Source organism: Pandoraea nosoerga, from assembly GCF_902459585.1.
Taxonomy (GTDB): domain Bacteria; phylum Pseudomonadota; class Gammaproteobacteria; order Burkholderiales; family Burkholderiaceae; genus Pandoraea; species Pandoraea nosoerga.
The window spans coordinates 341,286-396,924 of sequence record NZ_CABPSC010000001.1 but is presented as its reverse complement, the minus strand read 5'-3'; the positions used below and the strand labels follow the sequence as shown (position 1 = coordinate 396,924).

Here is a 55,639-nt window from a genome sequence, read left to right as displayed (position 1 = left end):
GGCGATATTTCGATGGCCGTGCAGGCGATTCGCGACGGCGCCTACGATTTCATCGAAAAGCCTTTCGCGCCGGATCGCCTGATCGAGTCGGCCAAGCGCGCGCTCGAGACACGTAAGCTCATGCTCGAGAACCAGGCGCTGCGGCGCGAGCTGGCGGAACAGGGCGGACGCGCGTCGCGCATCATTGGCCGCAGCCCGTCGATGGAGACGCTGCGCACGCTCATCGCCAACGTTGCGATGACCGACGCGCCGGTGCTGATCAACGGCGACACCGGCACCGGCAAGGAACTGGTGGCGCGCAGCCTGCATGAGCTCTCGCGCCGCCGCGACGCGCCGTTCGTCGCGCTGAACTGCGGCGCGCTGCCCGAAACGATCTTCGAGAGCGAGATGTTCGGTCACGAAGTCGGCGCGTTCACGGGCGCGGCCAAGCGCCGCATCGGCAAGCTCGAGCATGCCTCGGGCGGGACGCTTTTCCTCGACGAGATCGAGAGCATGCCGGCGGCGCTGCAGGTAAAGCTGCTGCGCGTGTTGCAGGACGGCGTGCTCGAGCGTCTGGGGTCGAACCAGTCGATTCGGGTGGATTGCCGCGTGGTGGCCGCGGCCAAGGGCGACCTGGAGGCGCTGGTGCGCGAGGGCACGTTCCGCCGCGACCTGTATTACCGCCTGAATGTGGTGACGCTCGCCTTGCCGCCGCTGCGTGAGCGTCGCGAGGACATCCTGCCGCTGTTCGAGCATTTCATGCTCGATGCGGCGGTGCGTTACGGGCGTCCGGCGCCGGTGGTGTCCGATCGCCTGCGTCAGGAGCTGATGCAGGCCGACTGGCCGGGCAACGTGCGCGAGCTGCGCAATGCGGCCGACCGTCTGGTGCTCGGGGTGGCGAGTGCGCCCGACGGCGAATCAGTCGCGCCGCTGCCGCTCAAGGAGCAGGTCGAGCGCTTCGAGCGCGCGGTGCTGCAAGAAGCGCTCGAGCACAGCAAGGGCAACGTGGCCGCCACGGCCGAGGCGCTGCACGTGCCCAAGGCTACGCTCTACGAAAAACTCAAGCGCTATGGCTTGCATACGCGAGGGCATGGCGACGGGGCGGAGGGCGGCCGCTGATCGGCGCCCGCGGGAAGCGAGGGGAGCGCGGGAAATGCAGGAAGTGCAGGAAGTGCGGAAAGTGCAGGAAGTGCGGGAGGCGCGTTAGAAGCACGAAGCGCCCCGAAGGGCGCTAATCGAAGGGTACTGATGGTCGGCGCTGACGGGAAGGGCGTCAGGCCTGCTTCGCCAGCGCTTTCTCGATGAGCTTGTCGAGCTCGGCGTACTCCGGCTCGCCGACGTACTGCTTGAGCACCTTGCCGTCGCGATCCACCACGAACGTCGTCGGCGTGAGCTGCACGTTGCCGTACTGCCTGGCGACGCTGCCGTCGGAATCCATCGCGACCCTGAACGGCAGTTGACGCGACTGCGCGTAGTTCATCACGTACATGGGCGGGTCGTAGCTCATTGCGACCGCCACGAATTCCAGGCCCTGCCCCTTGTATTTCTCGTAAGTCTTCACCATCGTCGGCATTTCTTTCATGCACGTGGTGCAGCTCGTCGCCCAGAAGTTGACCAGGTACACCTTGCCCTTCAGATCGGCAGGGGCGAGCTTCTGACCGGAGAGCAGCGTAAATGTCGCCTCGGGGGCGCGTTTCTGTCCGGCGAACGTGAAGTAGGCGGCGACCGCCACGGCCGCAATGATCGCGGCGGCGAGAATCTTGCTCAGAGGCGATTTACGGGAAGTCGATGCGCTCATGACACAGCCGTGAGGGGAGTGTGGTTCAGTTCGTGACGACGATTCTACTCTGAATCTCCGCGCGCGGTGGCGCTGCTCCCGGCGTGCAAACGCGCGCGCCCGCGGGCGATGGCCTCGTCGAGGTATGCGCCGTAAAAATCCGGCAGGCCCGCGCCGATCAAAGGGTCCGCGACGGGGCGCCCGTTGGTATCGAGGAACAAAACCGTCGGTGAAACCTTGACGCCGTGGGCGCGCGCCCAGGCGGCGCCGGTCGTCACGCCGCCGTCGAAGTCGCGCACCGCGGCGCTGCTGTCCATGCCGATCTCGCGCACTTCATACTTGCCGCTACGCACGAGCGGTGCGAGCTCGCGTTGACGGATCGGGCCGCAGTAGACGCAGTCGCGCAGCGAGACGAGCACGATGAGCGGCGCGTCGAGCGCGGACGCGCGGCGGGCGTGCGCCGCAAAGTCTGTGGCGAGCGGGATGGCGGCCTGCCGCCACGCGCCAGTCTTGCGCTCGGCGGGCCCCGAGACGGCGGGCGCGGCCGCGGCAACCGCGGTAAAACCCACGGTCAGGGTTGCGGCAAGGGCAGCGGTAAGGGTGGCAGTGAGGGTGGCAGTGAGGGTGGCAGTAAGGGCGGTAGCAAGGGCGGTAGCAAGGCAGGCCGGGGCCGCGAAGACTGCGGCAAGGCGGGTGATCAGCGCGCGCGTGAGGATGGCAGTCCGGGCCACGCCGAGCGTCGCCGCTGCGGCAAATTTGCCGGCGCGCGGCCATTGGCGCGCCCATCGCCCTCGTGGGCGAAGCGCGATGGCCGCCGGCGGGGGCGACGAGAGGACGGAGGGACGCTTCATCATATGGCGTCGATGATACCGGGAACCGCGTCGGCGCGTTTTCCATGGCGCAACACATGGCGGATAATGATCGCTTCCCTGTTTTCCATTCTTGCCCGTCCATGACTCGCGTTGTCCGTGTCTGCCTCCTGTTTGCCGCGACGCTGGTGCTCGCGGCCTGCTCTCCCCGCTACGACTGGCGCGAGGTGCACGACAAGGACGGCGCCTATGCCGTGACCTATCCGGCGAAACCGACGCAGGAGGCACGCGACGTCAAGTTCGCCTCGGGGCCGCTGCCCATGCGGATGCAAGCGGCGCGCGTCGACGCCGCGCTGTTCGCCGTCGGCGTGGTTACGCTGCCTCACGATGACGCCACGCTGCGCCAGACAGTCCTCGACGAACTGCGGCTCGGCCTGCTCGCCAACGTGAGCGATGCGGCCGCAGCGCCAGCGCAGGTCATGGTGCGCCAGGCCGGCGACGCTCCCGCCGTCCCCGGGCTCGCCGTCTCCGCTCATGGGACCGTGAGCGACAAGACCGAGCGATACGTTGCCGCTCGCTTCGTGGGCCGAGGCAATCACGTCTATCAGGTCGTCGTGCTCGCGACGCAGGCGCCTCCGAAGGATCAGGTCGATCAGTTCCTCGATTCGTTTACGCTGGAGTGACGCGGCTTCGCGCGCGAGCTCTCTCGCGTGCGGCGTAGGTTGGGCATGTCCCGCATGTCGTGGATGTCCGCATGCCACGCGCAGCCGCGGCACCCGCGGCACGCCATCATTTGGCTCCATCATTCGGCCCCATCATTCGGCTCCATCATCGCCCCGGCCATTCGACTCATCACTCTTCTTCATGCCAGCGGGGTCTCCCGATACTGCACGGCTTCGGCGACGTGTTCGGCGCCGATCATGTCGCTGTCGGCAAGATCGGCAACGGTGCGCGCCACGCGCAGCACACGGTGATAGGTTCGCGCCGACCAATGGTGCTGATTGACTGCGACATGCAACATGTCGCGCGCCGCGGCGTGCAACGCGCACGTCGACTCCAGTGCGCGGCTCGCCAAACCGCAATTGAGCCGCCCCTGGCGCGATAGCTGGCGCTCACGCGCGCGCTGCACCCGCTGCGCGATGACATTGCTGCATTCGCCACCGGCCGGCGCCGCAAAGGTCTCGGCCGCCTGAGCCGGCACTTCCACATGCAAGTCGATGCGGTCGAGCAGCGGCCCCGAGAGACGGTTGCGATAGCGCGCCACTGCCTCTCCCGTGCATCGGCAAGTGCGCGACGGATGGCCGAGGTCACCGCAAGGGCACGGATTCATGGCGGCGACCAGCTGGAACGCGGCGGGGAATGTCGCCTGCCCGCCGGCGCGCGAGATCGTGACATGCCCCAGTTCCAGCGGCTCGCGCAGCACTTCAAGCACGCGGCGCTGGAATTCCGGCAGCTCGTCCAGAAACAGCACACCGCGATGCGCGAGACTGATTTCGCCCGGACGCGGTACGGTCCCGCCGCCGACGAGCGCCGCGGCCGACGCCGTATGATGCGGCGCGCGGAACGGGCGCAGCCCCCATTGACGCATATCGAAGCCATGCGGGCTCAGACTCGCCAGTGTGGCGACTTCCACCGCGTGTGCCGGGCTCAGGTCGGGCAACAGGCCGGCGAGCCGCGTGGCGAGCATTGACTTGCCGGTGCCGGGCGGGCCGTAGAACAGCACATGGTGTCCGCCGGCGGCCGCAACTTCCAGCGCCCGTTTGGCGGGCTCCTGCCCCTTGATGTCGAGCATGTCGAGCATGTCGGGCATGTCGGGCATGTCGGATGCCTCGCGCGTTTCTTCCGGCGCTTCGCCGTCGAACGAGCGGGAAGCGCAGGACGAGGATCGCGGGCGGGCGCGTGCCGCATGCGGGGCGGCGGCGCGCGACAGCGGTACGGCAACGTCGGGTTCGGCGAGGTGCGCACATACATCGAGCAGCGTGCGCGCACCATACACCGTTGCGTTCTCCACGAGCGCCGCTTCGCTCGCGCAGGCGAGGGGAAGCACCAGCGCGCGTTCGGACGGTTCGGCTGCGATGGCGGCCGCCATAGCGAGGCCGCCGCGTATGGGACGGAGTTCGCCCGTGAGCGACAACTCGCCCGCGAACTCGTGCTTGCGCAGCCCCGCCTCGGGCAACTGCCCGCTCGCCGCAAGAATGCCGAGCGCAATGGGCAGATCGAAGCACCCCGACGCCTTTGGCAGGTCGGCCGGCGCCAGATTGATCGTGATGCGCCGTGCAGGAAATTCGAACCGGCTGTTCTGCAGCGCGCAGCGCACGCGTTCCCGGCTTTCCTTCACCTCGGTGTCCGGCAACCCGACGAGCGACAGGCCGGGCAGCCCGTTCGCGAGGTGCACCTCGACGGTAACGGCGCGTGCGCTCACTCCGGTGAGCGCGCGGCTGCTGACGGTGGCCAATGACATGTGATTCCTCCTTCTCGTGCGGCGGCACCTGGCGGGGCGTGCTTGCGATTTATCTTCGTCGCGGCAGACGCTTGTGCGCAACAGCCTATCGGGAGAAACGCGCGAATTTCGGATTCGCGGCGCGGCGTTTTCGGCGTCGTCCGCCCGGGCCTAAGCAGATTCCGATGGGCGGATAGGACAGAGCGCGCGATGGAGGGAGGAGGCGCCGGGCCCCGAGCCTTCAAAGGGAGGCGGGCGGCGAGGCGGCGCGCCAGCGAGGCGGGGCATTACGAACGTTCGCCATCAATGACAAGGGGCGCCGCAGCGCCCCTTTTGCTTTCGTCAGTCCTGCGCTTCGCTGCGCAGGCTTTCGAGTTCGGCCACGCGCTTTTCCAGTGCTTCTAGCTTCTCGCGCGTGCGCGCGAGCACCTGGGCCTGAACGTCGAATTCCTCGCGCGTTACCAGGTCGAGCCGGTTGAAGCCCGAGTTGAGCAGGCTTTTGACGTTGCGCTCGATATCCTTGGCGGGCGATTGCTTGAGCAGCTCGCTCACCTTGGCTTGCATGTCTTGCAGGATCTCGTTCGGTTTCATAAGCCTTCCTCTCTCGTTTCATCGCACCAACGTGGTGCTTGCACCGTCAGCGTGCTTCCTCGCGCCGGTCTGGCCGTCGCAAGCTGGTGCATCGGGTGCGGACCGCAATGTTGGCGCAACTCTATCACCGTTTCCTGCGTCCAGCCAGCGCGGGCGCCCGTGGCGCCATCGGCCTTTCCTTGTCCGGCAAGGCTTTGACATCGCCGTCCTGCATTCGTCCGCACCCGGGGGCGGCCTCGCCGCGCTGTCGGCCCGTCCCGGCACACCTGCAATTTTGCTCATTTTTTATCCCGAAATTCGTATCGTGCGCCTCGCAGCGGATGCGTCACGCGCGCCTGGCACGGGAGTTGCTCTACCAGTCCCGGAAGCTGCCGCACGCTGTACCAAGACTCGACTACAACTCAGGGGAAAGTGATGAACAAAGTGTCAACCGCGATGGCAGGCTGTGTGCTTTTTGGGGCGATGACCGTCTCGGCCGGTGCGTTCGCGCAAGCCGCGGAGCCTGCCGCATCCGCCGCGCCTGCTGCCGCAGCGGCCGCCGAGCCGTTTACCGTCACCGCCAACATCGGCCTGTTCTCGGACTACCGCTTCCGCGGCATTTCGCAGACGGCGAAGCGTCCGGCGGTGCAGGGCGGCTTCGACGTCGCCCACGAATCGGGCCTCTACGCAGGCGTGTGGGCGTCGAACATCAGCTGGATTTCCGACGGCAATTCCGCCGTGAGCGCGCCTATCGAGATGGACTTCTACGGCGGCTGGAAGAAGGAAATCATTCCCGACTGGACGATCGACATCGGCGGCCTGCAGTACTACTACCCTGGCAGCTATCCGTCGGGCACCTATTTCCCGCGCCCGCACACGTTCGAGCTGTATGCCGCCGTGGGCTGGAAAACCGTATCGCTGAAGTACTCGCATGCGATGACGCGTCTGTTCGGTCTCGTCAGTCCGGATGGCCAGGATACGTCCAACAGCGGCTACCTCGACCTGACGGCCACCTATGACACCGGCTTCTGGGGCATCTCGGCCGTGGGTCATGTGGGCCATCAGTGGGTACACAACTTCAGCGCCGCAAGCTACACCGACTGGAAGATCGGCCTGTCCAAGGACCTCGGCAAGAACTTCACCGTGTCGGTCTCCTATGTCGATACGAACGCCGACGAAAAGTACTACACGGCCGCCAACTCCGGCAAAGTGCTTTCCAAGGCGACGGTCGTCGTAGGGTTGTCGAAGACATTCTAAGGAGCGACTCACCATGAAGCTGATTACCGCAATTGTGAAACCCTTCAAGCTCGACGAGGTGCGCGAAGCCCTCTCGAACATCGGCGTGGCGGGGATCACGGTGACCGAAGTCAAGGGCTTCGGTCGCCAGAAAGGCCACACCGAGCTGTACCGCGGGGCAGAGTATGTCGTCGATTTTCTGCCGAAGGTGAAGATCGAGGCGGTAATCGGCGACGCCCTGCTCGACCAGGCGATCGACGCCATCGAGCAGGCCGCCCGCACCGGCAAGATCGGCGACGGCAAGATTTTCGTGTCCAACGTCGAGCACGTGGTTCGTATCCGGACGGGAGAGACCGGCGAAGACGCGCTGTAAAAGGTCATCCATAAGAGACAACAATCATGAAAACACTGCTTGCCAAACTCCTGCTTGCCGCGGCCTTGCTGGGCGTCGCGGGAACCGCCGGCCTCGCTTCGACGGCGGCGTTCGCTCAGGACGCCTCGGCGCCGGCCGCCGCTTCCGACGCGGCTTCACCTGCCGCGGCGCCGGCTGCCACCCCGGCCACCCCGGCGGCTGCGCCCGCGCCGGCCGCCGCAGCGCCTGCCGCTGCCGCCGCTGCGCCCGTGCCGCCCAACAAGGGCGACACCGCCTGGCTGCTCACCTGTACCGCCTTTGTGATTCTCATGACACTGCCCGGTCTGGGCCTGTTCTACGGCGGTCTGGTCCGCTCGAAGAACATGCTCTCGGTGCTGATGCAGTGCTTCATCATCTTCTCGCTGGTGGTGGTGCTCTGGGCGATCTACGGTTACAGCATCGCGTTTACCGAGGGCGGGGCGTTCTTCGGCGGCTTCGATCGTTTGTTCCTCAAGGGAATGACGCCTGACTCGGTCGCCGCCACCTTCAGCAAGGGCGTGAACGTGCCGGAGTACGCGTACATGGCGTTCCAGGCCGCGTTCGCCGCGATCACCTGTGCGCTGATCGTCGGCGCCTTTGCCGAACGCGCCAGGTTCTCGGCGGTACTGCTCTTTACCGTGATCTGGTTCACGTTCTCGTATCTGCCGATGGCGCATATGGTGTGGTTCTGGCCGGGTCCGGACGCCTATACCGATCAGGCCGCCGCGGACGCCGCCACGGCACACGCCGGCTGGCTGTTCCAGAAGGGCGCGCTCGATTACGCGGGCGGCACGGTGGTGCACATCAATGCCGCGATTGCGGGTCTGGTCGGGGCGTACATGGTCGGCAAGCGCGTTGGTTTCGGCAAGGAGGCGTTCAAGCCGCACTCGCTCACCATGACCATGATCGGCGCCTCGCTGCTGTGGTTCGGCTGGTTCGGCTTCAACGCCGGCTCGGGCCTCGAAGCCAACGGCGGCGCTGCACTGGCTTTCGTCAACACGCTGCTCGCGACCGCCGCGGCCACGCTGTCGTGGACCTCGGGTGAATGGATCGCGAAGGGCAAGCCGTCGATGCTCGGCGGCGCCTCGGGCGCGGTGGCCGGCCTGGTGGCGGTCACGCCGGCGGCCGGTTTCGTCGGCCCGATGGGCTCGATCGTGCTCGGTCTGATCGCGGGGCTGGTGTGCCTGTGGGGCGTGAATGGTCTGAAGCGCCTGCTCAAGGCCGACGATGCGCTCGACGTATTCGGCGTGCACGGCGTGGGCGGTATGCTCGGCGCGATTCTGACGGGGGTGTTCGCCGCGCCGTCGCTTGGCGGCACGGGCATCTACGACTACGTCGCCAACAAGGTCGCGCCGGACTACTCGATCGCCGCTCAGGTCTGGATTCAGTTCCAGGGCGTGATTACCACGCTGGTGTGGTCGGGCGTGGTGGCGTTCATCGCCTTCAAGATCGCCGATATCGTGCTCGGCCTGCGCGTGCCGGAAGACGAGGAGCGCGAGGGTCTGGACATTACCTCGCACGGCGAATCGGCCTATCACAATTGACGACGCCACTGACGACGGACGAACCTCACGCTTGCATCGGTCTCATTGCTTCGTTTAGCCGGCCTCCGAAGTCCCCGCGACGTTCGGAAACGATGGACGGGCCCGGCGGTCATGACTTGGCGGCAAACCCCTGACGGTTTGCCGTCCGAGCGAGAGGAGTTGCCGGTTACCGGTCGGACAGCCGGCCCGGCATTGTGCGGGCACCCTGCGGGTGCCCGTTTTTTTTGCCCCGGGCGTGGCCCGGCCCGGTGCCGGTGCTTCGTCGGTTGCCGCGGCGTTGCGCTGGTTTTCGCCGGTTTGCCCTGGCCTGCGCCGGTTTTCCGCACACATGGCTTGCGAACGGCGGCGCCATCCCCATCTTTTCTCATCGCGGCATTGCGCCGCGCCCCCATCGATCGCCGGTCGGCGCGGGAAACCCCGGTGCGCGGCCGCACGGCGCGCCGGCCGCGTCTCCTGCGTCTCTGGCGCTCCTTGTGCCCCTTCGCAGGGCATGGCAAACGGCGGGGGCGCCGGGCGGATGCTCTACAATCGATATTCCATCTGGATATGAGAGAAGCATGGTTCCGCATCTCGTCACGGCCCTGAAAGGCCCGCTGCTCGACCTGGAAAAGAAGATTCTCGATGCGACGCCCGCCATCGAACGCTGGTTCCGGCTCGAATGGCAGGAACACACGCCGCCGTTCTACTGTTCGGTCGACCTGCGCAACGCCGGCTTCAAGCTCGCTCCCGTCGACACCAATCTGTTTCCCGGCGGCTTCAACAATCTGGCGCCCGAAGTGCTGCCGCTCGCCGTGCAGGCCGCCATGGCCGCCATCGAGAAGATTTGCCCGGACGCCAAGAATCTGTTGCTGATTCCCGAACGGCATACGCGCAATTCGTTCTACCTGCAGAACATCGCGCGGCTGTCGACGATCATGCGCCATGCCGGGCTCAACGTTCGTCTGGGCAGCCTGTCGGACGACATCACCGAGCCGACGACCATCGAGTTGCCCGACGGCCAGCACGTGGTGATCGAGCCGCTGGAGCGTTCGCCGCGCCGGCTCGGCCTTAAGAACTTCGATCCGTGCTCGATCCTGCTCAACAACGACTTGTCCGCCGGCATTCCACCGATTCTGGAGGGACTGCACGAACAGTACCTGCTGCCGCCGCTGCATGCGGGCTGGGCCGTGCGTCGCAAGAGCCAGCACTTCTCGGCATACGACGACATCGTCAAGAAGTTCGCCAAGATGATCGACGTCGATCAGTGGATGCTCAATCCGTATTTCGCGAAGTGCGAAGGGATCGACTTCGACGAGCGCGTCGGTGAGGAGAAACTTGCCGACACCGTCGATGCCGTGCTCAAGAAGATCAACAAGAAGTACCGCGAATACGGCATCACCGACAAGCCGTTCGTCGTGATCAAGGCCGATGCCGGGACTTACGGCATGGGCGTGATGATGGTGCATGACGCCGCCGAGATCAAAAACCTGAACCGGCGCGAACGCACCAAGATGAGTGTGGTGAAGGAAGGGCTCGAAGTGCACGACGTAATCGTGCAGGAGGGCGTCTATACGTTCGAGCGCATCAATGAGGCCGTGGCCGAGCCCGTGGTCTACATGATCGACCGTTACGTGGTCGGTGGTTTCTATCGGGTGCATACCGGACGCGGCACCGACGAGAACCTGAACGCGCCCGGCATGCACTTCGTGCCGCTCGCCTTCGAGCACACCGCACTGCCCGACGTCCACGCCAAGCCCGGGGCTGCGCCGCCGAACCGGTTCTACATGTACGGTGTGGTGGCGCGCCTTGCCCTGCTTGCGGCGTCGGTTGAACTCGAGCGCACCGATCCGGATCCGGAAACGTATTGACGTCGGGGCAGCGGGCCAGCGAGGGCGATGGGTTCACCGCGTTATCGGTTTCCGCGTTGCTTTGGGAAGTTTCCGGATTTGGAGTGCGCCGGCGGGCGATTGGCTGCTGTCTGCGATGCGTCCGACGAGCTGGCGCGAGAAGCGAGACAACGGAAGAAGGAAAGAAAAAGACGCCCGGCCGGCCCCCCGACTAGCCGGGCGTCACATTTGCCGGTCGCCTCATGCAACGACCGGAAATCGGGGACTCCCTGACGGACCTCCCCGCAAACGGGTTTTCTGAGCCTCCCCTGCACTGTTCGGATCGTGTACCGTGCCGGTCCGTCGTGCGGTTCGCATCAGCCATGGGGCGATGATGCGGGCGTTCGGCGCACCGGACATCCCCCAAATGGGGGATGTCCGCAGATGTTTGCATGGAATAGGAAATTTCCTTGCGAATTTGCCGACAGGGAGACATCCAGGGATGCCGCGGGACTTGCGCACCTGCCTTCGCCAACTACATCAGCTGCCGGTGCCGATACTCGGCTACCTGCCGCTTTGGCTCGAGACGCTGCGCGTCGGGCTCGACGCCGACAGCGTGGCCGCGCTCTGGCGTCATGCGCCGGATGGCGCGGGCGAGACGCCCGACCTCACTTGCTGTTATGCGCCGCAGGCCCCGTTCGCGGCGTGCGAGCGGCTCGCCGCGAGCGGCTGGACGCTGCCCCCGGTGGCGGACCTGCAACGCACGCTGGCGCACTGCGGTCTTGCTTGCGGTCACGCCAGGCGCACGCACGGGAACGCGCATGGGACGGGGGCGTTGCTTGGGCGGCCGCCGGAGCTCGAGCGTTGCTTTCCCGGCGGCGATTTGCTCGATGTCTGCCTGCTGCCGGCCAGACGCGACGCAACGTCGGTCGCCGGCGCGCAGGATGGCGAGCCCGGCGCCCGCGCTGCGCCCGTCGAGGCGCTGCGGCTGCTCGTGGCGCGCCGCGGGGACCGGCCACGCTTTAGCACCCGCGAAGTCTCGGCGTTCGAGGACGCCGCGGCCGAGTTCACCTCGCTTCCCGGACGCCCATGCTTTCCGGCGCCTGCGGCGTGCTGCGCGCCGATCCCCGTGCCGGGCCAAGACGACGCGCCAATGTCCGGCGGCAACGCGGCGGGCATGCTGGTCTGGCATGGACGGCAGCCGCAGTGGGCCGATCCGGCGGCGCTCACGCTCGTGCGCCGGGTCTGGCGCCTCACGCCGGGCGGGGCCTGGCCGGATGCTTGTGTGGTTCTGCAGGCCTGTCAGGCGCTCGCCGACGAGCTGGCGGTGCGCACGGCCGGCGCGGGCGCCCCCGGTGCGCAGGCGTTCGCGAGCGTTCCCGTACCCGGCGGCACGCTGCATCTGCATGCGACGCACCTGTGCGGCATGGGCGGCGGCGTCACCGACCGCGCGCGCATTGTCCTGCATCTGGCCGTGCCTCCTGCGCTGCGCTTGCTGCAACGTCTGTGGGAGACGGCGCTCACGCCAGTTCAGCGCGAGATCGCCATGCGCCTGCTGGCGGGGCAGTCGCGCGCGCAGACCCGCGAGGCGTGCGCCATTGGGGTGCAGACGCTCAAGACGCATCTGGCGCTCATGCGCGCGCGTCTGGACCCGGTGCGCGACGCGGCGCTGCTGGCGGGTTTGCGCGGAGCGGCGACCGTGGTGGCGCGTCCGGAGCCGCGCGGAGCCGTCCAGAGCGGCAGCGCGGCGCCTCGGCTAGAATAGACGCCTGTTGCCGCAGCATGCGGTGTGTGCATCCGAACCCCAAAGATTTCCCGCCGATCGATGCAGATTCTCTTTATCGCCGACCCGCTCGACCACTTCAAGATCTACAAGGACACCACGTTCTCGATGATGCGCGAAGCCGCGCGCCGCGGCCACCGCCTCTTTGCGTGCGAGCCCCATGAAATGGCCTGGCATGGCGCGACGGTCGACGCGCGCGTGCGGGAGATCCGCCTGACCGGTGACGCGCAGGCCTGGTACGAGGTCGTCGACACGCGCATTGCCGCGCTCACGGAGTTCGACGCCGTGCTCATGCGCAAAGACCCGCCGTTCGACATCGAGTACATCAACTCGACGTGGCTGCTCGAAATCGCCGAGCGCGCCGGCGCACGAGTGTTCAACAAGCCCAGCGCAATTCGCGACCACTCCGAGAAACTCGCGATTGCCGAGTTCGGGCAGTTTGTCGCGCCGACGCTGGTCACGCGCGACGCCGCGCGACTGCGCGCCTTTCATGCCGAGCATGGCGACGTGATCTACAAGCCGCTCGACGGCATGGGCGGCACCGGCGTGTTTCGTATCGGGCCGGACGGCCGCAACCTCGGCTCGGTCATCGAGATGCTCGGCGAGAACGGCGCGCGTTCGGTGATGGCGCAACGTTTCATCCCGGACATCAAGCTCGGCGACAAACGCGTGCTCGTGATCGGCGGCAAGGTGGTGCCGCACTCGCTCGCGCGGATTCCACAGGGCAACGAAGTGCGCGGCAATCTGGCCGCCGGCGGCCTCGGGCAAGCGCGCGACCTGTCGGCGCGCGATCGCCGGATCGCCGAGACGCTCGCGCCGATCCTCTGGCAGCGCGGTCTGCTGCTCGTGGGGCTGGACGTCATCGGCGATTACCTCACTGAAGTGAACGTCACCAGCCCGACGTGTTTCCAGGAAATCACCGAGCAAACCGGCTTCGACGTGCCGAAGATGTTCATCGACGCGCTGGAACTGGCGGTCTGAGCAGGCGGCAGGGGCGGGGGCGGCGGGAGAAGCGTCTGAATTCCCCTGAGGACTGCCTCTAACTTGATGAAAATTCGGGGTTTTTGCGCGCCTGCTAAAATAAGAATCCCAAAATCGACAGGCTCGCGTTCGTCGTTGTGTTCGTATCCCGGACACTCGCGGCGCTCGGCGTGCCTAGCATCATGGCTGGAATTCTGATCATTGCCCACGCACCGCTCGCATCGGCCCTTCGCGAGTGTGTTTCGCATATCTACGGCGGCTGTCCTTCGCGCATCGGCGCGATCGACGTCGTTCCCGACCAGGACACGGCGGCTCTCGTCGAAAGCGCGCGCGAGCGCGTTGCCCAGTTGCAGGAGGAGAACGGCGTGCTCGTGCTCACCGACCTGTTTGGCGCGACACCATCGAACGTCGCGGCGCAGCTCGTCGCACCGAGGGTGAGGGTGGTGGCCGGGGTGAACCTGTCGATGCTCATCAAGGCGGTGTGCTATCGCTCCGTGCCGCTGGAAACGTTGACGGAGAAAGTGCTTTCGGGCGGATCTAAAGGTATTCTCGAAGTCGGCGCGGGTGCGCCGGCGACCACACACACTACGTCACACTGAAACATGCTTCAACAAGAAACGACGATCGTAAACAAGTTGGGCTTGCACGCCCGGGCATCGGCAAAGCTCACACAGCTCGCGGCAAAATTTCAGAGTGAGGTCTGGCTGACCCGGAACGGTCGGCGTATCAATGCCAAGAGCATCATGGGCGTCATGATGCTGGCCGCCGGGATCGGTTCCAAGGTCGAGGTGGAAACCGAAGGCCCTGACGAAGAACAAGCCATGAACGAGATTCTGGCCCTCATCGCCAACAAGTTCGGCGAAGGGGAATAAAAGACGGCGACGCGGTGCCCGGCAGCGCTTTGCAGGCGTGCTGCGACGGGCGGATCGCAAGGATGACGTCATCGAGATAGCGTCACCGACGCTCCGCAGCTCACCGCCCCGAACGTAGATTCAGGCCGCAACATTCGCCTCTGAACCGGGAGACTCACTTGTCTTTCACCCTGCACGGCATTCCCGTCTCTCGCGGCATCGCCATCGGACGCGCCTATTTGCTCGCGCCCGCCGCCCTCGATGTGCCGCACTATCTGCTCGATCCTTCGCAGATCGACGACGAAATCGCACGTTTTCACGGCGCTCAGGCGACCGTCCAGCACGAACTGGACACGCTCAAGGCCGAACTGCCGCACGATGCGCCGGGCGAGATGGGCGCGTTTCTCGACGTTCACTCGCTGATACTGAACGACACGCTGCTCGCCGACGCCGTCATCAAGCTGATTCGCGAGCGTCGCTACAACGCGGAATGGGCGCTGACCACGCAACTCGAGGTGCTCGTCGCCCGCTTCGAAGACATCGACGACGAATATCTGCGCGAGCGCCGCGCGGACATCGAGCAGGTGACCGAGCGCGTGCTCAAGGCGCTCGCCGGCGCACCCGGCATGCGTCACGTGGTGGCGCAGACCCCGCGCGACGACATGATCGTCGTGGCGCGCGACATCGCGCCGGCCGACATGCTGCAGTTCAAGTCGCAGACGTTCAAGGGGTTCGTCACCGATCTCGGCGGCAAGACGTCGCACACGGCCATCGTGGCGCGCAGCCTGGGCATTCCGGCCGCGGTCGGCGTGGCGCAGGCCAGCCTGCTCGTCAAGCAGGACGACGTGATCATCATCGACGGCGATCACGGCATCGTCATCGTCGATCCGGCGCCGATCGTGCTCGAGGAGTACAGCTACCGCCAAAGCGAGCGCGCGCTCGAAGAGCGTCGCCTGCAGCGGCTGAAGCACTCGCCGGCGCAGACCATCGACGGCACCCCCATCGAGCTGCTCGCCAACATCGAATTGCCGGAAGACGCCAAGGCGGCCGTGGAAGCGGGCGCCGTTGGCGTGGGGCTGTTCCGCACCGAGTTCCTCTTCATGAACGAGGAGGAGGCGCCGGAGGAGGAAGCGCAGTTCGAGGCCTACAAGCGTGCCGTGGAGGCAATGCATGGGCTGCCGCTTACCATCCGCACGATCGACGTCGGGGCCGACAAGCCGCTCGACAGCCACGAGACTTACGAGACCGCGCCGAACCCCGCGCTCGGACTGCGGGCGATTCGCTGGAGCTTGTCGGAGCCGCGCATGTTCCTCACGCAGTTGCGGGCGATACTGCGCGCGTCGGCGTTCGGACAGGTGCGGATTCTGTTCCCGATGCTCGCGCACGCGCAGGAAATCGATCAGACGCTCGAGCTCGTGCGCGAAGCCAAGTCGCAGCTCGATGCGGCCGGCCTGCTCTACGATCCCGGCGTGAAGCTCGGCGCGATGATCGAGGTGCCGGCCGCGGCGCTCACCGTGCCGATGTTCCTCAAACGGCTCGACTTCCTCTCGATCGGCACGAACGATCTCATCCAGTACACGCTGGCGATCGACCGCGCGGACAACGCGGTCGCCCATCTCTACGATCCGCTGCACCCGGCCGTGCTGCGCCTGATCGCCATGACGATCCGCGAGGCACATGCGTTCGGCGTACCGGTGGCCGTCTGCGGCGAGATGGCCGGAGACCCGACGGCGACGCGTTTGCTGCTCGGCATGGGGTTGCGGGAGTTCTCGATGCATCCCAGCCAGTTGCTGCAGGTCAAGCAGGAGATTCTGCGGGCGCATCTGCCCGATTTGGAGCGCCCCGTCCAGGAACTGCTCGCGGCGACCGAGCCCGAAGAGATGCAGGCTGCACTGGCGAGGCTGGCGGTGGCCTGAAATCGAGGCCGCGTGCGGTGGTCGGGGCAGGCAAGTGCCGGTGGCGCCTCAGCGCGGCATGACGCAGGGCGTCAATGCCGCTGCCCGCAGACCTTGCACTCCGGGTTACGGGCGCAATGCATGGTGTGCCAGCTCATCCTGCGCCCGTCGAGCATCAGCAGACGGCCGACCAGCGGCGTGCCGACGCCGGCGATCAGCTTGATCGCCTCTGCGGCCTGCATGCTGCCGATGATGCCCACGAGCGGGGCAAGCACGCCCATCGTCGCGCACGCCTGCTCCGGGAACGGCTCGTCGGCCGGAAAAATGCACTCATAGCACGGCGACGCCGCATCGCGCACATCGAACACGCTGATCTGCCCGTCCAAGCGCAGCGCGGCGCCGGACACCAGCGGTACGCCGGCGGCCACGCAGGCGCGGTTCACCGCATGACGCGTGGTGAAATTGTCCGAGCCATCGAGCACCACGGTGGCGTTGCGCGCGAGTGCGGAAAGACGCGCTTCGTCCACGCGCTCGTTGATCGTATCGACCACCACGCCCGGATTGATCTGCGCGATGCGCTGCCGGCCCGACACCACCTTGGGCTGCCCCACGCTTTGCGTGTCGTGAAGGATCTGACGCTGCAGGTTCGTGAGATCGACGTCGTCATCGTCGATCAGCGTGATGCGCCCGACGCCCGAGGCCGCCAGATAGAGCGCGGCGGGCGAGCCCAGGCCGCCCGCCCCCACGATCACGGCATGCGACGCAAGCAGACGCTCCTGACCCTCGATGCCGAGTTCGTCGAGCAGGATATGACGGGAGTAACGCAGGAGCTGATCGTCGTTCATCGCAACACGTAAGGAATAAAAAAACCGTGCCGGCTTTCGCGGGCACGGTTCGTAGTGTAAAGCCGTTGCTTATTTCTTGTCCGACGGCTTGGCCGGCACGACCGTATCGGTCTTGGGATCGGTCTTGGCGCCGGCGGCGGGCGTTGCAGCCTTCGCGGCGTCCTTCGGCAGCGGGCCGGCATTGGCCTCCAGGCGCGACTTGGTGCGCTGCACCGGCTCGCCCTTGAGCTGATGGATCGCCTGCTGGAGCATGAAGTCGTCGGCGCTGCCCAGGTCCGGCAGGCGTTCTTCGCGTTCCTTCTTGCGCTCTTCCGGCGTCTTCTTCGCGTTCTCTTCCTCGAGGCGGCGCAACTCTTCCAGGCGGCGCGCTTCGCGGGCGTCGATTTCCTTCTGCTCGTCAGGCGTTTGCGTGTTGTGCAGATGGTTCTGGTAATCGATCTCGCGCGTGACCAGCACGTCGTCCGGATCGCCCTTCGGATTCTGGTCGACCGGCACATCCGGCTTGATGCCGATGGACTGGATCGAGCGGCCGCTCGGCGTGTAGTAGTACGCCGTGGTCAGGCGCAGCGCGGTGTCCGGCGAGAGCTGACGCACCGTCTGCACCGAGCCTTTGCCGAACGTGGTCTTGCCCATGATCAGCGCGCGCTTCGAGTCTTGCAGCGCACCGGCCACGATCTCCGAGGCCGACGCCGAGTAGGCGTTCACGAGCACCACCATCGGCACCGTCTTCCAGAACGCGGCCTCGCCCTTGAGCGGGTCTTCCGGGCTCGCGGACAGACGGTAGTTGTCGAACGTGGCCGTGTACTTCTGCTTGGCGTCTTCGATCTGGCCGTTCGTGGTGACCACCGTGGCGCCTTCCTTCAGGAAGGCTGCGGACACGCCCACGGCCGACTGCAGAATGCCGCCGCCGTTGTTGCGCAGATCGAGCACGAGACCCTTGAGCGGGGCGTCTTTCGACAGCTCCTGCAGCTTCTTGGCCAGGTCCGGCACGGTGCGTTCCTGGAAGCTGGTGATGCGCACGTAGGCAATGCCCGGCTCGAGCATCTTGCCCTTCACGCTCTGGACGCGAATCTCCGCGCGCACGATCGACACGGGGAAGGTGCGCTCGTCGGACTTGCGGAAAATCGTCAGCGTAACCTTGCTGCCCGGCGCGCCGCGCATGCGCTTGACCGCCTGATCGAGCGTCATGCCGCGCACCGGCTTGTCGTCGATGCGCGTGATGAGATCGCCCGGCTTCAGGCCGGCCTTGAACGCGGGGCTGTCCTCGATCGGCGAGATCACCTTCACGAGACCGTCTTCCTGCGAGATCTCGATGCCCAGACCCGCGAAGCGGCCCCGCGTCTGCTCCTGCAGTTCCTTGTACTCGTCCTTGTCGAGATAGGACGAGTGCGGATCGAGGCTGGACACCATGCCCTTGATCGCGGCGGTGAGCAGCTTCTTGTCGTCGACCGGCTGCACGTACTCGCGCTTGATCTGACCGAACACTTCGGCCAGCAGCCGGAGCTGTTCGAGCGGCAGCGGCGTGGTAGCGCTTTGCGCGGAAGCCTGCGAGAACGCGAGGGTGGCAGCCGCACCGGTCGCGAGGCCCAGCACGATCAGGCCGATGTGTTTGAGGGTTTGGCGCATATAGGCGTGGAAATTCCGGATTTTTCGGGGCGCCCGCCAACGGGCGCGCGCACTTTGGCGAAGTATAACCGTTTGCCCGCGGGGCGGACATTGCCCATTCGACAGAGACTTTTCCCGAGTGGTTCGCCGAAAAGTGCCATCCGATGCGCCTTTTACGTCACCTCTTTCGGCATCGCCTCCTTTGCGTCGGCGCATAGACGGTTTTATGGGCCGCCTCTTATACGTCGCCTTATACGTCGCCTTATGCGTTGCCTTACACGTCGCGCGCCCCCCGTCGCTATTCGTTGCCCTGCGCCACCCTTCGCCGGGACGGAAGGTGCGGCGAGGACGATAAGCATGCGAGCGCCGCGATGCACGCGACGGAGCGGGCACATCGCGGTATGCCGGTTTGGCGCGGTATCCCGATGTACTTCCGGGCGGCGCCGGCCGGCGCCGCCTGCGGATATTTGCGGATATTACTTCGACTTGCCTTGCGCGGCCACGGCGGCCAGTGCGCCGGCGATTTTCTCCTGATCGCCGAGGTAGTAATGACGGATCGGCCTGAGGTCGGCGTCGAGTTCGTACACGAGCGGCGTGCCGTTCGGAATGTTCAGGCCGGCGATGTCGTCGTCCGAGATATTGTCCAGATGCTTGATGAGCGCACGCAGCGAGTTGCCGTGCGCGGCCACGAGCACCTGCTTGCCGGCGCGCACCGCCGGGGCGATCGACTCGTTCCAGAGCGGCAGCACGCGTGCCACCGTGTCCTTGAGACACTCGGTGAGCGGAATCTCCTCGCGCTTGAGCTTGGCGTAGCGCGGGTCGTTGAACGCACTGCGCTCGTCATCGGCGGCCAGCGGCGGCGGTGGCGTGTCGTAGCTGCGGCGCCAGACGTGCACCTGCTCGTCGCCGTACTTCGCGGCGGTCTCGGCCTTGTTCAGGCCGGCGAGCGCGCCGTAGTGACGCTCGTTCAGACGCCAGCTATGCACCACGGGGATCCACATCAGGTCCATGGCGTCCTGCACGTGCCACAGCGTGCGGATCGCGCGCTTGAGAACCGACGTGTACGCCAGGTCGAACCGGTAGCCGGCTTCGGCGAGCAGCTTGCCGGCCTCGCGGGCTTCGGAAACCCCCTTTTCGGTCAGGTCGACGTCGACCCAGCCGGTAAACCGGTTTTCCTTGTTCCACGTCGATTCGCCGTGGCGGATGAGAACGAGCTTGTACATGAGCAAACTTCAAACAGAGTTGGGAAAGCGGGGGCAGCCGGCGGGTCGGGCATGGCTCGTCGCACGTCGCCAGGCCATGCCCGGCAAGGACTTGGCGGCAGCGACCCATGGACGCCGGGGGGGCGCGGCACGGTGGCCGCCGACGTGCGGCGCGGCGATTGCCAACGCGACCCGTCGGCGCAATCTCGGAATATTTTATAATGATCGGATTCTTTTGATATTTTTCAGGTGGTTTGTGAAGTTCTTTGCCGATTACACCAACCTCGCGCTCATCGCCATCGCCCTCGTCTCGGGCGGCATGCTGGCCTGGCCGGTATTCAAGCGCGGCGGTCGCGGTCTGTCGACCGTCGAAGCGACCCAATTGATCAACCGCAAGGGCGCGGTGATTCTCGACGTGCGCTCGGCAGAGGAGTTCGCCGGCGGCCATCTGCCGTCCGCGCGCAACGTGCCGCTCGACGAGGTCGAACAAAAGGTCGGCCAGGTCATCAAGAACAAGGCGGCGCCGGTGCTGATCGTGTGCAAGAGCGGCCAGCGCTCCGCGCGGGCCCAGGCGCTGCTGCGCAATCTGGGCTACGCTGAGGCGTTCAGCCTGCAAGGCGGTGTCGCCGCATGGCAGGAAGCCGGCCTGCCGGTCGTCAAGTAATCCAGGAGTTGCCAGTCATGCCCAAGATCGTGATGTACAGCACGCAAGTGTGCCCGTATTGCCAGATGGCCGAACGTCTGCTGCGTCAGCGCGGCGTTCAGGAAATCGAGAAGATCCTCATCGACAAGGATCCGGCTCGCCGCGAGGAAATGATGACGCGCACGGGGCGCCGCACGGTGCCGCAGATCTACATCGACGAACGTCATATCGGTGGTTACGACGATCTGTCGGCCCTCGACCGCGCGGGCGGCCTCGTGCCGCTCTTGCAAGCTGCCTGATACCCCGCTCACAATAGTGCGCCCGGCCGCGTGTCCCGCGGCTGTCTTATCCCCAAGGAAACGAAATGTCCGACCAGAATCAGCCGTTTTTCAGCATCCAGCGCGCTTACCTGAAAGATCTGTCTCTCGAGCAGCCGAACTCGCCGGCGATCTTCCTCGAACAGGAAATGCCGACCGTCGAAGTGCAGCTCGACGTCGCCGCCGAGCGTCTGGCCGAAGAGATCTTCGAAGTCGCCGTGATTGCTACCGTGACGGCCAAGATCAAGGACAAGGTCGCGTTCCTGGTGGAGGGCAAGCAGGCCGGGATCTTCGAGATCCGCAACGTGCCTGTCGAGCAGCTCGATCCGCTCATCGGCATTGCCTGCCCGACGATCGTCTACCCGTATCTGCGTGCGAACGTGGCCGACGCAATCAGCCGCGCCGGCTTCCAGCCGATCCACCTGGCCGAAGTGAACTTCCAGGCGCTGTACGAGCAACGTCTGGCGCAACTGGCCGAGCAGCAGCAGGCGGCCAACGGCGAGGCGCCGGCTTCGGGCATCGTGATGCCTGACGGCTCGTCCGCCCAGACCCACTAAGCGCTCGCGCTTGACCGACGCGCAGGCCGGTGGCCGGTCCGCGCGTCGAGGTCCCCTTCATGAAGATTGCCGTATTCGGTGCGGGTGCCTGGGGCACCGCCATGGCGAGTCACATGGCCGCACGCCATGATGTCGTCCTTTGGGCGCGCGACGGCGCGCTCGTGGACGCACTGACCGCCACTCACGAGAATTCCACCTACCTTCCCGGTTCCTCGCTGTCCTCGCGCCTGCGATTCGACGCCGATTTCGCGACAGCGCTGGCCCATGGCGCGGGCGAGCACGCGTTGTGCGTAGCGGCCGTACCGGTGGCGGGGCTGCGCGCGCTGGCCGGGCACATGGCGCAGGCCGCCGAGCCGCCGCGCAACCTTATCTGGCTGTGCAAGGGCTTCGAGGCCGACACCGGTCTGCTGCCGCATCAGATCGTTGCCGACGTCTTTCCCCAGGCCGCGGGGGGCTCCCTGTCCGGGCCGAGCTTTGCGCGCGAGGTCGCTCAGGGGCTGCCCGCTGCACTGACCATCGCGAGTTCCGTTCGTGCACTGTGCGATCTGACCATCGCCGCGTGCCACTTCGGCGCGTTGCGTATTTATTCGAGTGACGATGTCATCGGCGTGGAAGTCGGCGGCGCCGTGAAGAACGTACTTGCGATCGCGACCGGCGTCAGCGACGGTTTAGGGCTCGGTTTGAACGCCCGTGCCGCGCTTGTTACGCGCGGGTTGGCGGAAATGACGCGTCTTGGCGTGGCGCTCGGCGGCAAACCCGAGACGTTCATGGGGCTGACGGGCATGGGCGACCTGATCCTGACGGCGACCGGCGACCTGTCGCGAAACCGCACCGTGGGGCTGCAACTGGCGTCCGGCAAGACGCTCGACGAGGTGCTCGCGTCGCTCGGCCATGTGGCCGAAGGCGTGCGATGTGCCCGTGCGGTACGCGATCTGGCGCGAGCCCATGGCGTCGACATGCCGATTACCGACGCCGTGTGCGCCACGCTGTTCGATGGCCTGCCTGCCCGTGCGGCCGTGGAAGCCTTGTTGCGACGCGATGCACGCGCGGAGCGCGAGGGCGACGCCGCCGCCGGCTGACCGGCTGGCCTGCCGACGCGGTGACGCTGAACGCGCCGCGATCCGCCGGCAGGCCCGCGCCGCATGAGGCGTCGTTGCAGCAACGTGCCCGGATGCACCGATGTGCGCCGATGTGCCGCTCGGGCGCATCGGGCATCGTTCCCCGATTTCCCCGATTTCTCGATGGGGACGTCATGGCATTCACGCATGTCCCGTCGACACTCGCAACAAGGGAGCCGAACCCATGTCGCAAGCCGTTCATCTCGAAGCCCTGCAGGGCGACATCACACAATCTGCGGTCGACGCCATCGTGAATGCCGCGAACGAATCGCTGCTGGGCGGTGGCGGCGTCGACGGCGCCATACACCGCGCGGCGGGGCCTGAGCTCCTCGCGGCGTGCCGCAAGCTGCACGGATGTCCGACAGGACACGCGAAGATCACGCCGGGCTTTCGCCTGAAAGCGAAGTACGTGATCCATACGGTGGGGCCGGTCTGGCATGGCGGCGGTGACGACGAGCCGGCACGACTGGCGAGCTGTTATCGCGAGAGTCTGCGTCTTGCCGCGGAGAACGGTTGTCGCAGCGTGGCGTTCCCGGCGATCAGTTGCGGCGTGTATGGCTATCCGCCCGAACTGGCAGTGCCGCTCGCCGTCTTCACGGTGCGCGACGCGTTACCGCACTTCCCGGGCATCGAGCGGGTCCAGTTCATTTGCTTCGACGCCGCCATGCTGCGGCGCTACCAGACCGAGCTCGCCAATCAGGCGCCGCCGGCGTAACCGTGCTGCCGCCACGCCTCGAAGACGACCACCGCCACGGTGTTCGACAGATTCAGGCTGCGGTTGCCGGGGCGCATCGGCAGGCGCACGCGTTGCGTTGTCGCGAAGGTGTCGAGCAGCTCGGGCGCAAGGCCGCGTGTCTCCGAGCCGAAGACGAACCAGTCGCCGGGTGCGAACGCGAGCTCGCCGAAGGGGCGGGAGCCCCGCGTCGTCAGCGCGAACATGCGTGCGGGGTCCGGCGACTCCGACGCGAGAAACGCGGCCCAGTCGCGATGCACCTTCATTTGCGCGTACTCGTGATAGTCGAGCCCCGCGCGACGCATGCGCGCGTCGTCCAGCGGAAAGCCAAGCGGCTCGACGAGATGCAGGCGGGCGCCGGTATTGGCGCACAAGCGGATGACGTTGCCGGTGTTGGGCGGAATTTCGGGGCAGACGAGAACGACGTTGAACATGGCGATCGGCGGGCGGAATTTCCGGAGTTGTTCGGAATTGTCCGGAGTTGTCGTGAGTTATATGGAGTTATGTGGAATTATGTGGAGTTATCGGGGGGCGGCGTTCGCAGTGCGATGGCGGCGAGCACATGTGACGCGCCGGCGGTCTTGAGCGCACGGGCTGCGGCGTCGCAGGTGGCGCGCGTGGTCATCACGTCATCGACCAGGATGATGCGGCGCCCGCGAACGCCGTCGCTGGCGACGAAGGCATCACGCAGGTTGCGCATACGCGCCTCGCGCGAGAGGCGCCGCTGCGAGGCCGTGGTCCGCGCGCGGCGCAGAACATGCGCGCTGGCCGGCAGGTTCGCGCGTCTCGCGGCAACGCGAGCAAGCTCCCATGCCTGATTGAAGCCGCGTGCCGCCAGTCTCGATGGCGCCAACGGCACCGGCACGACCAGCGGCAGCCGAGGCGACGCCGGGTCGTCGGGCTGCGCCAGCAGCGCGTCGCCAAGGCGTTCGCCGAATTCGCGGGCCAGTGGCAGGGCGCTGTGGTATTTCAGACGGATCATCAGCGAATCGAGCGGCGCAACGTAATCTGCCAGCGCCAGCGTCGCGTCGAAAGCGGGCGGCTGGCCCACGCATTCCCCGCAAATCGGCCCGGCTGCCGAAGGGGGTGTGCGACAAATTGCCGCATCTTGCGCGGCGGCTGCGTGACGTACCGCCGCAGGCCCGGCGAGCGACGGCAGCGCGATGGCGCAACGCGCGCAGCGCAGGGGTGCGTCGGGTCGCCCGGCGTCGAACATGCGTGCGCAGTCGGCGCAGACTTGCCGCGCCGCGCGGCGGTGGCACACGGCACAGTGGTCCGGCAACGCCGCGCGCAGCAGGGCGCCGGCGAGCCGGGCGAGCGTCGGGAACGGATTGCGCGGAATGGACAAGGCGGTATTCGGCAGTGAGGTGACGGCGAACGCGGCGCGAATGCCGCGCGGCGGCCGCGCAATGGCGGTGCCCGATGCGTTCGGACAGCTGCGAGTATACTGCCGACTCGCCTTTTCGCCCGTCCCATGAAGCCTTCTGCCGCTCCCTCCGCTCCGTCCCGCGCGTTCTCGTCCCGTTTTTTGCGTGCGGCATTCGACCGTCGCGCGTCGCACTGGGCGCAAGCCGACTTTCTGATGCGCGAAGTGGCGTCACGGCTCGCGAGCCGGCTGGACTACATCAAGCTGCAGCCAAAGCGGGTGTTGGACGCAGGCTGCGGCACGGGCAGCGACCTGCGGCATTTCGGCGACCGCTATCCCGACGCCTATCGCGTGGGAATCGACGCCTCTTTCGCAATGGCCCGCGCGGCGGTCGCGGCCGGTGCGGCGAGCGGGTGGCGGCGCCTGCTTCGCAGCGCACCGCCGTATGGCGTGGCGCAAGCCGACTTTTCCGCGTTGCCATTCGCTTCGCGCGCCTTCGATCTGGTGTGGTCGAATCTCGCGCTCCATTGGTATCGTGAACCGCATCGCGTCATTCCCGAGTGGCACCGCGTGCTGAGTACCGATGGTCTGCTGATGTTCTCCGCGTATGGCCCCGACACGCTGCGCGAGCTGCGCGCCGCGTGGGCGCAAGTCGACGACCTTCCCCACGCTCTCGAGCCGACCGACATGCACGATCTCGGCGACATGATGGTCGCAAGCGGCTTTGACACGCCCGTGACGGACATGGAGCGGCTCACGCTGACCTTCGAGTCACCGGACACGCTGCTGCGCGACGTGCGTCTGCTTGGCGTGAATCCATTGCCGGAGCGTCGGATGGGGCTTACCGGGCGGGCGCGGCTTGCGGGCCTGCGCGCGGCGCTCGAGCGCCAGCGCGGCGAGGACGGCACGATTGCGCTGACCTTCGAGCTCGTCTACGGTCATGCGTGGAAAATTCCGGAAAAGGTCGACGCCGCGGGCAATGCCATCGTCCGCATCCAGGACATCGGGCGCGGCGGCCGCCCGCGCTGACATCCCACGGCGCTGTTCGCCGTCCACCGGGCGCTTCCGCTTCCCTGTCGCACTGTCGGCGCCATGCCGACGCCTTCCACTCGCACATCGCACCGGCCGCCGTGCCCGACGGTGCGCTTCCGCATCCTGCGTCCTACACGACTTTGCAGGTATTCCGCGCGCGCTCCATTCGCTTAAATGAAGCTTCACGGCGTGCAGCAACGCAGGCATTGCGAACGGCATTCCTTCGTTGCGTCACGCCATTCCACCGCAATCGGGGGTGACTTCGGGAGGCTGACCGTGGGGCATCAACGCGAAACGCCGGCAGCGCTGCCGCGAACCTCTCCCGCGGCCCATACGGGCGCGCAGGAGAGCCTATCGCTGCGCGTGGACGGCAACTTCCTGCGACCTGTCACGTCGCCGGTCTTCACGAGGATCGACGGACTGTGTGCCGCGCCCGTCCATCTGAAACTCGAGGGGTTGAATCCTGCAGGCTCGATCAAGCTCAAGACGGCGTTGCAGCTGATCGAGGACCTGGAGGCGAGCGGAAGCATTCGGCGCGACACGCACATCGTCGAATCATCGTCGGGCAACCTCGGGGTCGCGTTGGCCATGGTGTGCGCCAATCGCGGATACCGTTTCACCTGCGTCACGGATCCGAACACCTCGCGGCATGCCGTTCGCACCATGCAGGCGTTGGGCGCTCACGTGGTTCGCGTCGAACGCCGCGACGCGCAGGGCGGTTTTCTGGGTACGCGCATTGCGTGGATACGCGCGCAGGTGCGGAAGGACACACGCTGGCTCTGGCTCAATCAATATGCCAATCCGTCCAATTGGCGGGCGCACTTCCGCTGGACGGCGCCAGAGGTCTTCGCGGCATTTCCCGGCGTCGACCATCTCTTCGTGGGCGCGGGGACGACGGGGACGCTGCTCGGATGCCTGCGATATGTGCGCGCGCATCGATTGCCGACGCGCGTCGTCGCGGTGGACGCCGTCGGGTCCGTGACGTTTGGCGGCCCGCCCGGCGCGCGCCGGATTCCCGGACTCGGGACGAGCTGCCGCCCGCCGCTGTGCGAGCCGCCTCACGCCGAGCCACCCGACGCCGTCGTCCACGTCGCGGAGCCGGAAACCCTGCGAATGTGCCACGCACTCGCACAGCGCGGATTGCTGGCGGGTGGCTCTTCCGGCAGCGTGTTGCGCGCGGTGCAGATAGCGGGCGCCGACATTGCGCCCGATGAAACCGTCGTCGCCATCGCGCCGGACATGGGCGATAAGTACCTCGATACCGTGTACGACGCCGCGTGGGCCGCGACCTGCTTCGCCGATGCGTCGCCTGCACCCGATGCTACTCCACCCCTGCCCCGGACCACGAGTCCCGCACGGCCATGAACGCGCTTTCATCACCGCAATTTCGTGTCTTCACGGCGGAGCAGGTCGATGCCGCAATCCGTGGCGGACGGCACGCCGTACTCGATATCGTCGAGGCGGCGTATCGTGCCCATCACGCGGGCCGCACCGTCAACCCCGAGAGCCAGTTTCTGCGATTTCCCGACGACGAGCGAAACCGCATCATCGCGCTGCCGGCCCATATTCGGGACAGGGCGGGCGAAGGCGCGACCGGCATCAAATGGATATCGAGCTTTCCCGGGAACGTCGGGCGGGGCATGCCGCGCGCGTCGGCGGTACTCATCCTGAACGATCTGGCAACGGGGTTCCCGACGGCGTGCATGGAGGCGAGCTGCATCAGCGCGGCGCGCACGGCGGCAAGCGCGATCAGCGCCTTGCGCCGGCTTACCGGGGGCAGGCCACAGGCGGCAAACGCGTCGGGGAGGGTGCGGGTTGCGTTCATCGGCGCGGGTGTGATTGCCCGGCACGTCGCGCAGTGGCTGCCGCTCGCGGCGTTGCCCGTTGCACGGGTGACGGTGCATGACCTCAATGCCGGGGCCGCGGACGCACTGGCCGCGCGCATCGGCATGGAAACGTGCTACGCGAGCGAGACCCAGAACTCGCTCGAGATCGCCGTCCGGGAGGCGGATGTCATCGTGTTTGCCACGACTGCATCGACGCCATACGTCGCGAATCCCGAGTGGTTCTCGCACTGCCCGATCGTTCTGCATCTTTCCCTGCGCGATCTCGCGCCGGCCGTCATTCTCGCGTCTTGCAACGTGGTCGACGACATCGACCACTGTCTGCGCGAGCAGACCTCGCTCCATCTCACGGAAGCACAGACCGGACATCGGCACTTCGTGAGCACCTCGCTGCCGGATTTGCTGTGCGGCGGCAATGCTCCGCCCCGAGACAGGCCTGTCGTCTTCTCGCCGTTCGGTATGGGCATTCTCGACATCGCCGTTGGCCGCTGGATCTACGAGCGCCTCGCCCCGCAGCAGGCGCCCGTCCCCCGTTTTTTCAACGATATGCAACGCGCATGACCCTAGCTCCTACCCGCTCTTCGTCTCACCACGTCGCTTCGCACGGCGCGGAGGGTTTCGCCGACGTGCTCGTCGGCCTGCAATATGGCGATGAAGGCAAAGCGAAAATCATCGATGCTCTCGCGCCCGAATATGACGTGATCGCGCGCTTTAACGGCGGCGCCAACGCCGGCCACACCATCGATACACCGCACGGGCGCATCGCTTTGAAGCAGTTGCCCTCCGGCGTCTTTCATCCGCACGCCGCGCTCTACATCGGCTCCGGATGCGCCATCAATCCATGGAAGCTCGCCGAGGAGATCGAGCAGCTCAACGACATGGGCGTCTGCCTTGAGGGCCGGCTTCGCATCAGCGCACGCGCGGCCCTGGTTCAGCCGCATCACATCGCACTGGACCGCCGCGGCAGCGCAACGATCGGCACCACGGGAAACGGCATCGGCCCATGCTATGCCGACAGGGCTTTGCGCGTCCGCAACGACACGCGCGTGAATCTGATGATCGGCGATCTACTCGAAAACGAGGCCACTGCCGTGTCGAGCATGCGCGACGTGTTCACACGGATGATCAACGCCGATGGGGGGACGTTGCCATGGATGGCGGAAATGTCGGATCTCCTGCTGTCGCTGCCCGCCGTGGCGAGAACCTTGCGCCGGTATATCGAACCGGACCGAAGTTGGCTCACCGTTCGCGTGAAGCAGGGGGCGCGCGTGTTGTTCGAAGGTGCGCAATCGGTATTGCTCGACGTGGTCGACGGCAGCCAGCCCTACGTTACGTCGAGTCATACGGTCCCGGCCTACGCCTACGTGGGGGGCGATCTGGCGGCGAAATACCACCGACGCACGATCGGCGTGGCCAAGGCCATCGTATCGCGCGTGGGGCGTGGGCCGTTTCCGTCAGAGCTGGGTGGGGACCGTTCCGCGGCGTATTGCCACGATGCGGCACAAACGCAGGCGGGTGCCGCTCAGGAACGAGAGCAGCACGTTCCCGAAGACCTGTTGCGCTCGACAGACCCGTTCGACATCGGCACGGCGCTGCGCATGCTGACCGGCGAGTATGGTACGGGCACGGGGCGGCCCAGGCGCATCGGCATGCTCGATCTTGCGCAACTCAGAGAGGTGATTCGCGCGCACGCGGTGGATTGCGTCTACCTGAACAAGGTCGACTGCCTGTCGTACTACCTGCAAACGGCCTACCAGGGTGTCCCGATGCGCGTGCCGCGCGATGCGCTCTCGGGCGAGGCCATGCCCGACGTGCTGATCTATCCCGGCCTGACGGAGCGCTCGATTTCGCTTGGCCGGGGTGGCACTCTCGATTCCGCCATGAACGGCTTCGTGGACTTCGTCGAGCGGTATATCGGCGCGCCGCTCGCCGGTATTGGGCTGGGGCCGGAACGCGCCAGTCTGGTGACGCTGGCCGCACACGAGAAGTTGCGCGCGACCAACGCGTCAAAGGCGGAGACGACACATGCCTGATATTCGGCGACCGCCCTGTGACGGCGACGGGCCGCGCGAGGGGCCCGGTGCTTTTACGACCGTGCCACGCCCGTGGCGGGAAGTCGCTGCGGCGGCCCGCTGGGGGAGCGACGAACCGTTTCCGCCGTTGCAGCCGGATCACCTTTTCTTCAATGCATCGCTGATGCCATATGTCGCGCATCCGCTCGTGCGCGAGCGCGGACAGGCGGCCAGACAGCAACTGAGCGCCTGGCGGCTTGCGGACTATCTGAACAAGACGGAGCGTGTGGAGCTGCACATCGTCAATCGCGCGGTGGAGCAAATGCTCGATATCGAACCGGGCGTGTCGGTCGGTCGCGACGACTTGCTCGCCATCTATACCGACGAAGGTTTTCACACATGGATGATGGCGCGCTTTCGTGCGTGTCTGCTCGCGGCTACCGGTGTCTCACTGCCGCGGCCGCCATCGCCGGGTGTCGGGCGCGTGCTGGCGCTTTGCGAGGCGGTGCCGCGCGCGCGGCGCGGACTCGCGATGATCGCAGCGGCGACGGTGACCGAGACGCTGATTACCGGAACGCTTCGGCGAGCTGGCGCGGGAGACCGGATCTACCCGCCCGTGAGCGCGCTGCTCGCCGAGCACGCGGCGGACGAGATGCGCCATCAGGCGGCGTTCGTTCGCTTCGCCGGCGAATGGGTGCCGTCCCTGCCCTCGGACGAGCGCGCGTGCCTGGACGCGCTGCTGCCGGAATTGATGATGGCGTTTCTCGCACCCGAGTTGCCGGCGTGGCGGGAGCAGCTGTGCGCGATCGGGCTGTGCGAAGAGAACGCAGACCGCGTTCTGCGCGAAAGCATCGACCCGCTGGAAGTCGGCGTGCAGATGATGGAAGCGGCGCTCGTGCCGCGTCGCCTCTTCGAACGACTGGGATTGTCGAGCGCGGCGCGATTCGCCCAGCTCGCCGGCCGGTGGCGTCCGCCATGAAGCAGCGCGGCACGGTCGGGCGGAGACGGAAGGCACAGGGGGGCGGCGCTTCAGCGGCACTTCAGCGGCGATAGGGTGGCAATCAGGTCGCAATCAGGTGGCAATAGGGTGGCAATAGGGTGGCAATGGGGTGGCAATAGGGGGCAATAAGGCCCGCAATCGAGCGGCGGCATCGACCCATCAGGAGAGCGAACGTGAACAGTCATTGGTTAGCCCCGGACATGACGATGAGCGCGGCGGACTATCTCGCGTTGCTGGACGCGGCACTCGCTTTCAAGCAGCGCTACCCCGCGCAAACGGGGGCGGCGCTGCAGGGCAAGACGATCTATTTCCTCTTCTACAACGCGTCGCTGCGCACGCGCAGCAGCTTTCAGACGGGGCTCGCCCGGATGGGCGGCAATGCGATCGTGCTGGACCCGCATCACGCGATCTACACGCCGGCGCTGCCCGAAGCGGAAATTCCCTACACGACAGAGCGGATCGCCGACGTAGCGCGCGTCCTCTCGTCATATGGCGATGCGATCGCGATACGCATGTACGGCGAGCCAGCGGGATGGGTCTACGGCGCCGCGCATCGACATCTCGAAGCGTTCGCGCGATCGAGCCGGGTGCCTGTGATCAACATGGAGTGCGATCGCTTTCACCCCTGTCAGGCACTTGCCGACATGATGACGTTGCGCGAACGGCTGGGTGATCTCGCCGGGCGCCGACTGTGCATCAGCTGGGCGTATTCAGGGAGCTGGCACAAGCCGGTGGCCGTGCCGCAAAGTCTTCTGCTCGCCGCCGCCAAAGCCGGCATGGACATCACGCTGGCCCACCCGGCCTCGTTTGGCCTCGATCCCGAGGTGATGGACCGCGCGCGGCAGGTCGCGGGCCAGACCGGCGCGCGTGTGCGCGTCACCCACGATTTTCTTGACGGTGTGAATGGCGCACAGGCCGTCTATGCCAAATCGTGGTGTTGTCTCGCGCATCTGCCGACGCGACACGGCGATCCGGTGGACGAGCGAGCGATGCAAAGGGCGTTCGAGCGCCATCGCGACTGGCGTGTCGACGCCGACGTCATGCGTCTTTCCGGCACGGACGCGGGATATCTTCACTGCCTGCCCGCGGACCGTGGACAAGAGGTGACGGACGAAGTGATCGATGGCGCGTCGTCCTGGGTTTTCCAGCAGGCGGCAAATCGGCTGCATGCTCAGAATGCCGTCATGGCGCGGTTGCTGAATCCGGGATGCCTCGCATGAGCCGCGCTTTCTCACACCGATACGTATGCGTGCGCTGTGCCGCGCGACAGCCTTGGGCCGGCATTCGCTATCGGTGCGACGTGTGCGGACACAACCTCCGTATCGAGCGCGACACCGACGTCGATGCGCCAGGCGCCGGCGACATCGTTGCCATGTTTCACGGACGAGGGATGTGGCGTTACGCGCCGCTCCTGCCCGTGGACGCCCGCTGGGGCAGTCGTCTGCGCGTTGGCGACACGCCATTGATCGACTGTGGCGATGACGGCGGAGTTCACCTTCGGGTGAAGGACGAGGCGCGCAATCCGAGCGGCTCGCTCAAGGACCGCGCGACTGAAGTGGCGCTGGCCGCCGCGAGGTTCGCGGGATGCACTCGGACAGTGGCCGCTTCGACCGGCAACGCGGGAGCGTCGCTGGCATGCATTGCGGCGTCGCATCAAATGGCTGCGACGGTGGTCGTGCCCGCCGGCGCGCCGCCCGCCAAGTTGGCGCAGATACACGCGTATGGCGCCGAGGTCGTGGCGCTCGACGGCAGTTACGACGACGCGTTCGAGTTCGCCGAGCGCATGGGCGCCGAGCCCGGCGTGTGCTGCCGCAATACCGGAATCAATCCATTCACGCGCGAAGGCAAGAAAACGTGCGCGTTCGAGATTGCCGAGGCGCTCGAATGGCACGTCCCGGACTGGGTCGTGGTGCCAACCGGGGACGGCAACCTCTTGTCCGGCATTGCCACCGGATTCCTCGATCTCTTCTCGCTCGGTATTACACGCGCCATGCCACGTCTTCTTGCCGCGCAAGCGCTCACCTCCGACAGCATCACGCGCGATTGGGCGCACGGGCGCAGCGGTGCGGCGTCGCTGCCGTTGCCGCTCTCGCCGACTGTCGTGCATCCGGCGACGGTTGCCGACAGCCTTTGCGTGCGCCGTCCGCGCGATCATCTGGCGGCCTTGCAGGCGCTGCGCCTGACGTGCGGCGTCTGCGTGGCTGTCGACGATAGCGCGATCATGGCGGCGTCCAGTGCGCTTGCGCGGCGCTTCGGCTTGTGGTTCGAGCCGTCGGCGGCTGCCGGCTACGCCGCGCTGCGTGAGGGCATCGCGCGCGGTTGCATTCGCGCGGGCGAGACGGTGGTCCTGCTTGGCACCGGGAGCGGCTTGAAGTCGCGAAACGCGATCGATGACGCGAGGGCTTCCGAAGCCGAGCCCCGCGTCCAACGCCGGCCGGCGCCCACCCCCGCCGAGCCTCTCCGGGGGCGGGAGGAGGGACGGTGACGATGCGACCCAGAACCATCGTGCTCGGCGCCGGCGTGAGCGGACTCACCACCGCGGTGACGATGTCGCTCGCGGGCAGCGACGTGACGCTCCATTCGGCAGAAGGACCCGCGCGGACCACATCGTCATTGGCGGCCGCGATCTGGCATCCGTTCTACCAGGCGCCTGATCTGGTCTACCTCGCGCGTGCCCGTTCGACCTACGACACCATGCGTCGACTGTCCGCCGACGTGTCGTCAGGCGTGAGCATGCGCGCCCTCACCGAGTACTTCCGGCAGGATGCCGGTCCGCCTTGGTGGGCGGACTGCGCGGAGGAACTCGTGCGCGTCCCGCAAGGCGCCGTGCCATCGCGCTTCGCGAGCGCCTACCGGATGATGGTTCCCGTAGCCGACCCGGCGCGTTACCTCGGGTATCTCATGAACACCTTCCTGGAGCTTGGCGGCGAGTGCGTATTGCGACATGTCGATGACCCTGTGCCGCTGCTCGGGGAAGCCGACTTTGTCGTGAACTGCTGCGGCTATGGAAGCCGGCGATTCGGCGATGCCGAGGTCTCGCTCGCCCGTGCCGTCGTGCTGCGGGCTGCCCGTGACGACGCGGTGCGCGGGTGCTTCATCGACGACGGCGATCCGCGCATGCCCACGTACATCATCGAGCGCGACGAAGACATTGTGCTGGGCGGCACCGCCGACCCGGATTTGACGTCGACCGTCATTGGCGAGCCTCAGGTCGAGAGCATCGTGCGGCGATGCGCGGCGCTCTGCGAAGGCGCCGCCGCGTTGCGCATCCTCGAGGCGAAAGTCGGGTTCCGGCCGATGCGGCCCACGGTGCGCGTCGCCCGCGACGAGGTGCATGCGCGTCTACTGCACAACTACGGCCATGGCGGCGGCGGCTTCACGCTGTCGTGGGGGTGCGCGGCGCATGTCTTGCGGCTGACGGGCATGGCGTCGGCAGATGAACCACCGATCGGGTCTTTAACGGCCGAGGGGGCGCGAGCAGAGTGAGCGCGCGGTGCGTGAACAACTTCGGGAGACACCATGGAACTGGATCCGGCCGCGCTGGACGAGGCGAGCCTCTACAACTTCATGATGAGTACGATCCTGCCGCGTCCTGTCGCGTGGATCAGTACCATCGACGCGCTGGGGCGAACGAACCTCGCGCCGTATGCGTACTTCATGGGCGTATGCTGCGTGCCGATGACCGTGCTGTTCTGTCCGGTCGTGCCGCCGCCGCCGTTGCGCAAGAAGGACACGCTGCGCAACATCGAAGCGGTGCCGGAGTTCGTCGTCAATATGGCGAGCGCCGCGTGCATCGAGGCGGTCAACCTTTCCGCCGCGCCCTTGCCGCCCGGCGAGTCGGAATTCGATCTGACCGGCGTGACTCCCGTGCCGTCGTCGCGAGTCAAACCGCCGCGCGTGAAGGAGGCTGCCGTCGCGTTCGAGTGTCGTGTGCGCGACATTATCGAAATCAGTGCTGCGCCCGGCGGTGGCTGGGTCGTGCTGGGAACGGTGCTGGCTGCCCATGTCGAGGACACCCTGCTCGACCCCGTCACGTATCAGGTCGACCTCAAGGCGCTGCGCCCGGTGGGACGACTGGGCGGCGGCGCCTTCGTGAACGCGGCGAGCGATACGTTCACGTTGACGCGTTACAAGACGCTCGCCGATCTCGTGCGGCGCCGCTGACGGCGGGGCTCGCCGCGCCCGTTTCGTCGTCGAGCAATCCGTAGTCGCTCGCGAGCTTGGCCGCGCGGTGGCGGCTCGATACGTCGAACTTGCGCATTACGCTGCGCAGATGAAAGACCACGCCATGCTCGGAAATGGTCAGGATGCGCCCGATCTCCCATGACGTCTTGCCGCGCGCGACCCATCGCAGGCATTCCCGCTCGCGCGGTGTCAGTACGGGCGCACCGAGGGGCGCATGCTCGCGCCGCACGATACGCCATACGGCTTCATGCAGATGCGTGGCCAACGCCGCGCCCGCATGCTGCGTCCAGGTGAGGGTTTCGGACGGCCGATGGCGTCGCGGTGAGGCCAGACTCAGCATTCCCCACGCACCTGACGGCGTGAAGACCGGATAAGTCACGCCCGAGCACAGACCGGCCGCTCGTTGTTCATCAAGGAGTTGCCGCGCTTGCGGCGACGCATACAGCGCTGGCGTCCATTCGACTGGCGTGAGTTGCCGGCAGGCGCGCATGGGCACGGGGTCGATGGCGGCGTAACGTTGCGCGTCGTACCGTGCGCGCCAGGCAGGCGGAAAATTCTCCAGCCATGGCGTGGCGAGCGTTCCGCCCGGCAGCGGAAACTGGCCGCGATAGCTGAAGTACCGCTGCCTGAGCGCGCCGCATAGCGAGTGCAGGCGGGCACGCAAGGTGTCGAAGTCAGCGGCGGACTGCAGGGCGCGAAGGCCGTCGGCAAACGCGCGGGGTGTGGTGCAACGCATGGCATGCATGGGCGGGGCGATGTCTGGAACATGTCCCGCTTTTAGCACGCGCAATCGGCCAGCGCGCATGCGCGGTCGCTGTGAAGCCCGCGCCGGCCGCCGGCATGGACGCGATCACGGGGCCGCGACATAACGTCGCACGCGAAATTCCGTACACCGTCTACTGTGGATGCATATCGGACGAATCCCGCATCGCAACGAAAAAACGGCGAAGCTCACGAGTGGGGCATGGAAGGCAGGGCGCGTTGATGCCGACGATCGCATCCGGATCGCGGCGGGCCGGTATTCAGGACACCGCAACGAGTCGTGCTGTGTTGCAACGTACCGCCTCCCTCACGCATAGGGAGTATCCCGTAGTTGTGCCACTGCTGAAATTCCGGGCTAGGGGAATTACCGGATTTTCCTTTTGCATCAATGAGTTCAGGAGGATGCTATCGCGCGTCAAATACTCGGTATCAATGTTGTCGCTTCGAGAATGCGCGTTCTATAATGCGGCAGTTTGTCGCGGCCCGGACGAAACAAGTTCCCGGCCGTCGGACATGAACGACCCAAAATGCCCCACGGGTGACGGCGATGCTCGCAGCCTCTTCTTCCGACGCCGAGACGGTGACGAAGGAATGGACGCACAAGCGCAACTGCGCGATATCGCCGCGCCAGTTTGTCCTGTTCTACCTGTCGTTGGCCGCCGTGTCGCTGGGTGTTGCCTTGATTGCGGCGTGGCGCGGTGGGTGGTTGGTCTTGCCGTTCACAGGCCTGGACTTGCTCGTGGTGGGCGTCGCGTTCGTCATTCATGCCCGGCATGCCACAGATTACGAGGTCATTCGGTTGTCGCCCGTGAGCCTTGTGGTCGAGCAACGTTCAGCACAGAGGTTGACGCAGTACGAGTTCAATCCCCGCTGGGTACGCATCGACATCGAGAAGCCGCCGCGAACGCGCATCGTTTTGCGCTCGGGCAGCCGCTCGGTCACCGTCGGAGCCTATCTTGCGCCGCATCGCCGCGAAACGTTTGCGCGCGAGCTGCGCCGTTGTCTTGCCCAACAGGCCTGAGAGAGATGGAGACGATCTCGGGCGACCGCCAGGGAGGATTTGGATGGTAATTTTGGGTAAGGAAGCTATGAAAAAAACGAAACACGCCTTGGCGGCTTTCCTTGCGGGCGCCTCACTGCTCGCCGGCGTTCCGGCACTGGCGGCGGTCACCGACATGCCGGGGGGGCCGGCCGTCAACGAACTCAACTTCCAGCCGCCGGTCACGAAACTCGCGCAAGAGCTCCACAGCCTGCACACCATGATGCTGATCATCTGCCTGGTGATCTTCATCGGCGTGTTCGGCGTGATGTTCTATTCGATTTTCAAGCACCGCAAATCCAAGGGCCATCAACCTGCCAACTTCCATGAAAGCACCACGGTCGAGGTGATCTGGACGGTCGTGCCGTTCATCATCGTGATTCTGATGGCGCTGCCCGCAACCAAGACCGTCGTGGCCATGAAGGACACGACCAACGCCGACATCACCATCAAGGTGACCGGCTATCAATGGAAGTGGGGCTACGACTACCTGAAGGGCGACGGCGAGGGCATCAAGTTCCTCTCCACGCTCACTACGCCGCGCAGCCAGATCGACGGGCAGGAACCGAAGAGCAACACCTACCTGCAGGAAGTCGACAATCCGATGGTCGTGCCGGTCAACAAGAAGGTGCGTCTGATCACCACGGCCAACGACGTCATCCACTCGTTCTACGTGCCGGCATTCGGCATCAAGCAGGACGCCATTCCGGGCTTCGTGCGCGACACCTGGTTCAAGGCCGAGAAGGTCGGCGAGTACCGCGGCTTCTGTACCGAACTGTGCGGCAAGGAGCATGCGTTCATGCCGGTGGTGGTGAAGGTCGTCTCGCAGGAGGACTACGACCGCTGGGTCGACTCGCAGAAGAAGCTGATGGCGGCGTCGGCCGACGACCCGAACAAGACCTACACCGTGCAGGAATTGATGGAGCGCGGCCAGAAGGTCTACAGCGCGAACTGCGCGGTCTGCCACCAGCCCAACGGCAAGGGCGGTGGCGCGTTCCCGGCGCTCGACGGCAGCAAGATCGCAACGGGCCCGGCGGCCGATCACATCAGCATCGTCCTTCACGGCAAGAACGCCATGCCCAACTGGTCGCATCTGAACGATGTGGAGTTGGCCGCGGTGATCACGTTCGAGCGTAATTCGTGGAGCAACAAGACCGGCGACGTGGTTCAGCCGGCGCAGGTGCGCGACGCGCGCGGCAACAAGTCGGCCAACGCCGGCGCGGCCGCCGACGCCGGCGCAGCGAAGAACAGTTAAGTCGTTCGACCAGTTCGAAGCAAGGAGATTGGGTATGAGTTCCATCGCTCACGATCACGTGGCGGGTCACGACGATCACGCGCACGACCATCCGCACGGGTGGCGTCGCTGGCTGTTCGCGACGAATCACAAGGACATCGGCACGATGTACATGATCTTCTCGTTCGTCATGCTGCTCTCGGGCGGCGTGATGGCGCTGATGATCCGTGCCGAGCTGTTCGAGCCGGGCCTGCAATTCATTCGTCCGGAGTTCTTCAACCAGCTCACCACCATGCACGGCCTGGTGATGATTTTCGGCGCGATCATGCCGGCGTTCGTGGGCTTCGCGAACTGGATGATCCCGCTGCAGATCGGCGCGTCGGACATGGCGTTCGCGCGCATGAACAACTTCAGCTTCTGGCTGCTGCCGGTCGGCGGTTTGCTGCTGATCTCGTCGTTCCTCGTGCCGGGCGGCGCCACCGCCGCGGGCTGGACGATGTACGCGCCGCTGTCGGTGCAGATGGGCCCGGGTCAGGACCTGGCGATCTTCGGTGCGCACATTCTGGGCGCGTCGTCGATCATGGGCGCGATCAACATCATCGTGACGATCCTCAACATGCGGGCACCGGGCATGACGCTCATGAAGATGCCGATGTTCGTGTGGACGTGGCTCATCACCGCCTACCTGCTGATCGCCGTGATGCCGGTGCTCGCCGGCGCGATCACGATGCTGCTCACGGACCGCCACTTCGGCACGTCGTTCTTCAACGCGGCAGGCGGCGGCGACCCGGTCATGTACCAGCACATCTTCTGGTTCTTCGGACACCCGGAGGTGTACATCATGATTCTGCCGGCGTTCGGCATCGTCTCGCAGGTGATTCCGGCGTTCTCGCGCAAGCCGCTGTTCGGTTATAGCTCGATGGTGTACGCCACGGCGTCGATCGCCATCCTATCGTTCATGGTGTGGGCGCACCACATGTTCGTGACGGGTATGCCGGTCACGGGCCAGCTCTTCTTCATGTACGCCACGATGCTGATCTCGGTGCCCACGGGCGTGAAGGTCTTCAACTGGGTGGCCACCATGTGGAAGGGCTCGCTCACGTTCGAGACACCGATGCTCTTCGCCGTCGGCTTCCTCTTCGTGTTCACGATGGGCGGCTTCACGGGCCTGATGCTCTCGATGGCCCCGCTCGACATACAGATGCACGGTACTTACTACGTGGTGGCGCACTTCCACTACGTGCTCGTGGCCGGTTCCCTCTTCGCGCTGTTCTCCGGGTTCTACTACTGGGTGCCGAAGTGGACGGGCCACATGTACAACGAGTGGCGCGGCAAGTTCCACTTCTGGGGCTCGCTCATCACGTTCAACGTGACGTTCTTCCCGATGCACTTCCTGGGGCTGGCCGGCATGCCGCGTCGCTATGCCGACTACCCGGCGCAGTTCACGGACTTCAACCAGCTCGCGACGATCGGCGCCTTCGGCTTCGGTCTGATGCAGGTGTACTTCCTGTTCTTCGTGGCGCTGCCGGCGTGGCGCGGCGGCCCGGCGGCGGAAGCCAAGCCCTGGGATGGCGCCGAAGGTCTCGAGTGGACCGTGCCCAGCCCGGCGCCGTTCCACACGTTCGAGACGCCGCCGAAGGTGCATTGAACATGGCATTGAGTCGGGAGCAGCGCACGAGGAATTTGCGCACGGGGCTGATTCTGGCCTCGGTGGTGGCGGTCTTCTTCATCGGCGTGATGATCAAGACCAAGCTGTTGGGCGGTATCTGAGCCACACGTCCCGCGCCCTGGCGCGGGGCGCGCTAACAGGGCGAATATGGGCGGTTTGCGACGGATCAATGTGCGCACCTTCAGCAAACTGTTGCTGCTGGTCGCGGTGATGTTCGGTTTTGGGTACGCGATGGTGCCGTTCTACCGCGCGTTCTGCGACCTCGTGGGCATCAACCAGCTCGGCGATCGCACCAACGAAGTCACTGCCCGTAATTCGCAGGTCGACGAGAGCCGCACCATCACCGTCGAGTTCGACGCGAACGCGCAGGGCCCGCTGCGGTTCAAGCCGGCAAGGAGCAGCCTGACGGTGCACCCGGGGCAGATCGCCACGATCGAGTACGAAGTGGCGAATCAACAGCCGCACGAGGTGCGCGCGCAGGCGATTCCGAGCTACGCGCCGGCGCAGGCCGCGAGTTACTTCAAGAAGATCGAGTGTTTCTGTTTCACGCAGCAGACGCTGCGGGCCGGTGAGGCCAAGGAGTTTCCGGTGGTGTTCGTGCTCGACACGAAACTGCCCAAGGATGTGAATACGATTACGCTGTCCTATACTTTTTTCGATCTCGGCAAGCACGACGCGAACCAACGCGCCGACGTGTCCGCACCGGCGGCGCCGGTCGAGGTGACGGGAAATGCGACGGGAGGGGGCAAGGGCAGCAATGGATGACCTCAAGCAGGCGAGCCGGCGCAAGTTGTCGTTCGTCCAGACCATCAAGGCGGTGTTCTGGTCGTTCTTCGGCGTGCGCAAGGGCCGCGATCACGACCGCGACATGGCGCAGCTCAACCCTGTGCATCTGATCGTGGCGGGACTGGTCGGAGGCATCCTGTTTGTCGTGGCGCTGGTGTTACTGGCGAAGCTCGCCATCCGGCTCGCGACGTAAGTGGCATCGTCCGGCGCTGCACGGCACGCACGGGAAAGTGCGGGCGCCGGAAGTCGGCAGAGACAAAGAGAACCAAGCCTGGAGAGATAAGAATGAGTGGTCAACACCAAACGGCGCCTTACTACTTCGTGCCGGCGCCCTCGCGCCATCCGGTGAGCTGCAGCGTCGGCCTGCTGGTGGTGCTCGGCTCGGCGGCCGCCTGGGTCAACGGGCAACCGTGGGCCCCGTGGACGGCGCTCGTCGGCCTGCTGTGGGTGCTGTGGGTGCTGCGCGGCTGGTTCGGCGATTCGATCGCCGAGTCGGAGGGCGGCCTGTACGGCAAGCGCATCGACGTGTCCTACCGCTGGGGCATGAGCTGGTTCATCTTCTCCGAGGTGATGTTCTTCGCGGCATTCTTCGGCGCGCTCTTCTATGCGCGCGCGCTCGCCATGCCATGGCTCGGCGACCTCGACAACAAGCTGCTGTGGCCCGACTTCGCGGCCGTGTGGCCGAACACCGGCCCGGCGGGCGTGGTCGACGCGTTCGAGACGATGGGCCCGTGGCCGATTCCGACGCTCAACACCGCGCTGCTGCTCACGTCCGGCGTCACGCTCACCATCTCGCACCACGCGCTGCGCGCCAACCATCGCGGCAGCGCGATCTTCTGGCTGTTCGCGACCGTCGTGCTGGGCTTCGTGTTCCTCGGCTTCCAGGCTTACGAATATCACCACGCCTACACGGAACTGAACCTGAAGCTCACCTCGGGCGTGTACGGCTCGACGTTCTTCCTGCTCACCGGCTTCCACGGATTTCACGTGATGATGGGCGCGATCATGCTCACCGTCATGATGATTCGCCTGATGAAGGGGCACTTCACGCCGGAGCATCACTTCGGTTTCGAGGGCGCCGCCTGGTACTGGCACTTCGTGGACGTGGTGTGGCTGGGTCTGTACGTGGTGGTCTACTGGCTCTGAGGCCGTAGACCGCGAGACTTCAGGGGCGCCGCCGGACTCCGGCGGCGTTTGCGTTTGGAGCGCCGCCGGCACGGCGCGAGGCGACGTTCGGGAAGCATCGATGGGCGCGGTCCGAAGTGGCGTGCGCCCCGTGGACCTGCCCGGGGGCCGGCAGACGATGGAATGCGGCCTTATGTCGCAGCCTGCCGCGCGGGGTGCAAGCCGCGGCGCGATGCGTCGACGCCGGACGCTGCGCCGGCCCGGCAAACGCGGGAGCGATGCGGTGCGGCGTTTTGCCGCAGGCGCGCGGCGCGGGACTCAGTATCTTATGCCCGTGCTGTGGATCCAGCCCATCCAGTTCGCGAACAGGATGAGCAGGAACAGCGTCACCGACAGGCCGACGCGCACCATGAGCGAATGCACGGTGCGATTCGAACGGCCCTTGTCCCGCATCATGAAAAACAATGCGGATGCCAGACTGCCGAGAATCAGGACGAAGGCGATGGCAACGAGGATGCGCATGATGTGTCCGACGACGGGAATTCATCATTATCGGGCAACGGGCACCCGCCCGCATGCTGCATTGCAGTGTGCGGCGCCGCGCCACGGTGCGCTGTCAGACGAGGAACGGACGTGTTGAAAACCCTCTTGCGTGGCATGCGTCCCGCGCCGGCGCTGCTGATCGTGCTGGGTGTGCTGCTTACCGCGGCGCTCGGCGTGTGGCAGTACCAGCGTGCGCAGCTGCGGCTCGGGCGGCAGGCGCAGATCGAGCATGCCACGCGGGCGCCCGTGATCGCGCTCGACGCGCGTGCCCGCGCGCTGAGCGACGTGGCGAACCGCCGCGTGCGCGTGACGGGGCGCTTTCTGCGCAACCGCGTGGTGTATCTGGACAACCGTCCGCGCAACGAACTGCCCGGTTTCTACGTGGTGATGGCGCTGCAGGTCTCGCCCGAGCGCGTGGTGCTGGTCAATCGCGGCTGGCTGCCGCGCGATCTGCGTGATCGCACGGCCATCATGCCGTACCCGACGCCGGCGGGCGACGTGACCATCGAAGGCATTGCGCAAGCCGATGCGTCGCGCGCGTTCGAACTCGGTCACGGCGGCTCGGCGGCCGGCATGTCGATCCGGCAGAATCTGGATGTGGCGGCTTATGCGCGCGAGACGTCGCTGCCGCTGCAGCCGTTCGTCATCATGCAGACGAACGACACGGGCGATCACCTGCTGCGCGACTGGCCTGCGCCGGCGAGCGGTGCGGATCGCAATTATGGTTATATGGCGCAATGGTTCGGCATGTCGCTGATCCTGGCGCTGCTGGGGCTGCGCCTGGCATACCGGCGTGGCCGGCGGCTGGCGCAGACCGGTGACAATTTGACGCGAGCATGAGGCGAGCATGAGGCGAGCATGAGGGCAGATGTGAGTACCGGACGCACGGCGCGTGCCGCCGATCCGACAGACCCGGCACAACGCCGCCGCGCGCGACGCATGCTGATGCTGCTGTTCGCGGTGTGTGCCGCACCGGCTGTTGCGGCGTACCTGATGTATTACGTCTTCAAGCCGCCGGGCGGCACATCCGCTTACGGCAAGCTGATCGAGCCGCAGCGGCCGCTGCCCGCGCTCGTGGTGCGCGACGACGAGACCGGCGAGACGCTGCCGCTCTCGTCGCTCAGGGGCAAGTGGCTGATGATCAGCGCGGACACCGCCGCATGCGACGAAAACTGCGTGAGCAAGCTGTTTTACATGCGGCAGATCCGTGTGCTCCAGGGCAACGAGCGCACGCGCGTGGAGACGCTCTGGCTCGTGACCGACGATGGCGTGGTGTCCGACCGGATCGACAGCGCCTACGAGGAAACGCGCCGCCTGCGTGCCGATCCGGTGGCGCTGGCGAACTGGCTGCCCACGCAGGACGGTACGGGCTTGCGTGATCACATCTATCTGGTCGACCCGCTGGGCAACCTGATGATGGCGTTCCCGAAGCAGGGCGATCCGGCCAGGATCAAGCGCGACCTTTCGCGACTGCTCAAGTGGTCGGGCACGGGTTGAGCGGCGCCGGCGCCGCCCGGCATGACGAGTAATACGGTGCGCCGCACGGCGCGCGACACGACGAAGAACTGACGCGAAACGAATGCTTTACCTTCTGGAACTGGGCTTCATCGGCCTGTGTATCGCGGTGCTGCCGCTGGGCTGGGTGCTGTTGCGCCGGGATGCGAACAAGTACCGCAAGCTGGCCTGGGTGACGACCTTTCTGACGCTCGACCTGATCATGTTCGGCGGCTTCACGCGCCTCACGGATTCGGGGCTGGGCTGTCCCGACTGGCCGGGCTGTTACGGCACGTCGTCACCATTTGCCGCGCACGCCGACATTCACGCGGCGCAGGCGCTGCTGCCCACGGGACCGGTCACCTTCGTCAAGGCGTGGATCGAGATGATCCATCGCTACTTCGCCATGTCCGTGGGCGTGCTGATCATTGCGCTGATGGTGGTGGCGTGGGCCAGGCGTCGCGAGTTGAAACAGTCGCCGTGGCTCGCGACGTGGCTGTTCATCCTCGTGTGCGTGCAGGGCGCCTTTGGCGCGTGGACCGTGACCATGAAGCTGCAGCCGGTCATCGTCACGACGCACTTGATGTTGGCGCTCACTCTGCTGGGGTCGCTCGTGTGGCTGGCGTCGCGCCAGATGCCGCTCGCGAGCGTAGCGGCCGACCCCGGCGCGCTGCGCTGGCGCTGGGCGGCGCTGATCGGGCTGGCGCTGCTGGTCTTCCAGATCGCGCTCGGTGGCTGGGTGAGCACCAACTACGCGGTGCTCGCGTGCACCGATTTCCCGACATGTCAGGGGCAATGGGTGCCGCCGATGGACTTCCACAATGGCTTCAAGCTGTGGCGCGAGCTCGGCAAGACGGCCGGCGGCGAGGTGATTCCGATGGCGGCGCTGGTCGCGATTCACTGGGTACACCGCACCTTTGCCGTCGTCGTGGTGCTCTATCTGGCGTGGCTGGCGAGCCGGCTGCGGCGTCACGCCGCGCTGCGCCGCGCGTCGACCCTGCTCCTGGCGCTGGTGTTCGTGCAGTTCGCGACCGGATTGTCGAACATCGTTTTCCAGTGGCCGCTGCTCAACGCCGTCGCCCACAACGGCGGGGCGGCCGTCCTGCTGCTGTTGCTCGTTATGTTAAACTACCGCATTCGCGCCGCAAGGACGGCGTCCATTGCGGCCGGCCTGAACGATCAGGCAGATCTTTCCGCCCGCCAGAAGCCCCTCCCCGCAGCGGAGCCGGCTGCCGCATCACTCGCTGGCGCCCCGACTGGCTCGGCGTAGCGCATTGCCTCTGAGTGTATGAAAAGCACGACCCTTACCCATCCGCCGGCTGGCCGCATCGCGCAGTATTGGGCCCTGACCAAGCCCCGCGTGACGCAGCTCGCCGTATTCTGCGCCGTCATCGGCATGTTCCTGTCCACGCGCGGCATGGTGCCGTGGCAAGTGCTGATCGGCGGCACCGTCGGCATCTGGCTGCTGGCGGGCTCGGCGTTCGCCGTGAACTGCCTGATCGAGCAGCGCGTCGACGCCCTGATGCGCCGCACCGCGTGGCGCCCATCGGCGCGCGGCGAGATCGCGCCGTGGCAGATCATCGTCTTCTCGACGATCCTGGGCGCGGCCGGCATGGCAGTGCTCTACACGTTTACCAATGCGCTCACGATGTGGCTCACGCTGGCCACCTTCGTTGGCTATGCGCTCATCTACACCATCATCCTCAAGCCCTCCACGCCACAGAACATCGTGATCGGCGGCGCCTCGGGGGCCATGCCGCCCGCGCTCGGCTGGGCGGCCGCGACCGGCGCCGTGCCCGCCGACGCCTGGATTCTCGTGCTGATCATCTTCGTCTGGACGCCGCCGCACTTCTGGGCGCTCGCGCTCTACCGGCGCCAGGACTACGTGAACTCGGGCCTGCCGATGCTGCCGATCACGCACGGCGAGAAGTACACGCGCCTGCAGATCCTGCTCTACAGCGTGGTGCTGTTCGCCGTGTCGCTGCTGCCGTTCGCGCATCGCATGAGCGGCTACCTGTATCTGGCCTCGGCCGTGGTGCTCTCGGGCATCTTCCTGGGTTATGCGGTCAAGCTCTGGCGCAGCTATTCGGATGCGCTCTCGCGCTCCATGTTCCGTTACTCGATCGTTTATCTGTCGTTGCTGTTCGCGGCGCTGCTGGTCGATCACTACGTTCAGATCTTCCTGCTCGGCTGAAGCCCGACCGCGCGGGGCAAACCCGAGCCGAGCCCGGACCGAGCCGAATTCATGACGCTCGCGTGGGTCCATCGCACGGCGCTCGCGTGAACCACGTCGACAGGCGCGTTACGGTATCCCTGGCCGGCGCGCCTGTTGTCCTTTCATCAACCCGTTTTCTCTTACCGTGCGGGGTCATTCGTCCATGAAGCTGGCTGTCATCTGGTTGCGTCGCGTAATGTTGCTGGTGGGACTCTCTCTCGTGCTCGCCGCGTGCAGCAAGGAGGGCCCGTCGTTCCAGAGCCTCGATATCACCGGCAACAAGGAGTTCGCGCAGGACTTCTCGCTGCAGGATCCGCAGGGCAAGACGCGCACGCTCGCCGACTACAAGGGCAAGGCCGTGGTGATGTTCTTCGGCTACACACATTGCCCGGACGTCTGCCCGACCACGATGGCCGAGCTCAATCAGGTCATGCAAAAGCTTGGCGACGACGCGCAGCGCGTGCAGGTCATCTTCGTGACGGTCGATCCGCAGCGTGATACCGCCGAGCTGATGGGGCAGTACGTGCCGGCGTTCAATCCGGCGTTCGTGGGCCTGCGCCCGGCCGACGACGCCGCGCTTCGGGAGGTGACGAAGTCGTTTCGCGTGGTCGTCAACAAGGTCGAAGGCTCCACACCGAACAACTACACCATCGACCATACGGCGGGAATCTACGTATTCGACCCGAATGGCCAGTTGCGCCTTTTCATGCGCCCGGACGAGTCCGTCGACGCCATGGCCAAGGATCTGAAGACGCTGCTGGGCTGATCTCGCCCCCGTATGGCGGGCATTCCCGACGTGCTTCGCCGTCTGCGCCTTCTCTGCCTTCCCGGCAAACAAAAAACGCGCCCGTGAGGCGCGTTTTTTCATGGGCCGCGGCTCGGCCGGGTCGAACGGAAAAAGCCCGAACGAAGCCCGAACGAAGCCTCCCGTCGACCGTCCGTCAGCCGCCTTGTCAGCCGCCTTCCTGGCTGCGGCGTTCGAGATCGTCATGCGCTTCGAACCACATCACATTGATGATGCCGAACGCGAGCGCGAGGCCAAGGCCGAGAATCCAAGAGAAGTACCACATGTCGCGACTCCTTGATCAGTACATCGTATGCGGGTTGTCGTTGACCGTTTCGATCGTCACGCGGCCGCGAATCACGCGGTACACCCAGCCGGTGTAGAGCAGAACGACGGGCAGGAAGACGATCACGGCGATCAGCATGATCTGCAGCGTGAGCTGGCTCGAGCTGGCGTCCCACAGCGTGAGGCTGCTGCCCGGCGCGGTCGCCGACGGCATCACGAACGGGAACATCGAGAAGCCGGCGGTGAGGATAATGCCCGCCATCATCAGCCCCGTCACGACGAACGTCCACGCATAGGCGCGGCTGGTGGCGAGCAGGGCAGCGAGCAGCGCGCACAGGCAGGCGACGACCGGCGCGGCGATCATCCACGGATACGTCTGATAGTTGGCGAGCCACAGGCCCGGGCCGGTGACGACTTGCTTGAGCAGCGGATTGGCCGGCGCGTCGGTGGGCGAGGCCTGCGCGATGGCGAAGCCGTCCACATGCGTGGCGACGAGCACGCCGGCGACGAGAAACAGCAGCAATGTGCCGAGCGCGGTCATGCGCATGATGCGGCCTGCACGCTCGGCGACCACCGGATCGGCCTTCATGCGCAGATGCGCGGCGCCATGGGTGAGCAGCATGAGCAGACTCACCAGCCCGCACAGCAGCGCGAACGGATTGAGCAGCGCCCAGAACGAGCCCGTGTAAGTCGAACGCATGGTGTTGTCGAACGAGAACGGCAGACCGAGCAGCAGGTTGCCGAACGCCACGCCGAACACCAGCGACGGCACCACGCTGCCGACGAACAGCGCCCAATCCCACGAATTGCGCCAGCGTGCGCTCGGCAGCTTGTTGCGGTAGTCGAAGCCGACCGGGCGCAGGAACAGCGCGAAGAGCACGAGCAGCAGCGCCCAGTACAGGCCCGAGAAAGCGGCGGCGTAGACGAGCGGCCATGCGGCGAACATGGCGCCGCCGGCGGTCACGAACCAGACCTGGTTGCCTTCCCACGTGGGCGCGACGGTGTTGATGATCACGCGACGCTCCGCGTCGGTCTTGCCGAGGAAGGGCAGCAGCGTGCCGGTGCCCATGTCGAAGCCGTCGAAGAAGGCGAAGCCGATCAGCAGCACGCCGATGAGCACCCACCAGATCAGTTTGAGGACGGTGTAATCGATCATCATGATGTGTGTCTCCCTGACGATCAGACCGAGGTCGCCGTAGGTTCGGCCGCGAGCGCGGCGCCGTCGGTGACTTCTGTCTCGAAGTGATAGCGGCCGGTGTGCAGCGAGGACGGGCCGAGCTTGACGTACTTCACCATCAGGAACATTTCAATGATGAGCAGCGCGGTGTAGAAAACGATGAATCCCGCGAGGCTCAGGTACAGGTCGCCGGCGGACAGCGACGAAGTCGACAGGTGCGTGGGCAGAATGCCCGCGATGGTCCACGGCTGGCGTCCCACTTCGGCCACGATCCAGCCGAACTCCGCCGCCAGCCACGGCAGCGGAATGGCCCACACCGTCCAGCGCAGGAACCACGCCGAGCGAGGCTTGAGCAGGCGGCGGCGCGCACACAGCCAGAAGGCCCACAGGAACGTGAACAGGAACAGGAAGCCCAGGCCGACCATGATGCGGAACGACCAGAACACGGGGGCGACCGGCGGGATGGTGTCGTTCGCGGCCATGTGGATCTGTTCCGGCGTGGCGTCGACGACGTTCGCCGTGTACTTCTTGAGCAGCAGACCGTAGCCGAGATCGTCCTTGTACTTGTCGAACTCGGCGCGCACGGCAGGCGACTTGTCGCCGCCGCGCAGCTTCTCGAGCGCGGCGAAGGCGAGCATGCCGCGCTTGATGTTCTCCTTGTGCTCGTCGCGCAGTTGCGTGAGACCGATCACGGGCGTGTCGACCGAGCGCGTGGCGATCAGCCCCATGGCCCAGGGAATCTTCACGGCGAAGTCGGTGCGCTCTTCCTTCTGATTCGGGAAGCCGAACAGCGTGAACGATGCGGGCGGCTTGGCCGTCTCCCACTCCGCCTCGATGGCCGCGAGCTTGACCTTCTGGACCTCGCCGGTGGTGTAGCCCGACTCGTCGCCGAGCACGATGACCGAGAGCGTCGAGGCGAGGCCGAAGCCAGCGGCGACGGCAAACGAGCGCAGCGCGAACGGCACGTCGCGACGCTTGAGCAGGTACCACGCCGAGATGCCGAGCACGAACATGGCCGCGGTCACGTAGCCGGCGGAGAGCGTATGCACGAACTTCACCTGCGCTACCGGGTTGAAGACCACTTCCCAGATGCTGTTGAGCTCCATGCGCATGGTCTCGTAGTTGAAGTGGGCGCCCACCGGATTGTTCATCCAGCCGTTGGCCACGAGAATCCACAACGCCGAGAGGTTGGAGCCGAGCGCCACGGCGAACGTGGTCGCGAGGTGACCGACGCGCGAGAGCTTGTTCCAGCCGAAGAAGAACAGACCGACGAACGTGGCTTCCAGGAAGAACGCCATCAGGCCCTCGATCGCGAGCGGCACACCAAAGATGTCGCCGACGTAATGCGAGTAGTAGGCCCAGTTGGTGCCGAACTGGAATTCGAGCGTGAGACCGGTGGTCACGCCCATCGCGAAGTTGATCAGGAAGAGCTTGCCCCAGAACTGGGTCATGTCCTTGTAGACCTGCTTGCCGGTCATCACGTAGACCGATTCCATGATGACAAGCAGCCACGACAGGCCCAGCGTGAGCGGGACGAACAGGAAGTGATACAGCGCCGTTATGGCGAACTGCAGGCGCGAGAGGTCGACGACTTCGCTACTGATCATGGCGGACACCTTGACTTGGGGTGGGGGGTGGCGGTTCGACGGCTTGCGGCCCGATCAGGGCGCGGGCCACGACGTCCGGCGGCAACTGCATGTGCCTGGCCATCGGCGCGTCGAAAAACGCATGTTTCAAAATGAACAGGAGTACTACCTTGATCGCGAGCACGATCAGGATTTCGGCCATGAAGCGGGAAGGGCGGGTGCGCCAGCGTTCGAGCAGCCAGGCGAGCGGGCCGGCGGCGGGCGAGCGTGGCGCCGCGGCCGATGCGGCCGTGGCGGGAGGCTTCAGACTGCTAGGAGAGTGGGTGTCCATCCGTGACGGCTCCTGGCGTCGAAAGTCGTGTTGTCCTTAACAGCGTCGACTTCCGGCGCATTTTGCCTTATCGCTTGAAATTGTCAAACTGTGGCACGCGGGGGCGCAGGCACGCGCGCAACGCCAGTTCGACGCGCCACCGGCGCCCTGACGGCGGTCGGCGACGAGCGGATTCGAGACACGGATTGGGCGCGGCGAACGGCCCCTGGGCCGCCCTTCGCACGCAGCATGGCTACGTACTAGCCGATTCTATCGACGTGGGTGCCGCGCCGCCTTGCGATGCATCAAGTTGCACGCAAACGGTCGATGAACTTTCGAAGTCCATAAAAAAGCCCCGCGATCGTCGCGGGGCTTCGGGAGCGTGTTGTCGGCGCCGGCGCCGCCAGGCGGCCTTGGCGCCATGCGGCGATTGGCCGCGCGGCTCAGGCGTAGGCTTGCAGCGCGCCCTTCATCTTCTTCATGGCGGCGACTTCGATCTGACGAATGCGCTCGGCGGACACGCCGAATTCTTCCGCCAGTTCGTGCAGCGTGGCGCCGCCGCTGCCATCGTCGTCGACCGACAGCCAGCGCGCTTCGATGATGCGGCGGCTGCGCGGGTCGAGCCGTGCGAGGGCCGTTTGCAGACCGTCGCTTTGCAAATGGTCGCGCTCGCGCGCGGCAATCACGGCGGTCGGCTCCTGATGCGTGTCGGCCAGATACGCGATCGGTGCGAAATTCGCGCTGTCGCTGTCGTCGCTATGGCCTTCGAGGGCGATATCGCCGCCGGACATGCGCGTTTCCATCTCGATGACATCTTCGCGCTTGACGTTCAGATCGCGCGCGACCTGATCGATCTCTTCCGGCGTGAACGCCTGCAGACCCTGCTTCTGGCTGCGCAGGTTGAAGAACAGCTTGCGCTGTGCCTTGGTGGTGGCGACCTTGACCGTGCGCCAGTTGCGCAGCACGTACTCGTGAATCTCGGCCTTGATCCAGTGCATGGCGTAGGACACCAGTCGCACGCCTTGCGACGGGTCGAAGCGCTTGACGGCCTTCATCAGGCCGATGTTGCCTTCCTGGATCAGGTCGGCGTGCGGCAGCCCGTAGCCAAGGTAGTTACGTGCGATCGACACCACCAGCCGCAGGTGCGAGAGCACGAGCTTGCGGGCGGCTTCGAGATCGTCGTGCTCGCGCAGGCGTTTGGCGAGCGTTTGCTCTTCCTCTGCGGAAAGCATGGGAATGCGGTGGACAGCCTGAATGTAGCTGTCGATATTGCCCAGACTGCCCGGCAGCATCAAGGCCGACGGGGCGAGAGCAAGGGCACGCGAAGTCGGCGCCGTGCCGGTGGCCGGCGTCGTCGGATGCAAAGTGGCGGCAGTACTCAAGTGGTGGACTCCTGGTTAGCCTCTGGGAAAGCATTTTAGCACTCTATCCAGATGAGTGCTAAAGACGTTAGAACTCTTACGGGACGGGAAGTTTCCGGCCTCTCGGGGTTTTCCAGCAGCCCCCGTCAAACGGGGGATCTCATCGGCGCAAACGTTACGCGGATGGTGTAAATTGCAACCCAAGCCGGGGGCGTTCGGCGCCGGCGAAGATGGGAGATCAGCATGGCTGGGAAGCATATCGACGCGGTACGTGCGCTCGAAACCGCGCGGTTTGACGCGATGGTCGAGGGCGACGTCGAACAACTGGACTTACTCCTGGCAGACGGCATGCATTACGTGCATTCCAACGGCAAACGCGAAACCAAACGCGAATTCCTCGACGCGCTGACGTCGGGGCGCCGCCGTTACCTCGACATCGATATCCGGGCGCAGGAACTGCGCCAGTTCGGCGACACCGTGGTCGTGACCGGCAAGGTCTGGGTCGAGCTGGAAACGGCGACGGGCTCGCTCGAGTCACAAATGGCCTACACGGCCGTGCATGTGCGCGAAGCCGAAGCGTGGCGCCTCATTTCCTGGCAGGCGACCCGCATGGCGTCGGCCGACTGATCCGCCGCTTCCCCGGTATCGCTCGCTCCCCGATCCACGGACGTTTCCCGTTGCTGCCCATTGCCGATTTTGGCCGATCTTGGCCGATCTGGGCCGGTCCCGGCCAGTCCGGACGGCCCCCGGCCGCCCCTGGCTGCTTTTGGCTGCTCCTGGCTTCTCCTCGCCGCTCATCGTGGTGCCGGCGCCGCGTCTGTCGCTCGTTCGCTACTCATCACGCGTGATCTCTCAGCTTGCAATTGGATGCGTTTCGGGACGAAATGTTCCGAAAAAGCGTGGGATTTTTCCGGTTTGAGGGAAATCGGCCGAACTTCGCGCAAATTTCGGTCTTGTAGCTCGGCTGTCGTCCGAATGTCGTCCGAATGTCGAACGGATGTCGAACGGGGGGGGGCGAGGGGCATGGCCGGCGCGATCATGCCGCCGTTAGCGGTGCGCCCCTCAGCCGAGCCCCAGTGCTCGCCGGATGACGCCAACCTGACGTGCGATCGGCGCGGGCAGCTCCACGTCGCCGGCGAGCACCGCCTCGATCCAGCGGGCGGTCGCCGCGGCGTCGGCCGCAGGCAGCAACGGCGGCGTGCCCGTCGCGCCGTCTTCCGCTTCCAGCCAGCGCCGGTGCACGCCGGCGCAGAAGCCCTCGATGGCGGCCTGACGGCGGGCGTCCGCGACGGGTTCGCCTTCCGTGCCCCGCGAGAGCAGCACGCCGGGGGCGGGGCTGTTGGCCGCATCGCGGAACAGCTCGCTGAGCGTCTCCCGGTATTCCGGATGTGTGTAGTTGACCAGCCGCAGCGCGGGGCCGGCAAACGGCTGCAACAGCTTGACCACCGTGTGTCCCGAATTGCGCACGCCCAGCGCGGCGCGCATCTCGAGTAGACGCTCGAGTGCCGGCGAGAGGGCCGCGATGGGCAGGTAAGCCACGCGACGCGTGCGCAAGGCCGCTTCGGCCTGCGCGCCGGACTCGCATGCCGCGTGCCCCAGTTCGGCAAAGATGGCCTGCGTGCCGACCCGGTTCGCGCCGCTGTGATGCTGCCCGTGGACGAGCACCGGAATGCCCTCGCGCGCCAGCAGCAGAGCCAGCAGCGGCGTCAGATTCGGCTGCTTGCGCGCGCCGTTGTAGCTGGGCAGCAACACGGGCGCAGGCGCGCCGGCGGGCGCCGCGAGCGGTGCAAAGGTGGCGTGGGCGGCGTCGAGCATGGCGCGCAGTTCGACGGGCGTCTCGCCCTTGATCCGGTAGGCGATCAGTACGCCGCCGAGCTCGGCCGGCGCCACGCGCTCGGCCAGGATCGCGTCGAACAGCGTTCGCGTTTCGTCCGCGCTGAGTGGGCGCGCGCCCTTGGCGCCGCGAGCGATGATCTTGAGCAGCGGCGCACAGGCGAAGGGAGCGGCAGAGGTCATGGCAGGTCGGAAATCGGTTCGAAGAGCAGCGAGCGGCGTCAGTCGTGGCAAGTGGCGGCAAGCGGTGGAAGTCGCGGCGAACGTTTGTGAGCGTGGCGACAGGCGGCGCGCCGCCTAGCGTTCATCATACGCAATCAAGTGTCCTTGCGGCCAGCGCTTGAAGTACCATCTCGTGTTCCGACGCAGCACCCGGCGCCTCAGTGCGCTGCCGGGCGTTCGCCTGCGTCCTCTCTCCATTTGCGTTAACCGAGGTCTGCCATGCCCACGCTGTACAGCTATTTCCGCAGTTCCGCCGCGTATCGCGTGCGGATCGCCCTCAATCTGAAGGGAATCGACTACGACACGGTGCCGGTGCACCTCGTGCGCGACGGCGGCGAGCAGCTCAAGCCGGCGTATCGGGCGCTGAACGTCAATGGCCTGGTGCCGACGTATGTCGACGGCGACGTGAATATCCATCAATCGCTGGCCATCATCGAATATCTGGAAGAGACGCATCCCACGCCGGCGCTGCTGCCCGCCGACCCGGCGGCGCGCGCGCAAGTGCGCGCTCTTGCGCTCGACATTGCGGCCGACATCCACCCGATCGACAACCTGCGCGTGCTGCGCTACCTCAAGCACGACCTGGGCGTCAGCGAGGAGCAGAAGAACGCGTGGTACGTGCACTGGATCGTCGAGGGCTTCAAGGCGCTCGAAGCCCGGCTCGCCGCCCGGTCGCCCCAGGGCGGCTTCATGTTCGGCGACACGCCGACGCTGGCGGACTGCTGCCTCGTGCCGCAGGTCTACAACGCCAATCGCTTCAAGGTCGACATGACGCCGTTCCCGCGCATCGCCGCCGTCAACGCACATTGCCTGACGCTCGACGCGTTCCGGCGCGCCACGCCCGAAGCGCAACCCGACGCCGAGTAAGCCGGCGATGTTCGACCCGGCTTTCTGGCGAGGCATGGCGCTGGGCGCAAGCCTCATCATGGCGATCGGCGCGCAGAACGCGTTCGTGTTGCGTCAGGGCATTCTGCGGCGCCACGTCGGCGTGGTCGTCGCCGTCTGCACGATCTGCGACATGGTGCTCATCGCGGCGGGCGTGGCCGGCATGGGCGGGCTGATCCAGGCCTACCCGCGCTTTCTGACGGCCGTGACGTGGGGCGGCGCCGCGTTTCTGTTCTGGTATGGGTTGCGTGCCTGGCGCGCCGCGTTTCGCGGCACGGGCGCGCTGCAGGCGGACGGCAGCCGCGTCGCCACACAGGGCATGACCTGGCAGCGCGCGCTCGTGCTCGTCTCGATGCTCTCGCTGCTCAACCCGCATGTCTATCTGGACACGGTGATTCTGTTGGGGGGCATCGGCGCGCGCGAGGCATACCCGGGCAACGTCTGGTTCGCCGGGGGAGCGATGACGGCGTCGGCGCTCTGGTTCATCACGCTCGGCTACGGGGCGCGCCTGCTCGCGCCGCTGTTCTCGCGCCCGCGCGCGTGGCAGATCCTCGACGGCCTCGTCGGCACGATGATGTGGGCGCTCGGCGCCGGGCTCGTCGCGCAGCAGATGTGATTAGCATCGTGCCCGCCCGCCCAAAACGAAACGAAAACGAAACCCAAACGCAAACGAAAACAAAAGGGCCCGCGCACGACAGTGGCGGGCCGCTTTGTCCGATCCGGTACGCCGGGCTCGCGCGCCTTACCCCAGGAGCGCGTCGGCGAATTCGCGCGCGGAGAACGGTTGCAGATCCTCGACCTTCTCGCCCACGCCGATGAAGTAGACGGGCACCGGGCGCTGACGCGCGATCGCCGCGAGAATCCCGCCCTTGGCCGTGCCATCGAGCTTGGTCACGATGAGGCCGGTGAGTTGCAGGGCGTCGTCGAACGCCTTGACCTGTGTGAGCGCGTTCTGACCGGTGTTCGCGTCGATCACGAGCAGCACTTCGTGCGGCGCGCCCTCCGCGGCTTTGCCCAGCACGCGCTTGATCTTCTTGAGCTCCTCCATCAGATGCAACTGCGTGGGCAGCCGGCCCGCCGTGTCGGCCATCACGATGTCGATCTTGCGCGCGCGCGCGGCGTTGACGGCGTCGAACACCACAGCCGCCGGATCGCCGCTTTCCTGCGAGACCACCGCCACATTGTTGCGCTCGCCCCAGATCGTCAGTTGCTCGCGGGCCGCTGCGCGGAACGTGTCGCCCGCGGCGAGCAGCACCGACTGGCCATAGTGCTGGAAATGCTTGGCGAGCTTGCCGATGCTCGTGGTCTTGCCGGCGCCGTTCACGCCCGCGATCATTACCACGAGCGGCGCCTCACGGCCGAGCACGAGGCTCTGCTCGAGCGGTTGCAGCAGTTCGACCAGCAGGTCGTGCAGCGCGCGCTTGACCTGGTCGCCTTCGGTCAGCCGCTCGGCCTTGACCTTCTTGCGCAGGGCGTCGAGGAGGAACGTGGTGGCTTCGACGCCCGCGTCGCTCATCAGCAACGCGCTTTCCAGTTCTTCGAAGAGGTTTTCGTCGACCTTCACACCGACGAAGATGCCGGTGAGGCCCGCACTGGTCTTCGACAGGCCCGCCTTCAGGCGTGTGAGCCACGAGCGCCTGGCCGCCGGCGCCGGCGCCGGCGCGGCGACGATCTCGCCGATGGCTTCGCCGTGCGCGTCCGTCACGACGACCGGCGCCGGCGGCGGCGCGACTTCCGCCACTTCCACGTGTTCGGCGGCGACCCGTTCGTCCGGCGCTGGGATTTCGGCCGAAATGGGCTCGGAGACTT

57 protein-coding genes and 1 pseudogene (2 of these 58 only partly in view) are annotated in these 55,639 nt (G+C 66.0%); 40 read left to right on the top strand and 18 right to left on the bottom strand.

All coding sequences use genetic code 11. The features are described from left to right. Nucleotides 1-1,098, top strand: the 3' portion of a protein-coding gene (locus PNO31109_RS01805; RefSeq protein ID WP_150554162.1) for a sigma-54-dependent transcriptional regulator. It extends 255 nt beyond the left edge of the window; the window shows 1,098 of its 1,353 coding nt (coding positions 256-1,353); its start codon lies off the left edge, out of view; its stop codon occupies nt 1,096-1,098. A 154-nt stretch (nt 1,099-1,252) separates the two neighbouring features. On the opposite strand, the gene PNO31109_RS01800 is transcribed toward PNO31109_RS01805, so the two are convergent. Both PNO31109_RS01800 and PNO31109_RS01795 read right to left on the bottom strand, forming a co-directional pair. After that, nucleotides 1,253-1,777: a TlpA family protein disulfide reductase gene (locus PNO31109_RS01800; protein ID WP_150553912.1), complete on the bottom strand. Its 525-nt coding sequence runs from the start codon at nt 1,775-1,777 to the stop codon at nt 1,253-1,255. A 44-nt stretch (nt 1,778-1,821) separates the two neighbouring features. Continuing rightward, nucleotides 1,822-2,487, bottom strand: coding sequence for a thioredoxin domain-containing protein (locus PNO31109_RS01795; protein WP_150553911.1), 666 nt, complete (start codon nt 2,485-2,487; stop codon nt 1,822-1,824). 221 nt (nt 2,488-2,708) lie between these two features. Between PNO31109_RS01795 and PNO31109_RS01790 the strand changes: the two genes are divergently transcribed. Next, a complete protein-coding gene (locus PNO31109_RS01790) occupies nt 2,709-3,248 on the top strand; it encodes a hypothetical protein (protein ID WP_150553910.1) in 540 nt (179 codons plus the stop codon). Between the two features lie 179 nt (nt 3,249-3,427). Here the strand turns inward: PNO31109_RS01790 and PNO31109_RS01785 are convergent, their stop codons facing one another. Then, nucleotides 3,428-5,026 (bottom strand): YifB family Mg chelatase-like AAA ATPase, encoded by a 1,599-nt coding sequence (locus PNO31109_RS01785; RefSeq protein ID WP_150553909.1) that lies wholly within the window; start codon nt 5,024-5,026, stop codon nt 3,428-3,430. A 321-nt stretch (nt 5,027-5,347) separates the two neighbouring features. Next, nucleotides 5,348-5,596 carry an accessory factor UbiK family protein gene (locus PNO31109_RS01780; protein WP_150553908.1) on the bottom strand — a complete coding sequence of 83 codons (249 nt, stop codon included), beginning with the start codon at nt 5,594-5,596 and terminating at the stop codon, nt 5,348-5,350. A 414-nt stretch (nt 5,597-6,010) separates the two neighbouring features. Between PNO31109_RS01780 and PNO31109_RS01775 the strand changes: the two genes are divergently transcribed. From PNO31109_RS01775 to ptsP, 9 genes are all read left to right on the top strand, one after another. Further along, nucleotides 6,011-6,832: a TorF family putative porin gene (locus PNO31109_RS01775; RefSeq protein WP_150553907.1), complete on the top strand. Its 822-nt coding sequence runs from the start codon at nt 6,011-6,013 to the stop codon at nt 6,830-6,832. A gap of 13 nt (nt 6,833-6,845) precedes the next feature. After that, nucleotides 6,846-7,184 carry a P-II family nitrogen regulator gene (locus PNO31109_RS01770; RefSeq protein WP_010804740.1) on the top strand — a complete coding sequence of 113 codons (339 nt, stop codon included), beginning with the start codon at nt 6,846-6,848 and terminating at the stop codon, nt 7,182-7,184. A 26-nt stretch (nt 7,185-7,210) separates the two neighbouring features. Continuing rightward, a complete protein-coding gene (amt, locus tag PNO31109_RS01765) occupies nt 7,211-8,746 on the top strand; it encodes an ammonium transporter (protein ID WP_150553906.1) in 1,536 nt (511 codons plus the stop codon). Nucleotides 8,747-9,303: 557 nt separating this feature from the next. Beyond that, a complete protein-coding gene (gene gshA, locus PNO31109_RS01760; protein WP_150553905.1) occupies nt 9,304-10,593 on the top strand; it encodes a glutamate--cysteine ligase in 1,290 nt (429 codons plus the stop codon). 460 nt (nt 10,594-11,053) lie between these two features. Then, entirely contained in the window at nt 11,054-12,316 is a 1,263-nt protein-coding gene (locus tag PNO31109_RS01755) for a helix-turn-helix transcriptional regulator (protein ID WP_150553904.1), read from the top strand. A 60-nt stretch (nt 12,317-12,376) separates the two neighbouring features. Then, on the top strand, nt 12,377-13,315 hold the full coding sequence (gene gshB, locus PNO31109_RS01750; protein WP_150553903.1) for a glutathione synthase: 939 nt from the start codon (nt 12,377-12,379) through the stop codon (nt 13,313-13,315). A gap of 182 nt (nt 13,316-13,497) precedes the next feature. After that, nucleotides 13,498-13,914 carry a PTS sugar transporter subunit IIA gene (locus PNO31109_RS01745; RefSeq protein ID WP_150553902.1) on the top strand — a complete coding sequence of 139 codons (417 nt, stop codon included), beginning with the start codon at nt 13,498-13,500 and terminating at the stop codon, nt 13,912-13,914. Between the two features lie 3 nt (nt 13,915-13,917). After that, a complete protein-coding gene (locus PNO31109_RS01740; RefSeq protein WP_039407769.1) occupies nt 13,918-14,187 on the top strand; it encodes an HPr family phosphocarrier protein in 270 nt (89 codons plus the stop codon). 158 nt (nt 14,188-14,345) lie between these two features. Then, on the top strand, nt 14,346-16,082 hold the full coding sequence (gene ptsP / locus PNO31109_RS01735) for a phosphoenolpyruvate--protein phosphotransferase (RefSeq protein ID WP_150553901.1): 1,737 nt from the start codon (nt 14,346-14,348) through the stop codon (nt 16,080-16,082). 71 nt (nt 16,083-16,153) lie between these two features. Here the strand turns inward: ptsP and PNO31109_RS01730 are convergent, their stop codons facing one another. From PNO31109_RS01730 to gpmA, 3 genes are all read right to left on the bottom strand, one after another. After that, complete coding sequence (locus PNO31109_RS01730; RefSeq protein WP_150553900.1) at nt 16,154-16,906, bottom strand: HesA/MoeB/ThiF family protein; 753 nt, start codon at nt 16,904-16,906, stop codon at nt 16,154-16,156. Nucleotides 16,907-16,975: 69 nt separating this feature from the next. Next, nucleotides 16,976-18,532 carry a S41 family peptidase gene (locus PNO31109_RS01725; protein ID WP_150553899.1) on the bottom strand — a complete coding sequence of 519 codons (1,557 nt, stop codon included), beginning with the start codon at nt 18,530-18,532 and terminating at the stop codon, nt 16,976-16,978. Nucleotides 18,533-18,987: 455 nt separating this feature from the next. After that, nucleotides 18,988-19,734: a 2,3-diphosphoglycerate-dependent phosphoglycerate mutase gene (gene gpmA, locus PNO31109_RS01720; RefSeq protein WP_150553898.1), complete on the bottom strand. Its 747-nt coding sequence runs from the start codon at nt 19,732-19,734 to the stop codon at nt 18,988-18,990. A 235-nt stretch (nt 19,735-19,969) separates the two neighbouring features. Here gpmA and PNO31109_RS01715 point away from each other — a divergent pair, with 235 nt between their 5' ends. The 5 genes from PNO31109_RS01715 (at nt 19,970) to PNO31109_RS01695 (ending at nt 23,063) form a co-directional block, all read left to right on the top strand. After that, nucleotides 19,970-20,377, top strand: a complete 408-nt coding sequence (locus PNO31109_RS01715; RefSeq protein ID WP_150554161.1) for a rhodanese-like domain-containing protein — start codon at nt 19,970-19,972, stop codon at nt 20,375-20,377. A 17-nt stretch (nt 20,378-20,394) separates the two neighbouring features. Beyond that, nucleotides 20,395-20,655 carry a glutaredoxin 3 gene (gene grxC, locus PNO31109_RS01710; RefSeq protein ID WP_044453710.1) on the top strand — a complete coding sequence of 87 codons (261 nt, stop codon included), beginning with the start codon at nt 20,395-20,397 and terminating at the stop codon, nt 20,653-20,655. 65 nt (nt 20,656-20,720) lie between these two features. Next, nucleotides 20,721-21,230, top strand: coding sequence for a protein-export chaperone SecB (gene secB, locus PNO31109_RS01705; protein ID WP_150553897.1), 510 nt, complete (start codon nt 20,721-20,723; stop codon nt 21,228-21,230). Nucleotides 21,231-21,289: 59 nt separating this feature from the next. Beyond that, nucleotides 21,290-22,309, top strand: a complete 1,020-nt coding sequence (locus PNO31109_RS01700) for an NAD(P)H-dependent glycerol-3-phosphate dehydrogenase (protein ID WP_150553896.1) — start codon at nt 21,290-21,292, stop codon at nt 22,307-22,309. A gap of 223 nt (nt 22,310-22,532) precedes the next feature. After that, on the top strand, nt 22,533-23,063 hold the full coding sequence (locus PNO31109_RS01695) for an O-acetyl-ADP-ribose deacetylase (protein WP_150553895.1): 531 nt from the start codon (nt 22,533-22,535) through the stop codon (nt 23,061-23,063). Here the strand turns inward: PNO31109_RS01695 and trmL are convergent. Next, nucleotides 23,045-23,515, bottom strand: a complete 471-nt coding sequence (trmL, locus tag PNO31109_RS01690) for a tRNA (uridine(34)/cytosine(34)/5-carboxymethylaminomethyluridine(34)-2'-O)-methyltransferase TrmL (protein WP_150553894.1) — start codon at nt 23,513-23,515, stop codon at nt 23,045-23,047. The genes PNO31109_RS01695 and trmL overlap by 19 nt on opposite strands. Before the next feature lie 77 nt (nt 23,516-23,592). After that, on the bottom strand, nt 23,593-24,429 hold the full coding sequence (locus tag PNO31109_RS01685; protein ID WP_174966233.1) for a ComF family protein: 837 nt from the start codon (nt 24,427-24,429) through the stop codon (nt 23,593-23,595). Nucleotides 24,430-24,555: 126 nt separating this feature from the next. Here PNO31109_RS01685 and PNO31109_RS01680 point away from each other — a divergent pair, with 126 nt between their 5' ends. From PNO31109_RS01680 to PNO31109_RS01640, 9 genes are all read left to right on the top strand, one after another. After that, complete coding sequence (locus tag PNO31109_RS01680) at nt 24,556-25,476, top strand: methyltransferase domain-containing protein (protein WP_150553893.1); 921 nt, start codon at nt 24,556-24,558, stop codon at nt 25,474-25,476. 177 nt (nt 25,477-25,653) lie between these two features. Then, nucleotides 25,654-26,844: a 2,3-diaminopropionate biosynthesis protein SbnA gene (gene sbnA, locus PNO31109_RS01675; RefSeq protein WP_241013714.1), complete on the top strand. Its 1,191-nt coding sequence runs from the start codon at nt 25,654-25,656 to the stop codon at nt 26,842-26,844. Next, a complete protein-coding gene (sbnB, locus tag PNO31109_RS01670) occupies nt 26,841-27,884 on the top strand; it encodes a 2,3-diaminopropionate biosynthesis protein SbnB (RefSeq protein WP_150553892.1) in 1,044 nt (347 codons plus the stop codon). The genes sbnA and sbnB overlap by 4 nt, the downstream gene beginning before the upstream one ends. Beyond that, entirely contained in the window at nt 27,881-29,356 is a 1,476-nt protein-coding gene (locus tag PNO31109_RS01665) for an adenylosuccinate synthetase (RefSeq protein ID WP_150553891.1), read from the top strand. The genes sbnB and PNO31109_RS01665 overlap by 4 nt, the downstream gene beginning before the upstream one ends. Then, the gene (locus tag PNO31109_RS01660; RefSeq protein ID WP_150553890.1) at nt 29,349-30,314 is read left to right on the top strand and encodes a diiron oxygenase; all 966 of its coding nucleotides are present in this window, start codon (nt 29,349-29,351) and stop codon (nt 30,312-30,314) included. The genes PNO31109_RS01665 and PNO31109_RS01660 overlap by 8 nt, the downstream gene beginning before the upstream one ends. A 194-nt stretch (nt 30,315-30,508) precedes the next feature. Continuing rightward, nucleotides 30,509-31,555, top strand: coding sequence for an ornithine carbamoyltransferase (locus PNO31109_RS01655; RefSeq protein WP_150553889.1), 1,047 nt, complete (start codon nt 30,509-30,511; stop codon nt 31,553-31,555). Next, the gene (locus PNO31109_RS01650) at nt 31,552-32,820 is read left to right on the top strand and encodes a threonine synthase (RefSeq protein WP_174966231.1); all 1,269 of its coding nucleotides are present in this window, start codon (nt 31,552-31,554) and stop codon (nt 32,818-32,820) included. Before PNO31109_RS01655 ends, PNO31109_RS01650 begins: the two co-directional genes overlap by 4 nt. 2 nt (nt 32,821-32,822) lie before the next feature. Continuing rightward, nucleotides 32,823-33,821 (top strand): FAD-dependent oxidoreductase, encoded by a 999-nt coding sequence (locus PNO31109_RS01645; RefSeq protein ID WP_150553887.1) that lies wholly within the window; start codon nt 32,823-32,825, stop codon nt 33,819-33,821. 33 nt (nt 33,822-33,854) lie between these two features. Continuing rightward, a complete protein-coding gene (locus PNO31109_RS01640) occupies nt 33,855-34,499 on the top strand; it encodes a flavin reductase family protein (RefSeq protein WP_150553886.1) in 645 nt (214 codons plus the stop codon). Here PNO31109_RS01640 and PNO31109_RS01635 read toward each other — a convergent pair. Beyond that, nucleotides 34,450-35,265: a helix-turn-helix transcriptional regulator gene (locus PNO31109_RS01635; RefSeq protein WP_174966229.1), complete on the bottom strand. Its 816-nt coding sequence runs from the start codon at nt 35,263-35,265 to the stop codon at nt 34,450-34,452. The genes PNO31109_RS01640 and PNO31109_RS01635 overlap by 50 nt on opposite strands. A gap of 564 nt (nt 35,266-35,829) precedes the next feature. Here PNO31109_RS01635 and PNO31109_RS01630 point away from each other — a divergent pair. From PNO31109_RS01630 to PNO31109_RS01605, 7 genes and pseudogenes are all read left to right on the top strand, one after another. Continuing rightward, nucleotides 35,830-36,303: a DUF2244 domain-containing protein gene (locus PNO31109_RS01630; protein WP_150553884.1), complete on the top strand. Its 474-nt coding sequence runs from the start codon at nt 35,830-35,832 to the stop codon at nt 36,301-36,303. Nucleotides 36,304-36,346: 43 nt separating this feature from the next. Beyond that, nucleotides 36,347-37,564, top strand: a pseudogene (gene coxB / locus PNO31109_RS01625) (cytochrome c oxidase subunit II); the annotation flags it as partial. Nucleotides 37,565-37,610: 46 nt separating this feature from the next. Continuing rightward, nucleotides 37,611-39,203, top strand: coding sequence for a cytochrome c oxidase subunit I (gene ctaD, locus PNO31109_RS01620; RefSeq protein ID WP_150553882.1), 1,593 nt, complete (start codon nt 37,611-37,613; stop codon nt 39,201-39,203). A gap of 2 nt (nt 39,204-39,205) precedes the next feature. Beyond that, the gene (locus tag PNO31109_RS22035; protein WP_217433178.1) at nt 39,206-39,325 is read left to right on the top strand and encodes a cytochrome oxidase small assembly protein; all 120 of its coding nucleotides are present in this window, start codon (nt 39,206-39,208) and stop codon (nt 39,323-39,325) included. Nucleotides 39,326-39,371: 46 nt separating this feature from the next. Next, on the top strand, nt 39,372-39,989 hold the full coding sequence (locus tag PNO31109_RS01615; protein ID WP_150553881.1) for a cytochrome c oxidase assembly protein: 618 nt from the start codon (nt 39,372-39,374) through the stop codon (nt 39,987-39,989). After that, on the top strand, nt 39,982-40,203 hold the full coding sequence (locus tag PNO31109_RS01610; protein WP_150553880.1) for a DUF2970 domain-containing protein: 222 nt from the start codon (nt 39,982-39,984) through the stop codon (nt 40,201-40,203). The genes PNO31109_RS01615 and PNO31109_RS01610 overlap by 8 nt, the downstream gene beginning before the upstream one ends. 92 nt (nt 40,204-40,295) lie before the next feature. Beyond that, complete coding sequence (locus PNO31109_RS01605) at nt 40,296-41,156, top strand: cytochrome c oxidase subunit 3 (RefSeq protein ID WP_150553879.1); 861 nt, start codon at nt 40,296-40,298, stop codon at nt 41,154-41,156. A gap of 297 nt (nt 41,157-41,453) precedes the next feature. Here PNO31109_RS01605 and PNO31109_RS01600 read toward each other — a convergent pair whose 3' ends face one another. Beyond that, entirely contained in the window at nt 41,454-41,657 is a 204-nt protein-coding gene (locus PNO31109_RS01600; protein WP_150553878.1) for a twin transmembrane helix small protein, read from the bottom strand. Nucleotides 41,658-41,792: 135 nt separating this feature from the next. Between PNO31109_RS01600 and PNO31109_RS01595 the strand changes: the two genes are divergently transcribed. The 5 genes from PNO31109_RS01595 to PNO31109_RS01575 all read left to right on the top strand — a co-directional run bounded on the left by PNO31109_RS01595 (nt 41,793) and on the right by PNO31109_RS01575 (nt 46,153). Next, nucleotides 41,793-42,518 carry an SURF1 family protein gene (locus PNO31109_RS01595; RefSeq protein WP_150554158.1) on the top strand — a complete coding sequence of 242 codons (726 nt, stop codon included), beginning with the start codon at nt 41,793-41,795 and terminating at the stop codon, nt 42,516-42,518. A 30-nt stretch (nt 42,519-42,548) separates the two neighbouring features. Continuing rightward, entirely contained in the window at nt 42,549-43,175 is a 627-nt protein-coding gene (locus PNO31109_RS01590; protein WP_370749618.1) for an SCO family protein, read from the top strand. Nucleotides 43,176-43,257: 82 nt separating this feature from the next. After that, nucleotides 43,258-44,442, top strand: a complete 1,185-nt coding sequence (locus PNO31109_RS01585) for a COX15/CtaA family protein (RefSeq protein ID WP_150553876.1) — start codon at nt 43,258-43,260, stop codon at nt 44,440-44,442. A gap of 18 nt (nt 44,443-44,460) precedes the next feature. Beyond that, on the top strand, nt 44,461-45,366 hold the full coding sequence (gene cyoE, locus PNO31109_RS01580) for a heme o synthase (protein ID WP_150553875.1): 906 nt from the start codon (nt 44,461-44,463) through the stop codon (nt 45,364-45,366). Nucleotides 45,367-45,550: 184 nt separating this feature from the next. After that, a complete protein-coding gene (locus PNO31109_RS01575; protein ID WP_150553874.1) occupies nt 45,551-46,153 on the top strand; it encodes an SCO family protein in 603 nt (200 codons plus the stop codon). Nucleotides 46,154-46,340: 187 nt separating this feature from the next. On the opposite strand, the gene cydX is transcribed toward PNO31109_RS01575, so the two are convergent. From cydX to rpoH, 5 genes are all read right to left on the bottom strand, one after another. Then, on the bottom strand, nt 46,341-46,457 hold the full coding sequence (gene cydX / locus PNO31109_RS01570) for a cytochrome bd-I oxidase subunit CydX (protein WP_039395438.1): 117 nt from the start codon (nt 46,455-46,457) through the stop codon (nt 46,341-46,343). 15 nt (nt 46,458-46,472) lie between these two features. Then, complete coding sequence (cydB, locus tag PNO31109_RS01565) at nt 46,473-47,609, bottom strand: cytochrome d ubiquinol oxidase subunit II (protein WP_150554157.1); 1,137 nt, start codon at nt 47,607-47,609, stop codon at nt 46,473-46,475. 26 nt (nt 47,610-47,635) lie between these two features. Next, nucleotides 47,636-49,240, bottom strand: coding sequence for a cytochrome ubiquinol oxidase subunit I (locus PNO31109_RS01560; RefSeq protein ID WP_150553873.1), 1,605 nt, complete (start codon nt 49,238-49,240; stop codon nt 47,636-47,638). Beyond that, nucleotides 49,230-49,550 (bottom strand): cytochrome oxidase putative small subunit CydP, encoded by a 321-nt coding sequence (cydP, locus tag PNO31109_RS01555; protein WP_150553872.1) that lies wholly within the window; start codon nt 49,548-49,550, stop codon nt 49,230-49,232. The genes PNO31109_RS01560 and cydP overlap by 11 nt, the downstream gene beginning before the upstream one ends. A 422-nt stretch (nt 49,551-49,972) precedes the next feature. Further along, on the bottom strand, nt 49,973-50,911 hold the full coding sequence (rpoH, locus tag PNO31109_RS01550) for an RNA polymerase sigma factor RpoH (protein ID WP_150553871.1): 939 nt from the start codon (nt 50,909-50,911) through the stop codon (nt 49,973-49,975). A 222-nt stretch (nt 50,912-51,133) separates the two neighbouring features. On the opposite strand from rpoH, the gene PNO31109_RS01545 reads away from it, so the two are divergent. After that, nucleotides 51,134-51,517, top strand: coding sequence for a nuclear transport factor 2 family protein (locus tag PNO31109_RS01545; protein ID WP_150553870.1), 384 nt, complete (start codon nt 51,134-51,136; stop codon nt 51,515-51,517). Nucleotides 51,518-51,952: 435 nt separating this feature from the next. On the opposite strand, the gene ybiB is transcribed toward PNO31109_RS01545, so the two are convergent. Continuing rightward, nucleotides 51,953-52,906 carry a DNA-binding protein YbiB gene (gene ybiB, locus PNO31109_RS01540; protein WP_150553869.1) on the bottom strand — a complete coding sequence of 318 codons (954 nt, stop codon included), beginning with the start codon at nt 52,904-52,906 and terminating at the stop codon, nt 51,953-51,955. 258 nt (nt 52,907-53,164) lie between these two features. Between ybiB and maiA the strand changes: the two genes are divergently transcribed. Together maiA and PNO31109_RS01530 are read left to right on the top strand one after the other, a co-directional pair. Next, nucleotides 53,165-53,812, top strand: coding sequence for a maleylacetoacetate isomerase (gene maiA / locus PNO31109_RS01535; RefSeq protein WP_150553868.1), 648 nt, complete (start codon nt 53,165-53,167; stop codon nt 53,810-53,812). A gap of 7 nt (nt 53,813-53,819) precedes the next feature. Further along, the gene (locus PNO31109_RS01530) at nt 53,820-54,446 is read left to right on the top strand and encodes a LysE/ArgO family amino acid transporter (RefSeq protein WP_150553867.1); all 627 of its coding nucleotides are present in this window, start codon (nt 53,820-53,822) and stop codon (nt 54,444-54,446) included. 126 nt (nt 54,447-54,572) lie between these two features. On the opposite strand, the gene ftsY is transcribed toward PNO31109_RS01530, so the two are convergent. Further along, on the bottom strand, nt 54,573-55,639 hold the 3' portion of the coding sequence (gene ftsY, locus PNO31109_RS01525) for a signal recognition particle-docking protein FtsY (protein WP_150553866.1). 304 nt of this gene lie beyond the right edge of the window; 1,067 of the gene's 1,371 nt are visible here — the last part of the coding sequence; its start codon lies off the right edge, out of view; the stop codon is at nt 54,573-54,575.

Coding starts and splice junctions, on each gene's coding strand:
- PNO31109_RS01645 (WP_150553887.1), top strand. CDS start 32,823: ATGCGACCCAGAACCATCGTGCTCGGCGCCGGCGTGAGCGGACTCACC.
- PNO31109_RS01780 (WP_150553908.1), bottom strand. CDS start 5,596: ATGAAACCGAACGAGATCCTGCAAGACATGCAAGCCAAGGTGAGCGAG.
- gpmA (WP_150553898.1), bottom strand. CDS start 19,734: ATGTACAAGCTCGTTCTCATCCGCCACGGCGAATCGACGTGGAACAAG.
- cydX (WP_039395438.1), bottom strand. CDS start 46,457: ATGTGGTACTTCTCTTGGATTCTCGGCCTTGGCCTCGCGCTCGCGTTC.
- PNO31109_RS01530 (WP_150553867.1), top strand. CDS start 53,820: ATGTTCGACCCGGCTTTCTGGCGAGGCATGGCGCTGGGCGCAAGCCTC.
- PNO31109_RS01740 (WP_039407769.1), top strand. CDS start 13,918: ATGCTTCAACAAGAAACGACGATCGTAAACAAGTTGGGCTTGCACGCC.
- cydP (WP_150553872.1), bottom strand. CDS start 49,550: ATGGACACCCACTCTCCTAGCAGTCTGAAGCCTCCCGCCACGGCCGCA.
- secB (WP_150553897.1), top strand. CDS start 20,721: ATGTCCGACCAGAATCAGCCGTTTTTCAGCATCCAGCGCGCTTACCTG.
- PNO31109_RS01770 (WP_010804740.1), top strand. CDS start 6,846: ATGAAGCTGATTACCGCAATTGTGAAACCCTTCAAGCTCGACGAGGTG.
- PNO31109_RS01660 (WP_150553890.1), top strand. CDS start 29,349: ATGCCTGATATTCGGCGACCGCCCTGTGACGGCGACGGGCCGCGCGAG.
- PNO31109_RS01605 (WP_150553879.1), top strand. CDS start 40,296: ATGAGTGGTCAACACCAAACGGCGCCTTACTACTTCGTGCCGGCGCCC.
- PNO31109_RS01775 (WP_150553907.1), top strand. CDS start 6,011: ATGAACAAAGTGTCAACCGCGATGGCAGGCTGTGTGCTTTTTGGGGCG.
- cyoE (WP_150553875.1), top strand. CDS start 44,461: ATGAAAAGCACGACCCTTACCCATCCGCCGGCTGGCCGCATCGCGCAG.
- PNO31109_RS01640 (WP_150553886.1), top strand. CDS start 33,855: ATGGAACTGGATCCGGCCGCGCTGGACGAGGCGAGCCTCTACAACTTC.
- PNO31109_RS01700 (WP_150553896.1), top strand. CDS start 21,290: ATGAAGATTGCCGTATTCGGTGCGGGTGCCTGGGGCACCGCCATGGCG.
- PNO31109_RS01575 (WP_150553874.1), top strand. CDS start 45,551: ATGAAGCTGGCTGTCATCTGGTTGCGTCGCGTAATGTTGCTGGTGGGA.
- PNO31109_RS01695 (WP_150553895.1), top strand. CDS start 22,533: ATGTCGCAAGCCGTTCATCTCGAAGCCCTGCAGGGCGACATCACACAA.
- PNO31109_RS01800 (WP_150553912.1), bottom strand. CDS start 1,777: ATGAGCGCATCGACTTCCCGTAAATCGCCTCTGAGCAAGATTCTCGCC.
- PNO31109_RS01545 (WP_150553870.1), top strand. CDS start 51,134: ATGGCTGGGAAGCATATCGACGCGGTACGTGCGCTCGAAACCGCGCGG.
- PNO31109_RS01615 (WP_150553881.1), top strand. CDS start 39,372: ATGGGCGGTTTGCGACGGATCAATGTGCGCACCTTCAGCAAACTGTTG.
- PNO31109_RS01635 (WP_174966229.1), bottom strand. CDS start 35,265: ATGCATGCCATGCGTTGCACCACACCCCGCGCGTTTGCCGACGGCCTT.
- ctaD (WP_150553882.1), top strand. CDS start 37,611: ATGAGTTCCATCGCTCACGATCACGTGGCGGGTCACGACGATCACGCG.
- PNO31109_RS01745 (WP_150553902.1), top strand. CDS start 13,498: ATGGCTGGAATTCTGATCATTGCCCACGCACCGCTCGCATCGGCCCTT.
- PNO31109_RS01650 (WP_174966231.1), top strand. CDS start 31,552: ATGAGCCGCGCTTTCTCACACCGATACGTATGCGTGCGCTGTGCCGCG.
- PNO31109_RS01665 (WP_150553891.1), top strand. CDS start 27,881: ATGACCCTAGCTCCTACCCGCTCTTCGTCTCACCACGTCGCTTCGCAC.
- maiA (WP_150553868.1), top strand. CDS start 53,165: ATGCCCACGCTGTACAGCTATTTCCGCAGTTCCGCCGCGTATCGCGTG.
- ybiB (WP_150553869.1), bottom strand. CDS start 52,906: ATGACCTCTGCCGCTCCCTTCGCCTGTGCGCCGCTGCTCAAGATCATC.
- gshA (WP_150553905.1), top strand. CDS start 9,304: ATGGTTCCGCATCTCGTCACGGCCCTGAAAGGCCCGCTGCTCGACCTG.
- PNO31109_RS01730 (WP_150553900.1), bottom strand. CDS start 16,906: ATGAACGACGATCAGCTCCTGCGTTACTCCCGTCATATCCTGCTCGAC.
- PNO31109_RS01790 (WP_150553910.1), top strand. CDS start 2,709: ATGACTCGCGTTGTCCGTGTCTGCCTCCTGTTTGCCGCGACGCTGGTG.
- PNO31109_RS01725 (WP_150553899.1), bottom strand. CDS start 18,532: ATGCGCCAAACCCTCAAACACATCGGCCTGATCGTGCTGGGCCTCGCG.
- PNO31109_RS01595 (WP_150554158.1), top strand. CDS start 41,793: ATGCGTCCCGCGCCGGCGCTGCTGATCGTGCTGGGTGTGCTGCTTACC.
- sbnB (WP_150553892.1), top strand. CDS start 26,841: ATGAACGCGCTTTCATCACCGCAATTTCGTGTCTTCACGGCGGAGCAG.
- PNO31109_RS22035 (WP_217433178.1), top strand. CDS start 39,206: ATGGCATTGAGTCGGGAGCAGCGCACGAGGAATTTGCGCACGGGGCTG.
- PNO31109_RS01680 (WP_150553893.1), top strand. CDS start 24,556: ATGAAGCCTTCTGCCGCTCCCTCCGCTCCGTCCCGCGCGTTCTCGTCC.
- trmL (WP_150553894.1), bottom strand. CDS start 23,515: ATGTTCAACGTCGTTCTCGTCTGCCCCGAAATTCCGCCCAACACCGGC.
- PNO31109_RS01560 (WP_150553873.1), bottom strand. CDS start 49,240: ATGATCAGTAGCGAAGTCGTCGACCTCTCGCGCCTGCAGTTCGCCATA.
- gshB (WP_150553903.1), top strand. CDS start 12,377: ATGCAGATTCTCTTTATCGCCGACCCGCTCGACCACTTCAAGATCTAC.
- amt (WP_150553906.1), top strand. CDS start 7,211: ATGAAAACACTGCTTGCCAAACTCCTGCTTGCCGCGGCCTTGCTGGGC.
- sbnA (WP_241013714.1), top strand. CDS start 25,654: ATGAAGCTTCACGGCGTGCAGCAACGCAGGCATTGCGAACGGCATTCC.
- PNO31109_RS01600 (WP_150553878.1), bottom strand. CDS start 41,657: ATGCGCATCCTCGTTGCCATCGCCTTCGTCCTGATTCTCGGCAGTCTG.
- PNO31109_RS01785 (WP_150553909.1), bottom strand. CDS start 5,026: ATGTCATTGGCCACCGTCAGCAGCCGCGCGCTCACCGGAGTGAGCGCA.
- PNO31109_RS01585 (WP_150553876.1), top strand. CDS start 43,258: ATGCTTTACCTTCTGGAACTGGGCTTCATCGGCCTGTGTATCGCGGTG.
- grxC (WP_044453710.1), top strand. CDS start 20,395: ATGCCCAAGATCGTGATGTACAGCACGCAAGTGTGCCCGTATTGCCAG.
- PNO31109_RS01630 (WP_150553884.1), top strand. CDS start 35,830: ATGCTCGCAGCCTCTTCTTCCGACGCCGAGACGGTGACGAAGGAATGG.
- PNO31109_RS01755 (WP_150553904.1), top strand. CDS start 11,054: ATGCCGCGGGACTTGCGCACCTGCCTTCGCCAACTACATCAGCTGCCG.
- PNO31109_RS01610 (WP_150553880.1), top strand. CDS start 39,982: ATGGATGACCTCAAGCAGGCGAGCCGGCGCAAGTTGTCGTTCGTCCAG.